The 57,415-nt window shown below is 60.5% G+C and carries 57 protein-coding genes (2 of these 57 only partly in view); 53 read left to right on the forward strand and 4 right to left on the reverse strand.

Annotation, left to right across the window (positions count from 1 at the left end):
• Both rsfS and ACTQX9_RS05780 read left to right on the forward strand, forming a co-directional pair.
• On the forward strand, positions 1-27 hold the end of the coding sequence (gene rsfS / locus ACTQX9_RS05775) for a ribosome silencing factor (RefSeq protein ID WP_427726898.1). It extends 429 nt beyond the left edge of the window; only the last 27 of its 456 coding nucleotides appear in the window; the start codon falls outside the window, past its left edge; its stop codon occupies positions 25-27.
• A gap of 229 nt (positions 28-256) precedes the next feature.
• Entirely contained in the window at positions 257-1,006 is a 750-nt protein-coding gene (locus ACTQX9_RS05780) for a transposase (protein WP_195838550.1), read from the forward strand.
• A 228-nt stretch (positions 1,007-1,234) separates the two neighbouring features.
• Here ACTQX9_RS05780 and dinB read toward each other — a convergent pair whose 3' ends face one another.
• Complete coding sequence (dinB, locus tag ACTQX9_RS05785) at positions 1,235-2,491, reverse strand: DNA polymerase IV (RefSeq protein ID WP_427717584.1); 1,257 nt, start codon at positions 2,489-2,491, stop codon at positions 1,235-1,237.
• A 201-nt stretch (positions 2,492-2,692) separates the two neighbouring features.
• Here dinB and rpsP point away from each other — a divergent pair, with 201 nt between their 5' ends.
• From rpsP to ACTQX9_RS05915, 26 genes are all read left to right on the forward strand, one after another.
• On the forward strand, positions 2,693-3,043 hold the full coding sequence (gene rpsP, locus ACTQX9_RS05790) for a 30S ribosomal protein S16 (protein WP_154516223.1): 351 nt from the start codon (positions 2,693-2,695) through the stop codon (positions 3,041-3,043).
• A 42-nt stretch (positions 3,044-3,085) separates the two neighbouring features.
• Complete coding sequence (locus tag ACTQX9_RS05795) at positions 3,086-3,331, forward strand: KH domain-containing protein (protein WP_154516529.1); 246 nt, start codon at positions 3,086-3,088, stop codon at positions 3,329-3,331.
• A 34-nt stretch (positions 3,332-3,365) separates the two neighbouring features.
• Positions 3,366-3,857, forward strand: a complete 492-nt coding sequence (rimM, locus tag ACTQX9_RS05800; protein WP_427717603.1) for a ribosome maturation factor RimM — start codon at positions 3,366-3,368, stop codon at positions 3,855-3,857.
• Positions 3,858-3,867: 10 nt separating this feature from the next.
• Positions 3,868-4,626, forward strand: coding sequence for a tRNA (guanosine(37)-N1)-methyltransferase TrmD (gene trmD, locus ACTQX9_RS05805; RefSeq protein WP_154516229.1), 759 nt, complete (start codon positions 3,868-3,870; stop codon positions 4,624-4,626).
• A gap of 2 nt (positions 4,627-4,628) precedes the next feature.
• The gene (gene lepB, locus ACTQX9_RS05810) at positions 4,629-5,192 is read left to right on the forward strand and encodes a signal peptidase I (protein ID WP_441054258.1); all 564 of its coding nucleotides are present in this window, start codon (positions 4,629-4,631) and stop codon (positions 5,190-5,192) included.
• 59 nt (positions 5,193-5,251) lie between these two features.
• Positions 5,252-6,163, forward strand: a complete 912-nt coding sequence (locus ACTQX9_RS05815; RefSeq protein WP_006236091.1) for a glycine--tRNA ligase subunit alpha — start codon at positions 5,252-5,254, stop codon at positions 6,161-6,163.
• 3 nt (positions 6,164-6,166) lie between these two features.
• Positions 6,167-8,263 carry a glycine--tRNA ligase subunit beta gene (glyS, locus tag ACTQX9_RS05820; protein WP_441540746.1) on the forward strand — a complete coding sequence of 699 codons (2,097 nt, stop codon included), beginning with the start codon at positions 6,167-6,169 and terminating at the stop codon, positions 8,261-8,263.
• A gap of 34 nt (positions 8,264-8,297) precedes the next feature.
• Positions 8,298-9,173 carry a pyruvate, water dikinase regulatory protein gene (locus ACTQX9_RS05825; RefSeq protein ID WP_154516238.1) on the forward strand — a complete coding sequence of 292 codons (876 nt, stop codon included), beginning with the start codon at positions 8,298-8,300 and terminating at the stop codon, positions 9,171-9,173.
• 341 nt (positions 9,174-9,514) lie between these two features.
• A complete protein-coding gene (gene ppdK / locus ACTQX9_RS05830; protein WP_441540747.1) occupies positions 9,515-12,265 on the forward strand; it encodes a pyruvate, phosphate dikinase in 2,751 nt (916 codons plus the stop codon).
• A gap of 209 nt (positions 12,266-12,474) precedes the next feature.
• Positions 12,475-12,816, forward strand: a complete 342-nt coding sequence (gene rplS / locus ACTQX9_RS05835; RefSeq protein WP_117583231.1) for a 50S ribosomal protein L19 — start codon at positions 12,475-12,477, stop codon at positions 12,814-12,816.
• A 93-nt stretch (positions 12,817-12,909) separates the two neighbouring features.
• Complete coding sequence (locus ACTQX9_RS05840) at positions 12,910-13,698, forward strand: ribonuclease HII (RefSeq protein ID WP_154516244.1); 789 nt, start codon at positions 12,910-12,912, stop codon at positions 13,696-13,698.
• Positions 13,699-13,886: 188 nt separating this feature from the next.
• The gene (locus tag ACTQX9_RS05845; protein WP_441031093.1) at positions 13,887-14,372 is read left to right on the forward strand and encodes a YraN family protein; all 486 of its coding nucleotides are present in this window, start codon (positions 13,887-13,889) and stop codon (positions 14,370-14,372) included.
• Complete coding sequence (locus tag ACTQX9_RS05850) at positions 14,372-15,895, forward strand: YifB family Mg chelatase-like AAA ATPase (protein ID WP_427717565.1); 1,524 nt, start codon at positions 14,372-14,374, stop codon at positions 15,893-15,895. The genes ACTQX9_RS05845 and ACTQX9_RS05850 overlap by 1 nt, the downstream gene beginning before the upstream one ends.
• Complete coding sequence (locus tag ACTQX9_RS05855; RefSeq protein ID WP_441540748.1) at positions 15,895-16,827, forward strand: DNA-processing protein DprA; 933 nt, start codon at positions 15,895-15,897, stop codon at positions 16,825-16,827. Before ACTQX9_RS05850 ends, ACTQX9_RS05855 begins: the two co-directional genes overlap by 1 nt.
• Before the next feature lie 14 nt (positions 16,828-16,841).
• Positions 16,842-18,179, forward strand: a complete 1,338-nt coding sequence (gene trmFO, locus ACTQX9_RS05860; protein ID WP_441540749.1) for a methylenetetrahydrofolate--tRNA-(uracil(54)-C(5))-methyltransferase (FADH(2)-oxidizing) TrmFO — start codon at positions 16,842-16,844, stop codon at positions 18,177-18,179.
• 8 nt (positions 18,180-18,187) lie between these two features.
• On the forward strand, positions 18,188-19,096 hold the full coding sequence (locus tag ACTQX9_RS05865) for a tyrosine recombinase (protein WP_441540778.1): 909 nt from the start codon (positions 18,188-18,190) through the stop codon (positions 19,094-19,096).
• Between the two features lie 230 nt (positions 19,097-19,326).
• Entirely contained in the window at positions 19,327-20,055 is a 729-nt protein-coding gene (gene rpsB / locus ACTQX9_RS05870) for a 30S ribosomal protein S2 (protein ID WP_055285135.1), read from the forward strand.
• Between the two features lie 45 nt (positions 20,056-20,100).
• Positions 20,101-20,970 carry a translation elongation factor Ts gene (gene tsf, locus ACTQX9_RS05875; protein WP_022094736.1) on the forward strand — a complete coding sequence of 290 codons (870 nt, stop codon included), beginning with the start codon at positions 20,101-20,103 and terminating at the stop codon, positions 20,968-20,970.
• Between the two features lie 117 nt (positions 20,971-21,087).
• On the forward strand, positions 21,088-21,810 hold the full coding sequence (gene pyrH, locus ACTQX9_RS05880; RefSeq protein ID WP_441540750.1) for a UMP kinase: 723 nt from the start codon (positions 21,088-21,090) through the stop codon (positions 21,808-21,810).
• Positions 21,811-21,812: 2 nt separating this feature from the next.
• Positions 21,813-22,349 (forward strand): ribosome recycling factor, encoded by a 537-nt coding sequence (gene frr / locus ACTQX9_RS05885; protein WP_006236112.1) that lies wholly within the window; start codon positions 21,813-21,815, stop codon positions 22,347-22,349.
• Position 22,350: 1 nt separating this feature from the next.
• Positions 22,351-23,145 (forward strand): isoprenyl transferase, encoded by a 795-nt coding sequence (locus tag ACTQX9_RS05890; RefSeq protein ID WP_441540751.1) that lies wholly within the window; start codon positions 22,351-22,353, stop codon positions 23,143-23,145.
• Between the two features lie 2 nt (positions 23,146-23,147).
• Positions 23,148-24,047: a phosphatidate cytidylyltransferase gene (locus tag ACTQX9_RS05895; RefSeq protein ID WP_441540752.1), complete on the forward strand. Its 900-nt coding sequence runs from the start codon at positions 23,148-23,150 to the stop codon at positions 24,045-24,047.
• On the forward strand, positions 24,047-25,234 hold the full coding sequence (gene dxr, locus ACTQX9_RS05900; protein WP_441540753.1) for a 1-deoxy-D-xylulose-5-phosphate reductoisomerase: 1,188 nt from the start codon (positions 24,047-24,049) through the stop codon (positions 25,232-25,234). The genes ACTQX9_RS05895 and dxr overlap by 1 nt, the downstream gene beginning before the upstream one ends.
• Before the next feature lie 25 nt (positions 25,235-25,259).
• The gene (locus tag ACTQX9_RS05905; protein ID WP_441540754.1) at positions 25,260-26,621 is read left to right on the forward strand and encodes a M50 family metallopeptidase; all 1,362 of its coding nucleotides are present in this window, start codon (positions 25,260-25,262) and stop codon (positions 26,619-26,621) included.
• 13 nt (positions 26,622-26,634) lie between these two features.
• Entirely contained in the window at positions 26,635-27,717 is a 1,083-nt protein-coding gene (gene ispG / locus ACTQX9_RS05910; protein ID WP_441540755.1) for a flavodoxin-dependent (E)-4-hydroxy-3-methylbut-2-enyl-diphosphate synthase, read from the forward strand.
• Between the two features lie 12 nt (positions 27,718-27,729).
• A complete protein-coding gene (locus ACTQX9_RS05915; protein ID WP_441054301.1) occupies positions 27,730-29,439 on the forward strand; it encodes a proline--tRNA ligase in 1,710 nt (569 codons plus the stop codon).
• 173 nt (positions 29,440-29,612) lie between these two features.
• Here ACTQX9_RS05915 and ACTQX9_RS05920 read toward each other — a convergent pair whose 3' ends face one another.
• Both ACTQX9_RS05920 and adhE read right to left on the reverse strand, forming a co-directional pair.
• Entirely contained in the window at positions 29,613-30,377 is a 765-nt protein-coding gene (locus ACTQX9_RS05920; protein ID WP_427717541.1) for a phosphotransferase, read from the reverse strand.
• An 87-nt stretch (positions 30,378-30,464) separates the two neighbouring features.
• Positions 30,465-33,113 carry a bifunctional acetaldehyde-CoA/alcohol dehydrogenase gene (gene adhE, locus ACTQX9_RS05925; protein ID WP_427795671.1) on the reverse strand — a complete coding sequence of 883 codons (2,649 nt, stop codon included), beginning with the start codon at positions 33,111-33,113 and terminating at the stop codon, positions 30,465-30,467.
• A 238-nt stretch (positions 33,114-33,351) separates the two neighbouring features.
• Here adhE and ACTQX9_RS05930 point away from each other — a divergent pair, with 238 nt between their 5' ends.
• On the forward strand, positions 33,352-33,789 hold the full coding sequence (locus ACTQX9_RS05930; protein ID WP_441540756.1) for a hypothetical protein: 438 nt from the start codon (positions 33,352-33,354) through the stop codon (positions 33,787-33,789).
• A gap of 229 nt (positions 33,790-34,018) precedes the next feature.
• On the opposite strand, the gene rpmB is transcribed toward ACTQX9_RS05930, so the two are convergent.
• A complete protein-coding gene (gene rpmB, locus ACTQX9_RS05935) occupies positions 34,019-34,207 on the reverse strand; it encodes a 50S ribosomal protein L28 (protein ID WP_022094725.1) in 189 nt (62 codons plus the stop codon).
• Positions 34,208-34,657: 450 nt separating this feature from the next.
• Between rpmB and pyrR the strand changes: the two genes are divergently transcribed.
• From pyrR to era, 24 genes are all read left to right on the forward strand, one after another.
• Positions 34,658-35,242 carry a bifunctional pyr operon transcriptional regulator/uracil phosphoribosyltransferase PyrR gene (pyrR, locus tag ACTQX9_RS05940; protein WP_138374176.1) on the forward strand — a complete coding sequence of 195 codons (585 nt, stop codon included), beginning with the start codon at positions 34,658-34,660 and terminating at the stop codon, positions 35,240-35,242.
• Positions 35,243-35,246: 4 nt separating this feature from the next.
• The gene (locus ACTQX9_RS05945) at positions 35,247-36,191 is read left to right on the forward strand and encodes an aspartate carbamoyltransferase catalytic subunit (protein WP_035138537.1); all 945 of its coding nucleotides are present in this window, start codon (positions 35,247-35,249) and stop codon (positions 36,189-36,191) included.
• Positions 36,175-37,464 carry a dihydroorotase gene (locus tag ACTQX9_RS05950; RefSeq protein WP_427717534.1) on the forward strand — a complete coding sequence of 430 codons (1,290 nt, stop codon included), beginning with the start codon at positions 36,175-36,177 and terminating at the stop codon, positions 37,462-37,464. Before ACTQX9_RS05945 ends, ACTQX9_RS05950 begins: the two co-directional genes overlap by 17 nt.
• 92 nt (positions 37,465-37,556) lie before the next feature.
• Entirely contained in the window at positions 37,557-38,348 is a 792-nt protein-coding gene (locus ACTQX9_RS05955) for a dihydroorotate dehydrogenase electron transfer subunit (protein ID WP_441540757.1), read from the forward strand.
• 14 nt (positions 38,349-38,362) lie between these two features.
• The gene (locus ACTQX9_RS05960; RefSeq protein WP_427717595.1) at positions 38,363-39,271 is read left to right on the forward strand and encodes a dihydroorotate dehydrogenase; all 909 of its coding nucleotides are present in this window, start codon (positions 38,363-38,365) and stop codon (positions 39,269-39,271) included.
• Positions 39,265-39,981 (forward strand): orotidine-5'-phosphate decarboxylase, encoded by a 717-nt coding sequence (pyrF, locus tag ACTQX9_RS05965; RefSeq protein WP_441540758.1) that lies wholly within the window; start codon positions 39,265-39,267, stop codon positions 39,979-39,981. Before ACTQX9_RS05960 ends, pyrF begins: the two co-directional genes overlap by 7 nt.
• 240 nt (positions 39,982-40,221) lie before the next feature.
• Positions 40,222-40,530, forward strand: coding sequence for an integration host factor, actinobacterial type (gene mihF / locus ACTQX9_RS05970; protein ID WP_006236130.1), 309 nt, complete (start codon positions 40,222-40,224; stop codon positions 40,528-40,530).
• On the forward strand, positions 40,531-41,100 hold the full coding sequence (gene gmk, locus ACTQX9_RS05975; protein ID WP_370450596.1) for a guanylate kinase: 570 nt from the start codon (positions 40,531-40,533) through the stop codon (positions 41,098-41,100).
• A gap of 5 nt (positions 41,101-41,105) precedes the next feature.
• Positions 41,106-41,387, forward strand: coding sequence for a DNA-directed RNA polymerase subunit omega (locus tag ACTQX9_RS05980; protein WP_370450597.1), 282 nt, complete (start codon positions 41,106-41,108; stop codon positions 41,385-41,387).
• Positions 41,388-42,632, forward strand: coding sequence for a tRNA uracil 4-sulfurtransferase ThiI (gene thiI / locus ACTQX9_RS05985; protein WP_427794782.1), 1,245 nt, complete (start codon positions 41,388-41,390; stop codon positions 42,630-42,632). It abuts the gene before it with no gap.
• 214 nt (positions 42,633-42,846) lie between these two features.
• Complete coding sequence (locus tag ACTQX9_RS05990) at positions 42,847-43,557, forward strand: helix-hairpin-helix domain-containing protein (RefSeq protein WP_441015498.1); 711 nt, start codon at positions 42,847-42,849, stop codon at positions 43,555-43,557.
• A gap of 602 nt (positions 43,558-44,159) precedes the next feature.
• A complete protein-coding gene (locus ACTQX9_RS05995; RefSeq protein ID WP_441540759.1) occupies positions 44,160-45,857 on the forward strand; it encodes a DNA internalization-related competence protein ComEC/Rec2 in 1,698 nt (565 codons plus the stop codon).
• A gap of 78 nt (positions 45,858-45,935) precedes the next feature.
• Positions 45,936-46,898 carry a DNA polymerase III subunit delta gene (gene holA, locus ACTQX9_RS06000; protein WP_427747932.1) on the forward strand — a complete coding sequence of 321 codons (963 nt, stop codon included), beginning with the start codon at positions 45,936-45,938 and terminating at the stop codon, positions 46,896-46,898.
• 133 nt (positions 46,899-47,031) lie between these two features.
• Positions 47,032-47,298, forward strand: a complete 267-nt coding sequence (rpsT, locus tag ACTQX9_RS06005; protein WP_022094714.1) for a 30S ribosomal protein S20 — start codon at positions 47,032-47,034, stop codon at positions 47,296-47,298.
• 96 nt (positions 47,299-47,394) lie between these two features.
• Complete coding sequence (gene lepA / locus ACTQX9_RS06010; protein ID WP_441540760.1) at positions 47,395-49,206, forward strand: translation elongation factor 4; 1,812 nt, start codon at positions 47,395-47,397, stop codon at positions 49,204-49,206.
• Positions 49,207-49,210: 4 nt separating this feature from the next.
• Entirely contained in the window at positions 49,211-50,254 is a 1,044-nt protein-coding gene (gene dusB / locus ACTQX9_RS06015; protein ID WP_441540761.1) for a tRNA dihydrouridine synthase DusB, read from the forward strand.
• Positions 50,255-50,256: 2 nt separating this feature from the next.
• Positions 50,257-51,489 carry a radical SAM family heme chaperone HemW gene (gene hemW / locus ACTQX9_RS06020; RefSeq protein ID WP_441540762.1) on the forward strand — a complete coding sequence of 411 codons (1,233 nt, stop codon included), beginning with the start codon at positions 50,257-50,259 and terminating at the stop codon, positions 51,487-51,489.
• A 58-nt stretch (positions 51,490-51,547) separates the two neighbouring features.
• Positions 51,548-52,651, forward strand: coding sequence for a DnaJ domain-containing protein (locus tag ACTQX9_RS06025; protein WP_441540763.1), 1,104 nt, complete (start codon positions 51,548-51,550; stop codon positions 52,649-52,651).
• A gap of 81 nt (positions 52,652-52,732) precedes the next feature.
• Positions 52,733-53,881, forward strand: coding sequence for a molecular chaperone DnaJ (dnaJ, locus tag ACTQX9_RS06030; RefSeq protein WP_370450599.1), 1,149 nt, complete (start codon positions 52,733-52,735; stop codon positions 53,879-53,881).
• 9 nt (positions 53,882-53,890) lie between these two features.
• Positions 53,891-55,183 carry a MiaB/RimO family radical SAM methylthiotransferase gene (locus tag ACTQX9_RS06035; RefSeq protein ID WP_441540764.1) on the forward strand — a complete coding sequence of 431 codons (1,293 nt, stop codon included), beginning with the start codon at positions 53,891-53,893 and terminating at the stop codon, positions 55,181-55,183.
• Entirely contained in the window at positions 55,164-56,150 is a 987-nt protein-coding gene (locus ACTQX9_RS06040; protein WP_441540765.1) for a PhoH family protein, read from the forward strand. Before ACTQX9_RS06035 ends, ACTQX9_RS06040 begins: the two co-directional genes overlap by 20 nt.
• Positions 56,147-56,656, forward strand: coding sequence for an rRNA maturation RNase YbeY (ybeY, locus tag ACTQX9_RS06045; RefSeq protein ID WP_427726828.1), 510 nt, complete (start codon positions 56,147-56,149; stop codon positions 56,654-56,656). Before ACTQX9_RS06040 ends, ybeY begins: the two co-directional genes overlap by 4 nt.
• Before the next feature lie 9 nt (positions 56,657-56,665).
• Positions 56,666-57,043 (forward strand): diacylglycerol kinase family protein, encoded by a 378-nt coding sequence (locus ACTQX9_RS06050; RefSeq protein ID WP_427726826.1) that lies wholly within the window; start codon positions 56,666-56,668, stop codon positions 57,041-57,043.
• Positions 57,044-57,055: 12 nt separating this feature from the next.
• Positions 57,056-57,415, forward strand: partial view of a GTPase Era gene (gene era / locus ACTQX9_RS06055; protein WP_195838553.1) — the beginning only. 714 nt of this gene lie beyond the right edge of the window; the window shows 360 of its 1,074 coding nt (coding positions 1-360); its start codon is at positions 57,056-57,058; its stop codon lies off the right edge, out of view.

The following is a 57,415-nucleotide window of genomic DNA, read 5'->3' on the forward strand; positions in this document are numbered from 1 at the left end:
CCCCAGCTCTCCCTGGACCTCCTCTAGTAGCTCATTTGGGCGGGGCTTTTTTAGCTACCCTCAGGTATTTCGCCGGGCAGTCGCGTTTTTCCGCGGCCGCCCGGCTTTCTTTTTGCCCAAAAGTAGCTAATTTGGGACGGGGCTTTTTTAGCTACTACCTACCGTTCGCCGAACATCGCGATTTATAGCTCCCAGTACGTTTTTTTCTACTCTGGCTCGGGTAACGTAATTGTCATCTGTAGAGGAGGGGATGCGTATGACTCGGACTGCGCGAGAAATCTCTGTATATGGTTTTTACCATGTCGTCCAAAAGGGATGTGCCGACCAACTCATATTTGAGGATGACGAAGATCGGCTCTATCTGATTCGGCTGATTGCTTCGAAATGCCAGAAGTTTAAAGTGGATGTCATCGCGTGGTGCCTTATGGATAACCATATTCATCTTCTGCTTGACGACGAGCATGTTCATCTGAGCGATTGCATGCATTCGATTACGACTGCGTATGCCATGTATTTCAACTCAAAGACAGGCAGGAAGGGGCCTGTTTTCCAGGATCGATTTAAGAGTGTGCCGATCCTCGATGATGATCAGCTGCTCAACTGCGTGAGATACATTCACGACAATCCCGCGAAGGCGAGGATTGGGACCGCTTCGCTGTATCGATGGAGCAGCTTTCGCGAGTATATGGGATATCCGGGTATCTGCAAAACGGATTGCGTTCTCGGGTTGCTCGGTGACTCTCAGAGATTTTTTGCCTTCAGCACCTCGGGTGAGCCCAATCGCTATTGCTTCCGTGACGGCGCTCATGTGAGCGACACAGATGCGCTGGAGTTTGCGCAGGCGCTTCTTAAGCCGTACGAGCCTCATCACCTTAAGGCTTTGCCAAAGGGGGCGCGCGATGCCTGCATTCGTACTTTGAAGAGCGAGGGCTTTTCGATTAAACAGATCGTCCGCCTTACGGGCATTGGACACTGCACCATACAAAAGGTCAAAGTCAAAAAATAGCTCATTTTGGACGAGGTCTGTGTTGCGACCGCGTCAGGTATGGGTTGGGTAGCTAATTTGGGACGGGGCTATTTTAGCTAACCCTACAAATCGGTTGAGTTTTATTCCGGCCCCGGGTGATTCGCTGCCAGCTGAAGGGTAGCTAAAAAAGCCCCGTCCCAAATTAGCTACCCCGTACTACCCTGACAATCTAAAGTAGCTAAAAAAGCCCCGTCCCAAATTGACTACTTAGTGGGAGGAGAAGCGTGATTGGCGGCCGAAGGATAGGGCGGTGTCGCCGAACTTGTCTCGGACGGCGTCGATGGCGACGGAGAGGTCACGGCGGTCGCTGGATTGGGCTCCGCGGTCGTCGACTTCGCAAAACAGGTCGGTCTGTATGCCGCCTTGATGATTGAAGTCACTCATGCCTATGCCGGCAAGGCGTACATGCATTCCTTCCTGCCAGATGTTGTCGAGCAACTCGATCGCTACCGCCACAAAGATGTTCTCGTCGTCGGTGGGATGGGGGAGTCGTCGCTGTGCCGAGCGACCGCTGCCGTACGAGTACTTAAGTTTGAGCGTCACCGTGGCGCCGGTAAGTCCCTGGCGGCGCAGGCGACGTCCGACGGATTCGCCCAATAATGCAATCGCCGCTTCGATGTCCCCGCGCTCGGTCAAATCTTTCGCAAAGGTGCGCTCATTGCTTACCGACTTGACCTCACGCTCTTCATCGAGGCTCGTGACTTCGGAAACCTCGAGCCCCAACGCACGCTGGCGCATGCGCTCGCCGTTAACGCCAAAAATCGCAGACAGCGTGGATTCCGGTGCGCGCGACAGCTCGCCCAGCGTGTAAATCCGCATGCGGCGCAGCCGCTCCTCGGCCGAGCGCCCGATACCGCTCATGGCAGAAACAGGTAACGGTGCCAGAAAACGCTGCTCAGTTCCCGGGCGTACGACCGTAAGCCCAAACGGCTTGTCTCGCTCGCTTGCAATCTTGGCCACCGTTTTGTTGCAACCGACGCCGATGGAGCAGGTCACCCCCAGTGCCGCCACGCGATCGCTGATGCGTCGTACGACGAGCAGTGGGTCCTCGGGCGCAAAGCGGCCCGGCGTGATGTCGATAAAGGCCTCGTCAATGGACACGCGCTCTACGCGCGGTGTCTCGTCGGCAAGAATATTCATGACCTGTGCGCTAACCTCGTGGTAGCGATCGAAATGCCCGTGTGTCCAAATGGCCTGCGGACATAGGCGGCGCGCCTCGGCCGAGGGCATGGCGGAGTGCACGCCAAAGCGGCGTGCCTCGTATGAGCAGGTGGAGACGACGCCGCGCGATTCGGCGTCTCCGCCAACGATAAGCGGCTTGCCGCGCCACTCGGGATGATCGAGCATCTCCACGCTCGCAAAAAACGCATCGAGATCCATCAGACCCACCGCCGGACCCGTCCAGGGCGGCGGCGTGACGCCCGCAGTATCCTCATAACCGTATGTATGTTCGCATCTTTTCATGGCATGAGTATACCGCGCAGCTCATGTGGGGTGCGTGGATGTGCTTGCAAATCGCGAATTCTTGTCTAAGATATGGATTTGCCTTCGACTACACCGAAGAAGTTGGTCTCACGGACTTCACCTGCCCGCGTCGATGGCGTATTATGTTCAACTGTTTGTTTGTAGTTGCAGCCTAAAGCTGCTTGGTTGGAGGAGTTTCCTTTGGCAGTCAAGATTCGCCTTGCTCGTCACGGCGCTAAGAAGCGTCCGTACTACCGTGTCGTCGTCGCCGATTCCCGCGCCCCGCGTGACGGTCGTATCATCGAGGAGGTTGGCCGCTACAACCCGATGACCACCCCCAAGACCATCAACCTCGATCTCGAGAAGATTGCTGACTGGCAGTCCAAGGGCGCTCAGCTCACCGACGCTGTCGCTGCCCTGGTCAAGGCCGCCAACGAGGGCGAGAAGACCGAGACCGTCGTCAAGAAGTCCAAGAAGCAGCTCGCCAAAGAGGCCGAGGCCGCTAAGGCTGCCGCTGAGGCCGCTGAGGCCGCTGAGGGCGCCGAGGAGTAAATCGTGCCTGAGGTTGACGCTGCACAGCTCGAGGGTGAGGCAATGCTCTCAGATCGCATCGCCGATCTCGTCGAATATCTCGTTGTTCAGATCGTCGACGACCCGGATTCCGTGAGCCTGGAAGTTATCGATGGTGACGATGCCTCAACTATTGAGGTTTCGGTTGCCGAGGATGACGTAGCTAAGGTCATTGGCCGTCGCGGCCGTACCATCAAGGCCATTCGCACGCTCGCCCGTGCACTGGCCGCTCGCCTCGACACTTCCGTCGAGGTAGAGGTTCTGGGCTAGGACCTTGAGGTCCCAGTACAAAAACATCGCCCGTGTGGTTAAGCCGCATGGAAGGAAGGGGGAGGTCCTCGCGCAGCCGCTGCGGGGGCTTCCTTCTGTATTGGAGCCGGGTATGCGTGTCGCCCTGACGCCACCGGCGCTCAAGCGTGACCGCTTTTGCACGGTTACATCCGTTACCGATACGGGCGATGGCGATCTGGTTTCGTTTGAGGGCATTGACGACTTGACGGCCGCCGAGGGCATCACGGGTTGTTTCGTTTTGGCGAACCGTGATGACTTTGAGCTCGATTCACTCGATGCCGCCTATACCGACCTTATGGGTCGCGAGGTGGTTGACGAGCGCTTTGGGTCGCTCGGAACGATCGTTGAGATTATGTCGACGCCCGCCAACGACGTTTGGGTTGTCGAGGGTGATCGGTACGGCGAGGTGCTGATTCCCGTGATCGAGCAAGTTGTGCTCGATCTTCCCGATCGGGGGGCAATATCCGTCCACGTTATGGACGGCTTGATCGATATGGACAAGTAGGGAGGACAACATGCTGATCGAGACCCTTTCGGTCTTTCCCGAGATGTTTGAGCCTGTCATGTCCACATCGATTTTGGGCCGTGCCCGCAAGGCCGGCCTTTTTGATTTTAAGGCGTATAACCTGCGCGACTGGACGCACGATCGCCACCGTACCGTCGATGACGAGCCGTACGGCGGCGGTCAGGGCATGCTCATGAAGGTCGAGCCCATCGCTGAGGCCATCGAGGCCATCAGCTCTGAGGGCCCCAAGCCCACCGTGGTGTTCTTTACGCCCTGCGGTGAGCCTTTTACGCAGCATGTAGCCGAGCGCCTGCTCCAAAGCGAGCGCCTGCTGTTTGTGTGCAGCCGCTACGAGGGTGTCGACGAGCGCGCGTATGCCTATGCCGATGAGCGCCTGTCGATCGGCGACTATGTGCTCACGGGCGGCGAGCTCCCCGCTATGGTCGTTGCTGACGCCGTCGTGCGTCTGATTCCCGGCGCTCTGGGAGATGAGATGAGCAACGTTGACGAATCATTCTCGACCGCCGAGGACGGTGGGCTGCTCGAGTACGCGCAGTACACCCGTCCTGCCGAGTTTAACGGCGAGGGCGTGCCTCCGGTGCTTGTAAGTGGTGACCACGCCAAGGTTGACGCTTGGCGCCGCAAGAACGCCATCGAGCGCACCTGTCGCTGGCGTCCCGACTTAATTGAGACGGCGCGGCTTACGCCCCAGGAGCGTGCGTACGCGCAGGAGATTTTGGACGCTTCGTATTCGCAGAGCGAGGAGTGAGAATGGTTCCGTCGCAGCATTCCATGCTAAAGGGCGCGTTTGAGTGGGTCGTGGTCGTCGCAATCGCGCTCGTCGCCACCTTCTTGATTCGCACCTTTGTGGTCGAGCCCTTTGTGGTGCCCACCGGTTCCATGGAGTCCACTATCGAGATTGGCGACCAGATCCTGGCGCAAAAGGTGACGCTTGAGCTCGGCCAGCCTGTCAAACAGGGCGATATTGTGGTGTTCCACAACCCCGATGGCACCTCTGAGCACGATGTGCTCGTCAAGCGGGTCATCGCTACGGCCGGCCAGACGGTCAACCTGCAGGACGGCAAGGTGGTCGTTGACGGCCAAGCGCTCGACGAGGACTATACGACGGGCATGAGCTGGCCACTGTCGGTCCAGGCGCCTGGTGCTCAGGTGAGCTATCCCTACACCGTCCCTGACGGGTGCGTGTGGGTGATGGGCGACAACCGCGAGAACTCAGCCGACTCACGCTACTTTGGCCCGGTCGACCGTTCGGACCTGATCGCCGTGGCGCTCGTGCGTTACTGGCCGCTCAACCGTCTGGGCGCTATCGACTAAAAACCGCTATAGTACAGTACCTAACCGTGTAATCTTTTCGACGAGGGGATATTAGAGGCATGAACGCTTCATCGCTTTCCTTCCAAGACATCATCCTGCGCCTCCAGCAGTACTGGGGCGAGCAGGGCTGCGTCATTATGCAGCCCTATGACTCCGAGGTCGGTGCCGGTACCTTCCATACCGCGACCACGCTGCGCTCGCTCGGTCCTGCCGAGTGGCGCACCTGCTATGCGCAGCCCTGCCGCCGTCCCGCCGACGGCCGCTACGGCGAGAACCCCAACCGCATGCAGCACTACTATCAGTTCCAGGTGCTCATTAAGCCTTCCCCGGTTAATGCTCAGGAGCTTTACCTGGGGTCTCTTGCCGCCATTGGCCTGGACCCCAACGACCATGACGTCCGCTTTGTCGAGGACGACTGGGAGAGCCCGACGCTCGGCGCCTGGGGCCTTGGCTGGGAGGTCTGGCTCAACGGCATGGAGGTCACGCAGTTTACGTACTTCCAGCAGGTGGGCGGCATCGAGGTCGACCCCGTGCCCGTCGAGATCACCTACGGCCTGGAGCGCATCGCCATGTACGCCCAGGGCGTCAACTCCGTCTATGACCTGGTGTGGAGCTATCTGCCCGACGGCACGCCCATGACCTACGGTGACGTGTTCCTGGAGAACGAGCGCGAGTTTAGCGCCTACAATTTTGAGGTCGCGAACGTCGAGATGATGCGTCAGAAGTTTGACGACTACGAGGCCGAGTGCCACTCCTGTCTGGAGCGCAAGCTGCCGCTGCCCGCATACGACTGCGTCATGAAGTGCAGCCATGCCTTCAACCTGCTCGATGCCCGCGGCGCCCTGTCCGCAGTCGAGCGTGCCAACTACATCCTGCGCGTCCGCGCCGTCGCCAAGGCGTGCTGCGAGGCCTATATGGCCGAGGTTGCCGGAGTTAACGAGAATGCCGACCAGGAAGGCGAGGTGGCGTAAGCCATGGCAGACGCTAAGGATTTCCTGTTTGAGATCGGTACGGAGGAAATGCCCTCCGCACCGCTGAACAATGCCGTCAAGCAGCTTGGCGATATGATCGCCAAGGGCCTCGACGAGGCCGGCCTGGCCCATGGCGAGGTCCGCGTGATCTCGAGCCCGCGTCGTCTGGCTGCGCTCGTGACCAACGTCGCCACCGCGACCGATGAGGTCCACGAGGTCAAGCGCGGCCCTGCGGCAAACATTGCCTTCGATGCCGACGGCAACGCCACCAAGGCCGCTCAGGGCTTCGCCCGCAAGTGCGGTGTGTCTGCCGAGGACCTGATCCGTCGTGAGGATACCGACGGTCGCGAGTACGTATTCGCCGAGAAGAACATTCCCTCCGTGCCGGCTACCCCTATTCTGACGGCCCTGTGCGAGAAGACGATCGCAGGCCTGCAGTGGCCCAACTACCGCAGCCAGCGCTGGGGCCACGAGCACGCTACGTTTGTGCGTCCGGTCCGTTGGATCTGCTGCCTTCTGGGCGAGGACGTTGTGCCCGTGACGTTTGCCGATGTGACGAGCGGCAATACCACGCGCGGACATCGCGTGCTGGGCGCCGGTGACCATGTTGTCGCCAGCCCCGCCGTCTACGAGCAGGTGCTCGAGGACGCCGGCGTGCTCTCTGCCGAGCGTCGTCGTGAGGCCATCCTTGCCGGTATTGCCGAGGTCGAGGCCGCTCGCCCTGGCTGCCATGTCGATACGCCCAAGAAGGTCTTCGAGGAGGTCATTAACCTCTGCGAGTGGCCGACGGTGCTCGTCGGTACCTTCGACGAGGAGTTCCTCAAGGTCCCGCACGAGATCATCTGCGAGTCCATGCTCACCAACCAGCGCTACTTCCCGATCTATGACGGCGAGGGCAAGCTCACGCGTGAGTTCGTGGTCGTCTCCAACAGCAAGCCCGAGAATGCCGAGCGTGTGATCGACGGCAACGAGCGCGTCGTGCGCGCCCGTCTGGACGATGCCAAGTTCTTCTACGAGGAGGACCTGAAGATCTCCCTCGACGAGTTCCGTGAGCGTCTGGCCAAGGTTGCCTTCCAGGAGAAGCTCGGCAGCGTGCTCGCCAAGTCCGAGCGCATTGAGCAGCTCGCGCTCGCTATTGCCCGCGAGGCCCATCTGGGCGCCCACCTCGCTGCCGATGCCGCTCGCGCCGCGCACCTGTGCAAGGCCGACCTGGTTTCCAACGCCGTCGTCGAGTTTACGAGCCAGCAGGGCGTGATGGGTGGCTATTACGCAACTGCGATGGGGGAGAACGACGAGGTCGCCCACGCCATTCGCGATCATTATCGTCCCCGCTTTGCCGGCGATGAGCTGCCCGAGGGCACCGCTGGCTGCATCGTGGCCTGTGCCGACAAGCTCGATACCATTGCCGGTATCTTTGCCATCGGTGAGCCCCCGACCGGCTCTTCCGACCCGTACGCGCTGCGTCGCGCCGCTATCGGCATTATCAACATCCTGCGCGATCGTCTGCCGATCGACCCCACGACGCTCATCGACTTTGCCCTTGAGCTCTATAGCGAGCAGGGCATCGAGTTCGACGCCGCCGAGGTCGCCCAGCAGGTCCGTGACTTCTTCCACGGCCGTCTGGTGAGCATGGCCCGCGACGAGAAGATTCCGGCGGACACCGTCGCCGCCGTCTCCGCGGTGCACATCATCGCTCCGTCCGTCTTCTTCGCCCGCTGCGCCGCGCTCGACGAGGCTCGTAAGAACGATGCCGAGACCTTCGACAACCTGGCTACTGCCTATGCCCGCGCCGCGCACATCTCCAAGCCCGAGCTGGGTATGGAGTACGATCGCAGCCTGATGGGTGAGGCCGAGCTCGCGCTTGCCGATGCCTCCGAGGCTGCTCAGACCGCTGTCGATGGCGCCCTTGCTGCCGAGGATTACCCGGCCGCATTTGCCGCCCTTGCCGCCCTGCGGGCCCCCATCGACCGCTTCTTCGACGAGGTTATGGTCATGGACAAGGACGAGCAGCTCCGCGATAATCGCCTTAAGCTGCTCAACCGCTTCGAGGCCGTTTTCTCTGGCATCGCCAACATCGGTGAGCTTGCCCGCAAAAAGTAAGCCAGCCTGCGCATAAGCGCAAAAGGAGCCCCGCATGGATTGCCCGGTCACTGCTCGTCCCACCGTTATCGTTATCTCCGACTCGCTCGGTGATACCGCTTGTGAGGTGGTGCTTGCGGCGTCCGGGCAATTTGATGAAGGGGCTTTTCGTCTCTTGCGCTTGCCCAAAGTGAACTCGGTGGAGCAGGTCAAGTCCTTTGTGGGCCCGCGCGTCGATGCGGACCATCGTGATATCGCCGTGTTCCACACTATCGTCGATCCGGCGCTTCGCGCCCGCGTGCTCGATTACCTGGGTATGCTGCATATTCGCTCTGTCGACCTGATCGGTCCGACCCTTGCCGTGCTCTCGTCGCTCATCGGTGTGCCGCCCAAGGGCGTTGCGGGCGTTATTCACAAAACGGATGACCGCTATTTCCACCGCATTGAGGCTATGGAGTATTTCGTTGAGCACGATGACGGGCGCGGTTGCGACGACCTTTCGGGGGCCGATATCGTGCTGCTGGGCGTGTCGCGTACGTCCAAAACGCCGCTGTCGATGTATTTGGCCTATCAGGGTTACAAGGTCGCAAACGTTCCGCTGGCGCACGGCATGGAGCCGCCGAAGTCGATTTACGAGGTCGACCCGATGCGCCTGTTCGGCCTGATTTCGACCGTTGACGTAATTTCTGAGATTCGCGACAGCCGCTTGGGCGATGACTACGCCCGCGCCGTCGCCGGCTCCTATGCCGAGCCCGAGAGTGTGCGCAGCGAGCTTGAGGAAGCCCGTGCCCTCATGAAGCGCTTAGGCTGCTTTGTGGTGCGTACCGACGGTAAGGCGATTGAGGAGAGTGCATCCGAGATCATCGGTCATTTGGAGGAAATCCAAGAAGCTCGAGCCCGTCGTGCCGCTCGCCGAGCCCAACAAAAGTAGCTAATTTGGGACGGGGCTTTTTTAGCTACCCCGGCTGAGGCCGCGAGCTTTTTGGCCGATTGCCGACGGGGTAGCTAAAAAAGCCCCGTCCCAAATTAGCTACTTATGGTAAAGCGATTTAGCAAAGTTCTTGCAGTTAACCTGCAAGTCTCGTTCACAGGTATCTTCATAAGGTAACCACCTTTATCTACCGTTTACCGTCAGTTTTACCACGTTTACCAAACCTCGCACCCTCTACGCAAGCACTTCCAATACCCGCCGTATAGTACCCTCACGGCTCGCATCCGGCGGGTCGATTCGTTACCACGGTCGTGCGCGACAGCGCATGGAAGGGGAGTATCGTGAGCGATTGCAAGAGGGTTTACCGTTTTGGAACCGATGCCCAGGGCACCTGTGTCACTGAGGGCGACAAGTCCATGAACTTCGTGCTTGGCGGCAAGGGTGCAAATCTTGCCGAGATGAGCCGCATCGGCCTGCCTGTTCCCGGTGGCTTTACCATTACCTGCCAAACCTGTGTCGAGTACTCCGGTGCCGGCAACGTGTGGCCCGAAGGCGCACTCGATGAGATCGTTGCCGCCGAGGCCGATCTCGAGGCCCGCTGCGGCAGGAAGCTTGGTGACGCATCCGACCCGCTGCTCGTGTCGGTTCGCTCGGGTGCTCCGTTCTCCATGCCCGGCATGATGGACACGGTCCTCAACTTGGGCCTTAACGACGACTCCGTTCTGGGCCTCATTGCCCAGACGCAAAACCCGCGTTTTGCCTGGGATAGCTACCGCCGCTTTATCCAGATGTTCTCCAACGTCGTTATGGGTGTCGATGCCGACTTGTTTGAGAACGCCCTGACCCAGGCTCGCTTGGTCGCCGGCGTTCGCGTCGATTCCGAGCTTTCGGCCGAGGACCTGCAGGAGCTCGTCGAGACCTTCAAGGGCATCTTCTCCGAGAACGTCGAGGCTGCCCTGTATCCCGAGCTCGAGGTTGTCGACGGCAAACCCGTCTTCCCGCACGATCCGGAGCTCCAGCTGCGCCTTGCCATCCAGGCCGTCTTTGGCAGCTGGATGAACGAGCGCGCCTGCATCTACCGCAAACAGCATGGCATTTCCGACGAGCTCGGTACCGCCGTCAACGTCCAGGCCATGGCTTTTGGCAACAAAGGCGAGACCTCTGCGACCGGCGTCGCCTTTACGCGCAATCCGGCCGATGGCACCAAGGAGTTCTACGGTGACTTTTTGGTTAACGCCCAGGGTGAGGACGTCGTCGCCGGCATCCGCAACACTGAGCCCATCGCCGACCTCAAGACCACCCCGGGCCTCGAGTCCGCTGGTGAGGAGCTCGAGCGCGTTTTCCTGACGCTCGAGGATCATTACCGCGATATGTGCGATATCGAATTCACCATCGAGCAGGGTAAACTTTGGATGCTTCAGACCCGCGTGGGCAAGCGCACTGCTACCGCCGCGCTGCGCATCGCTATCGAGATGGTCGAAGAGGGCCTCATCACCCGCGAGGAGGCCGTGAGTCGCATCGATCCCGCGCAGCTCGACCAGCTTCTGCATCCGCAGTTCGATTCCTCCAAGAAGTACGAGGCCCTGGCCTGCGGCCTTAACGCCAGCCCCGGCGCCGCCGTGGGCGAGGTCGTGTTCTCGAGCGACGATGCCGTCGCGCGCGCCAACGAGGGCCACAAGGTCATTCTGGTTCGCTGGGAGACCAACCCCGATGACTTGAAGGGCATGGTCGCTGCCGAGGGCATCCTTACCAGCCACGGCGGCAAGACGAGCCATGCCGCCGTTATCGCCCGCGGTATGGGTACGCCCTGCGTCTGCGGCGTTGAGCGCTTCCATATTGACGCCGCCGAGAAGGTCGTGCGCATCGAGGGCAGCGACCGCGTGCTTCACGAGGGCGACATCATCTCCATCGACGGCACCCAGGGCATTGTCGTCGATGGCGCCGTCGATCTGGTCTCCGCCGAGCTCACCGGCGACCTGGACACCATTCTGTCCTGGGCAGACGAGATTCGCCTGGACGAGACCGACGGTCACGCCAACCACGTGCGCGTCAACGCCGACAACCCCGAGGATGCCGCGCTCGCACTCGAGTTTGGCGCCGAGGCCATCGGCCTGTGCCGCACCGAGCACATGTTCCTGGGCGACCGCAAGAACATCATCCAGAGCTTTATCCTGTCCGACGACGAGGCCGTGAAGCAGCAGGCCCTGGCCGACCTGCTCAAGGTTCAGACTGAGGACTTTCTGGCGATGTTTAAGACCATGTCCGGTCGCGATGTGGTCGTTCGCCTGCTCGATCCGCCGCTGCATGAGTTCCTGGATAATCCTCGCGAGCTCGAGGTCGCCATCACCAAGAAGGAAGCCGCCGGCGCCAGCGAGGAAGAGCTTGCCACGCTGCGTGCCCGCCTGCGTCGAATCGACGGCATGGTTGAGTCCAACCCGATGCTCGGCTTGCGCGGTGTGCGCCTGTCCGTTGTCTTTGGCGATCTGCCGCTCATGCAGGTTCGCGCCGTCGCCACGGCTGCCGCCCGCCTTATCAAGGAGGGCGTTGACCCGCGCCCCGAGATCATGGTCCCGCTCGTTTCCATCACAGCCGAGCATGTCCAGACCCGCGAGGTCATCGAGCGCGTGATCGCCGAGGTATCCGCCGAGGAGGGCGTCGAGCTCAATATTCCCGTGGGCACGATGCTCGAGCTGCCGCGCGCCTGCATGGTCGCCGACGAGATCGCCCACCATGCCGACTTCTTCTGCTTTGGCACCAACGACCTCACCCAGACAACCTTCGGCTTCTCGCGCGACGACGCCGAGGCCAAGTTCATCCCGCTGTACATGCACAAGAAGATCCTGAAGGATAATCCCTTCGAGACCATCGACGCGGCGGTGCTCGAGCTGGTGCGTATGGCCGTCGAGAAGGGTCGCGCTGCCAACCCCGACATGCACTTTGGCGTGTGCGGCGAGCACGGCGGCGACCCCAAGTCCATCAAGGGCCTGTTCAACGTGGCCGATGTGGACTACGTGTCCTGCTCGCCCTATCGCGTGCCCCTCGCACGACTGGCTGCCGCCCAGGCCAAGCTCGATGCCAAGCGTTCCGCCTAGCGTTTAGTGTATAGACCCCTAGCGTAGCCCCCTTCATGCCGCCCGTCTCATTTGTGAGGCGGGCGGTTATCATGTGCGGGTTTTGTCTTTTTGTCTGCGAAAAAAATTGTTCTTGCAGCAGAAACCCGCGCGTGTATACTCGAATACGTTTGTTCAACTACGTGCCGGCCAAGGTGGTACGGCACCTCTAGAAGAGTAAGGAATTGCACATGGATTACATCCGCGCAATCGAGCGTCAGCAGATCCGCGAGGACATCCCGCAGGTCCGCGTTGCCGACAACGTCAAGGTTCACTACCGCATTAAGGAAGGCGACCGCGAGCGCATCCAGGTTTTCCAGGGTGACGTCATCCGTATGGCCGGCGCCGGTGCCCGTGAGACCTTCACCGTCCGCAAGATTTCCTTCGGTGTCGGTGTTGAGCGTACCTTCCCGCTTCACAGCCCCAAGATCGCCAAGCTCGAGGTCGTCCGTCATGGTCGCGTCCGTCGCGCCAAGCTGTACTACCTCCGCGACAAGGTGGGCAAGGCTGCTCGCATCCCCGAGAAGCGCTAAGAAGATCGCAGCGTCTGTCCACTCGTTTGGACACAAGGGTCACCTTCGGGTGGCCCTTCTTTTTATCTGATTTCCATGCAAGGAGGGCCTGGTATGGCCAATATGACGAGCTCGATTTCGGCATCGCAGGTTGCCGGCGAGCTGGCGAGTGCCACGTTCGAGGAGATTCCCGCCCTCGTAGAGCACTATCGCGAGGATCCGCGCCAGCAGGTGATCAAGGCTTGCGAACGCGCACTTAAGCGCCATGCCAAGGAACTTTCCGAGCGCGAGCGCGTCAACGGCATGTACGAGCTTATGCATGAGCTCGGCGGCGATGGCGTGGTCGTTGGTGTTGACGAGGTGGGGCGCGGCTCTGTCGCCGGCCCGTTGACGGTCTGCGCTGTCTGCCTTCCCATGGAGCCGCGCGTTTGGGGCATTAACGATTCCAAAAAGCTCACGCCTGCCCGTCGTGAGCTGCTCTCGGTGCAGATTGCCGAGGTGGCTACGGCCATTGGTTTTTGCCATATCGCGCCTGCGGACATTGATGAGATGGGCATGGCCCGCGCCATCCGCGCTGCCGTCGCGGGCGCCGTGGCGGATACGGGGCTCGAGCCCGATTGCGTGCTTATGGACGGCAACCCCTTGGGCGCCGTCCCTAACGAGCGCGATGTGGTGAAGGGAGATGCCAAAATCGCCTGCATCGCCGCTGCTTCCATTATGGCCAAGGTCACGCGTGACGAGATGATGGTCGAGTACGATGCCGAGTATCCCGAATATCATCTTGCTGAGTCAAAGGGCTATGCGAGCCCCGAGCACATTGAGGCTATTCGTAAACATGGCCTTTCTCCGTTGCATCGTGTGAGCTTCTGCGGAAATTTTTTGCAGACGGAGCGTCTTTTTTAAGGCAAATATGGAGACAGGGACTTCTGGGATTTTATAAACCAGCTGGTGGGGACCGCATGCAACGCAATTGTTGCATGCGGTCCCTTTTTTGTTTGTTTTTGGTTGGACTTTGGTTTTCTTTTGGTACTTACCCGCAAGAAAGGCGGCCCCATGATCGGGTCAATATCGTGCGCGGGAAAGGAGACCCCATGTGCGCCGCAAGTGCAAAGAGCAAGACGCAACAGCTCAAAGAGCTTTGGGAGAACGGGGAGATTGATTGCGCGTCGATTACGCCTGGGTTCATTAAGGGCCTCAGTCCTCGAGAACTGGGCATGCTGGGCGAGCTTATTGCAATCGATTACTTTCGCGAGCGCGGTTATGCCCTCTTGGAACAGGGCTACCGGTGTCCCGAGGGCGAGGCCGATCTGGTACTGCTTGATGAACTTGATGATGTCGTGGTGATGGCTGAGATCAAGACAAGGCGCGTCGCCCTAGATTGCAACACGCGGGTCTTTCCCGAGGAGGCGGTGGACGCCCAGAAGCAGCGTCGCTACCGCCGTATCGCGAGTTGTTACCTTATGGATCACTATCCCCTTAAGGCGATTCGCTTCGACGCGGTGGGCGTTACTATCCGCGGCGGTCATATTGCGGAGATTGAGCATCAATACAACGCATTCGATTGGCAGGTATCGTGATGGCGTTTGACACCTTTGCCGTCCACGCTGCATGTATTCGTGGCGTCGAGGCGATTCCCGTCACGGTCGAGGTCTCGCTTGCCGGCGGTATTCCGGGTATCCAAATGCTTGGCATTCCAAGTATGGAGGTGATGGAGTCGCGTGGCCGCATACGCTGCGCAATGCGCTCGGCGGGATTTGAGATTCCACGGGCGGGCATTACCGTCAACTTGGCTCCGGGCGACATCCGTAAAACGGGCAGTGGTTTTGACCTGCCGATTGCCATCGCGGTACTGGCGGCCGATGGGCAGATTCCCCGCGACCATCTAGACCATTGCCTTATTGCCGGTGAGCTCGGGCTGGATGGTAGCGTGCTGCCCGTAAAAGGCGAGGTTGCGTTTCAGTTGTTGGCGCGTGATATGGGCCTGTCCTTTATTGCGGGAAGGTCGGATCAACATGTGCCGCTTGCCGGTGTGGACTGTGGCTTTATCGACCATCTGTCTCAGCTCGCCCGCGGTATGGGCGAGGCGGCTCGGCATTATCTGGATTCCGAGGGTGTCGAGGCGTCGTTTGAGCCAGAACTTGATTATGCCGATGTGCTGGGGCAGGAGGTTGCCAAGCGCGGCATTGCGCTCGCGGCGGCGGGGGAGCTCGGCCTGCTTATGATTGGCTCGCCGGGTTCGGGCAAGACCATGCTCGCACGCCGCATGACGGGTATCTTGCCCGAGCTTTCTCTCGAGGATCAGCAAGAGGCGCTGTGCATCCATTCGGTCTTGGGCGAGAACATCGATGGTTTGCTGGCGGGACACCGGCCGTTCCGTAGCCCCCACCACAGCATTTCGACTGCGGGCCTTATTGGCGGCGGACGGCCGGTGCACCCGGGCGAGATTAGCCTAGCGCACGGCGGCGTGCTCTTTTTAGACGAGCTTGCCGAGTTTCCCAACAGCGTGCTGCAGACACTCCGTCAGCCCATAGAGCGCGGCTACGTCAAGATCGTACGCGTCGATGGGGCTTTCACGTTTCCCTCGCGGTTCCAGCTGCTTGCCGCGAGCAATCCCTGTCCCTGCGGCTTTTTGGGCGATCGCGAGGTACCGTGCCGCTGCTCGGCTTCGATGGTTGAGCGCTATCGGTCTAAGCTGCGTGGTCCCTTGGCCGATCGTATTGACCTTATGATTGACGTGACCCGACCCGACCCGCAGGTAATTATCGAGGGTGCCGAGGGTATGTCGTCAGCTGAACTACGTGACTATGTTGTGCGGGGTCGGGCATTTCGTGCCTGGCGTGAGTCCCGTTTGGACGATGCAGATGCCGAGGCCGAGGACGATGAGTCACGTTCCATCGACGGCGTCGTTTCGACCTTTGCGCTCGATGGGGCAGCGGAAAAGTGCGTGCTCGGCCTGTCGAGGCGCACACATCTCACAGGGCGCGGCATCGTGCGCTTGGTGCGTATCGCGCGCACGATTGCCGATGTTGCCGAAAGTGAGCGGGTAACCCAAGACCACGTGCTCGAGGCGGCGATGTACCAGGGGAGGAGGGACCAGTAATGCCCGAGGAGACTTTTGAGCTGCATCCCGGTGATGCGTTGTATCCAGCTAACGTTTTGGAGCTATCCGATGTACCCCAGACGCTTTATGTGCGTGGCGACCCCGCCGCACTGTCGACGCCCGCGCTCTCCATCATCGGCGCTCGCAAGGCCTCGCCGTACGGCCTTTCCGTGGCAGAGCTGGCCGCGAAAGTTGCGGTCGAGGCGGGCGTGACGGTGGTCTCGGGCGGTGCGGTCGGCTGCGACCAGGCCTCGGGTTGGGCCGCGGTCAACGCTGGTGGCAGGCACGTCGTGGTGTTGGGTACGGGCGCCGACGTGGTTTACCCGCGCTCGAGTGCAGGGCTCATCGCGCGCACGATCGATACGGGCGGCGCGGTCGTGTCCATCTCGCCTTGGGGTATGGGGCCACGCAAATTTGCCTTTCCGCGGCGTAACCGGGTGATTGCCGCGCTTTCGCAGGCGCTCTTCGTGTCGGAGGCCGGCATGCCCTCGGGCACGTTCTCGACAGCGGAGGCCGCCATGGACCTGGGGCGCGAACTGCTCGCGGTACCGGGCTCCATTTTGTCACCAGAGTCGCGTGGGACCAACTACCTCATCGCCAACGGGGCCTGCTGCATTGTTGACGAGGAGTCTATTGAGATGGCCATCTCGCGAATTTACGGCACCCTGCGCTATTCGCGTCCCGATGCGCCCGGTATCGCCGATCTGGACCCCACGCAGCAGGCCGTGATGCACGCGCTCATTGCCTCGCCGCTCAAGGTCGATGACATTGCCGCGCTCGTCTCCCTCGATGCCGTCGGCGTGCTCAAACTCCTGGGCTCACTCGAGCTCGAGGGACTCATCGAGCGCATGATGGATGGAAGGTATGCGCCCTCAAAGTTTGCGCTTCACGCTCAGACGCCCTTCGGTCACAATGGAAAGCGTGTCAATTAGAAAGGTGTTTGCAGATGCTGTTTGATCAAGTGACGGTTATCGGTGGCGGTCTGGCGGGATCGGAATGCGCGATTCAGCTGGCAGATCGCGGGTTTGCCGTAAAGCTGTGCGAGATGCGGCCGCTGGTGACCTCTCCTGCCCACCATACCGATCACTTGGCGGAGCTCGTCTGCTCCAATTCGTTTAAGTCGACCCGACCCGATTCCGCCGCCGGCCTGTTGAAGGCCGAACTCGAGCGTATGGGTTCGGTGCTGCTCGACTGCGCTCATCGCGCTGCCGTTCCCGCTGGTGGCGCCTTGGCGGTCGACCGTGTTAAATTCTCCGAGCTCGTCGAGGCCGAGGTTGCCGCCCGTCCCAATATCGAGGTCGTTCACGGCGAGGTCACCCATATTCCCGAGGGCCATGTGGTTATCGCCGCGGGTCCCTTGTGCTCGCCGGCGTTGAGCGGGGAGGTCATGAAGCTCGTCGGTGGTGATTCCCTGGCGTTCTTTGACGCCGCGGCCCCGATTGTCGATGCCTCGACGCTCGATATGGATGTGCTGTTCTCGCAGTCGCGCTACGAGGAGCAGGGGAGCGGTGACTATCTCAATGCCCCGCTCAACAAGGAGGAGTACGAGGCCTTTATCGAGGCGCTTACCACGGCCGATCGCGTGGTGCTCAAGGACTTTGAGGGCGGGGACCTCTTCCAGGCCTGTCAGCCTGCCGAGGAGGTTGCGCGCACGGGCAAGGATGCCATCCGCTTTGGCGCTATGAAGCCCGTCGGGCTCACCGACCCGCGCACCGGTCGCCGTCCCTGGGCGGCGATTCAGCTGCGCGCCGAGAACAAGGAGAAGACCGCCTATAACCTGGTTGGTTTTCAGACCAACCTGACCTTCGGCGAGCAGAAGCGCGTTTTTCATATGGTTCCCGGTCTGGAGAATGCCGAGTTTTTCCGCTATGGCGTCATGCATCGCAATACCTTTGTCGATGCTCCCCATGTGCTCGATGGGACCTTCGCCGTGCCCGGCACGGGCGTGCGCCTTGCCGGACAGATTACCGGTACGGAGGGTTACATGGAAGCGGTCGCGACGGGTCTCCTCGCTGCGCTCAATACCTATGCCGAGGCTATCGAGGTTGCTCCTGTCGAGCTGCCGCGCGTGGGCGCTCTCGGCGCGCTCGTGGGCTATGCGACCGATCCTGCTACGGTCGGATATCAGCCCATGCATGTTAATTTTGGCCTGGTGCCTCCCCTCGAGGACGGTAAACGCCGCAGCAAACGTGAGCGCTATCAGGCCTATGCGGATCGCGCCCTTAAGGCCTTGGATTCCTATCTGGAATCGCGCTCCGACTTGTTTGGAGGCGACCGGTCATAGCCTTTGACCTGTACGGTGCCGTCGACTCGTTCATAGCCTATATTGCACGCGTCGAGGGGCTTTCTTCTAACACTGTTATCGCTTACGGCTCTCGTCTGGAGCGTTTTGCCACTTGGTGCGAGCGTGGGGATATCGATGCACGCACGGCGGACGTACGTACCGTTCGTATGTATCTGGCGGAGCTGTCGCGCGAGCAGGTGGCGCCCAGGACGATTGCGGCGCACCTGTCTGCCATTCGTTCGTTCTATCGATGGATGGCTGCCGAGGGTCTTATCGATGGAGACGCTGTCTCTGCGATTGCCTCGCCCAAGCTTCCACGCGATTTGCCCGGAGTGCTGACCACCCAGCAGGTTAAGGCACTGCTTGCAGCGCCAGACGTTTCAACGCCTGCGGGACTGCGCGATGCGGCGATGCTCGAATTGCTCTATGCATCCGGGGCTCGCATTTCCGAGCTTGCGGCACTCAATGTTGAGTCCATTGCTTGGTCCGAGCGAACGCTGCGGCTTTGGGGTAAGGGGAGCAAGGAGCGTATCGTGCCCCTGTATCGGCGTGCTCTCGATGTGACCCACCGCTATATTGAGGAAGGAAGACCGGAGCTTCTTGCTCAGGCAAAGCGTGGCGACGGTACGAACGGTGTGCATCCGCTGTTTATCTCGGCACGCGGCAACCGTATGAGCGCCGCCATGCTTAGGCGACGGTTTCATATGTTGGCGACGCTTGCGGGTATCCCTTCCGATATCGCCCCGCATGCGATGCGCCATACTTTTGCGACCGATTTGCTCGAGGGCGGAGCGGACTTGCGCTCTGTCCAGGAGTTGCTAGGGCATGCAAGCTTGTCCACCACGCAGATTTATACGCATCTCACGCCCGATCGGCTCAAACGCGCCGTTACCCAAGCTCTTCCGCGCGGCGAATAAGGCAGGAGATGGGTTCTATCCAATCGATCGCGCGTCCGTGTGTGTGGTTTTGATTTCGGGTTGGCAGAAAGATGTAATCCTGCTATCATTCATCGGGTTGCTTCACGGCAACAGGTTTTTATCACGCACGCGCGGCTACTTCATACCGTGGTGCCCGGGCTTTGGTAGCACATGTCCGGGTTGGTTTTGGAGGATGACCCCGCGCGGAGGCAAACCACAGGAGGTTTAACATGGCTACCAAGATTAATATCCGCACCCTGCTCGAGGCCGGCTGCCACTTCGGTCACCAGACCCGTCGCTGGAACCCCAAGATGAAGCCGTTCATCTTCGGTGAGCGCAACGGCATCTACATCCTCGACCTCAAGCAGACCATTCTTGACGCCGACCAGGCTTACACCTTCGTCAAGAACGTTGCCAAGGGTGGCAACGTGCTGTTCGTCGGCACCAAGAAGCAGGCTCAGGAGGCCGTCAAGAACGCCGCTGAGCGCGCCAACATGCCTTACATCAACCAGCGTTGGCTCGGCGGCATGCTGACCAACTTCGTCACCATCCGCTCCCGCATCAACCGCATGGAGGAGCTCGAGGCCATGGTCGAGGACGGCCGCATGGCTGTTCTTCCCAAGAAGGAGCAGGCTGTTCTGGGTAAGGAGCTCGCTAAGCTCCAGACCAACCTCGGTGGCGCCCGTGACATGAAGGGTCTGCCCCAGGCTCTCTTCGTCATCGACACTAAGCGCGAGGAGAACGCCATCAAGGAGGCCCAGCGCCTGAACATCCCCGTCGTCGCTCTGATCGATACCAACTCCGATCCCGACGAGGTCGAGTACGGCATCCCCTGCAACGATGACGCCATCTCCGCTGTCACCCTTATGTGCGAGCTCATGGCCGACGCTTGCCTCGCCGGCTCCGGCAAGGAGCAGGTCTCCGAGGCCGAGATGGCCGCTGAGCCCAAGGCCGAGTAAATCAGTCCTAATTAAGTCTTTTTCATCTCTTTGAAAGGAACCACAATGGCCCAGATTACCGCCGCTATGGTCAAGCAGCTCCGCGAGATGACCGACTCCCCGATGATGGAGTGCAAGAAGGCTCTCGTCGAGGCTGACGGTGACATGGACGCCGCTGTTGACGTTCTGCGTAAGAACGGCCTCGCTAAGGCTGCCAAGAAGGCTGGCCGCGAGACCAACGAGGGCGCTGTCGCCGCGTTCGTCTCCGAGGATGGCAAGACCGGCGCTCTGCTCGAGCTCTCCTGCGAGACCGACTTCGTCGGCTCCAACGCCAAGTTCACCGGCTTTGCTTCCAAGGTCGCCGAGGTTGTCGCCACCACCGAGCCGGCCGATGTCGACGCTCTGCTCGAGAAGCCGATGGGCGAGGAGACCGTTTCCTCCGAGCTCACCGAGATGATTCACATCATGGGCGAGAACATGAAGATCTCCCGCTTCGCCGCCCGCAAGGCCGAGAACGGCGCTCTCGCTTCTTACATCCACATGGGTGGTAAGATCGGCGTCCTCGTCGAGTTTGCTTTCGAGAAGGCTGAGACCGCTCAGGCTGAGTCCTTCAAGACCTTTGCCCACGACGTTGCCCTTCAGGTTGCCGCCGTCGCTCCGATCTGCGCTACCCGCGATCAGGTTCCGGCCGAGACCGTCGAGCATGAGAAGCAGATCTACATGGCTCAGGCTGCCGAGTCCGGCAAGCCCGAGGCCATCCAGGAGAAGATGGCTGTTGGCCGCCTGGAGAAGTTCTACAAGCAGTCCGTGCTCACCGAGCAGGAGTTCATCAAGGACAGCTCCCTCACCATCAAGAAGTACGCTGAGCAGGTCTCCAAGGAGCTCGGCGATACCATTACCGTCGTTGCCTTCGACCGTCTGGTCCGTGGCGAGTAAATAAGCTCTTGTAGCTGGTAATGAGCAGGCTGTGGGTTTTACTCACAGCCTGCTTTTTCATGGCTCTAAGCAGAGCCTTTGATATCATATTGAGAGTCTAATTAAAGGAGGATCGCTTTGTCCGACATCCGATATAAACGCGTGCTTCTGAAGCTTTCCGGCGAAGCACTGATGGGCGATGGCCACTATGGCATCGACCCCAAGGTTACCGACCATCTAGCCAAGCAGGTCAAGGAGCTGCTCGCCGTTGGCCATGAGGTCGGCATCGTTGTCGGCGGCGGCAATATTTTCCGCGGCATGGCTGGAGCTGCCGGCGGTATGGAGCGTGCTCAGGCCGATTACATGGGCATGCTTGCAACCGTTATGAACGCGCTCGCCCTGCAGGATGCCTTCGAGCATAACGATGTTCCCTGCCGCGTTATGAGTGCCATCCAGATGAACGAGATTTGCGAGCCCTATATTCGTCGTCGCGCCATCAACCACCTGTCCAAGGGCAATGTCGTTATCTTCGCAGCCGGCTCGGGCAATCCGTACTTTACGACTGACACCGCCGCGGCCCTTCGCGCCTGCGAGATCGGTGCGGAGATTCTGATTAAGGCCACCAAGGTCGACGGTATCTACGACAAGGATCCCGTCAAGCGCGCCGATGCCGTCCGCTTTGACAAGATCACCTATCACGAGGTGCTCGTCCGCGGCCTGCAGGTTATGGATTCCACGGCTACGGCCCTGTGCCAGGATAACCGTATGCCCATTTTGGTCCTCAACATCGATGGCGAGGACAACGTAAAGCGCGCGCTTTCGGGTGAGCCCGTCGGCACGCTCGTCTATCAGGAGGATTAAGCATGGCAGAGAACATCACCGCCCACATGGACAAGTCGCTCGAGTCCCTCAAGCATAACTTCTCCAAGGTCCGTACCGGCCGAGCCAACGCTAACATTCTGTCCGACATCACCGTCGATTATTACGGTGTTCCCACGCCGGTTACGCAGGTTGCCGCCGTAAAGACCCCCGAGGCCCACATGCTGCTCATCGAGCCGTGGGATAAGGCGCTTATCAACGCCATCGTCAAGGCCATCGGCGCTTCCGATCTGGGTATTACCCCCAACTCCGATGGCACCGTTGTTCGTCTTCCGTTCCCGGCTCCCACCGAGGAGCGCCGTCGCGAGCTCGTCAAGGAGTGCCGCGAGTACGCCGAGCAGGCCAAGGTGTCTATCCGTAACATCCGTCGCGACTTTAACAACAAGCTCGAGCGCGATGAGGAGCTCACCGAGGACGATGTCCGCCGTGAGCAGGCCAAGGTGCAGAAGCATACCGACGAGTATGTCGCCAAGGTCGAGGAGCTTCTGAAGGAAAAAGAAGCCGAGGTCATGGAGATCTAAGGTGCAATACGACGAGAACAAACTGGTCGAGTACTTTGCCGACGCCCCTACGGGCGTCGGTTTTTCCGACCTTGACCTCAATAACATTCCGCGCCATATCTCGTGCATCATGGACGGTAACGGTCGCTGGGCTACGGCGCGAGGTCTTGCCCGTACCGAGGGCCACAAGGCGGGTATCGTCTCCCTTCGCGAGATCATTACCGCCTGCGTGCGTCTGGGCGTCGACGTGCTTTCCGCCTATGCGTTTTCAACCGAAAACTGGAACCGCCCGCAGCATGAGGTTAACGTCTTGATGCATCTGTTTGCCAAGACGTTTATCGATGAGCTGCCGCTTCTGAAGCGCGAAAACGTGCGTGTTGTCTTTTTGGGTGATATTTCCGCGCTGCCCAAGAAGACCCGCGACGTTTTTGAATGCGGTCTCGCCGAGTGCGCCGATCACACCGGTATGACGCTGGCGCTTGCCGTCAACTACGGCGCTCGTGCCGAGATTACGCGTGCTGCCCGTCAGCTTGCGCTCGATGCCGCCTCCGGCAAGATCGATCCTGCTGCTATCGACGATGATATGGTTGCTTCGCACCTGTACACCGCCGGTCTTCCCGATCCCGAGCTGGTCATTCGCACCTCCGGCGAGCTACGCCTTTCGAACTATCTGCTGTGGCAGGTGGCTTATTCCGAGTTCTATGTCACCGATACCTATTGGCCTGACTTTGATCGTTGGGGCCTTGTCGACGCCATTTTGGCCTTTCAGGGCCGTGACCGTAGGTTTGGTGGACTGAGCAAGACCGAGGAGGCTTAATCGTGTCCGATCGTCCCAAGGCATCTGCTCCCAAGACGCCTGCGCGCAAAGCTGCCGCTGCGGGAGCGCCTGCAGCGAAGAGCGGCACCGGTTCGTGGCTTGCGGGCTTTATTACCCGTGCCGCCGCCGGTATCGTCTACGCCGTCGTCTTTATCCTGTGCCTGGTTTTGGGTATCGTGCCCACCGCCATTTTTGTCTCTGTCATGAGCGGGCTTTGCTGCTTTGAGTTTTTCCGTATGACGAGGCTCGATGGCAAGGTCGCCAACGAGCACCTGGGCATTATTGCCGCCGTGCTCTTTCCGTTATCGGCGCTTGGCGATTCGCTTTTGCTGAACGCCCTGCTTTTTGCACTGATGCTCGCGGTGGGCATTTGGTATGTTTGGTCGCCGCGTACCCGCATCTCTGATGTGGCCGTGACGCTCATGGGTCCCATCTACACAGGCTTTATGCTGTCGGCTATTGTGCTGCTGCGCGATGCCGTGCCCGGTTTTGCCGGCGCCCTGCTTTCAGTGGGTGTTTGCGCGTCCCTTTGGGTCTCCGATTCGTTTGCCTACATCGTGGGCAGTCGTATCGGTAAACACAAGATGGTCCCCAAGATCTCTCCCAACAAGAGCTGGGAGGGCTTTGTTGGTGGCATCTTGGGCTCGGTTCTCATCTGGCTCATTTTGTGGGTGACGCATCTCTATAAGCTGAGCTTGCCCTATGCGCTGCTTTGTGGCGTGGTTGTGTCCATCCTGGGCGTTATCGGCGACCTTATCGAGTCGCGCATCAAGCGCGGTGTGGGCGTCAAGGATTCCGGTAACCTTATCCCGGGCCACGGCGGCATGCTCGATCGTAGCGATTCGCTTATCTTCGGCTGCATCACCGCGCAGCTGATGCTGATGATCGGAGGCGTGCTGTAATGTCCTTCCAGACGACGTATGGCTCCGATGGACGCCTTCGTGTTGCCATCCTGGGCTGTACGGGCTCTATCGGCACTCAGGCGCTCGATGTTTGCCGTCAGCATGCCGATCGTCTGCAGGTGACGGCGCTTTCCGTTAATTCCAGCACCTCCGAGCTCGTTGCAGCTGCCCGCGAGTTCTCGGTTCCGGCGGTTGCCGTGGCCGATGTCGCTCATGGCGATGACGCCGTGCTGCAGGAGTTGCCCGAGGGAACGGAGCTCGGCGTTGGTGCGCAAGCGGTTTGCGAGCTCGCGCGTCGCGACGATGTTGACTGCGTGCTTGTCGCTATTGTGGGCGCCGCTGGTCTCGAGGCAAGCCATGCTGCCTTGATCTCGAATAAGCGCCTTGCCCTTGCCAATAAGGAGTCGCTCGTTGTTGGCGGTGACCTGCTGATGCCGTTGGCTCAGCCCGGTCAGCTTATCCCGGTCGATTCCGAGCACTCTGCAATTTACCAGTGCTATCTGGGTGAGAATCCGCACGAGGCCCATTGTATTTGGCTTACCTGCTCGGGCGGTCCGTTCTTTGGCCGTTCGCGCGAGGAACTCGACCGTGTGACGCGCGCCGATGCCCTGGCGCACCCTACGTGGGCTATGGGTGCCAAGATCACGATTGACTCCGCTACCCTCATGAACAAGGGCCTGGAGCGTATCGAGGCGATGCACCTGTTCGGTTGCGACCTCGACTTTATCAACGTGGTCGTTCAGCGCCAGTCAAAGATTCATTCGATGGTCGAGTTTGCCGACGGCTCCGTGATGGCGCATCTCGGGGCATCTGACATGCGCATTCCCATCCAGTTTGCCTTCTCGTATCCCGAGCGCTGGGATACTCCGGCTCCGCGCATCGATTTCCGCGAGTTGGGTCAGCTTACCTTTGATGCGGCCAACATGGATACGTTCCGCTGCCTGGCGCTGGCCGAGCGTGCGGGCAAGACGGGCGGCACCATGCCGTGCGTGCTCAATGCCGCCAACGAGGTCGCCGTCGATGCCTTCTTGCATGATGGCTGCAGTTTTACCGATATCGATCGCATTGTGGAATCCTGTATGGATGCGCATGATGCGCAGACGGTCGATTCGTTTGAACAGCTTCGCGGTATCGATGCGTGGGCGCGTGAAAAGGCCGCGCAAGTGCTCGCCGCAACCCGTTTTTAACCCATAAGGATTGCTTTTTCGTTTTATGGAAACTGTTCTGAGCGTTCTCTCATCGGTCTTTTGGGGCCTGCTGATGCTTTCCGTCCTCGTGTTTTTGCACGAGGGCGGCCACTTTTTGGCGGCGCGTGCCTGCGGCGTCCGGGTGACTGAGTTCTTTTTGGGCCTGCCGTGTCGCTTTGATATCCACCATACGTCTCGTCGGATCGGCACCAAGTTTGGCGTGACCCCGCTGTTGCTGGGTGGGTATGCTGCCATCTGTGGCATGGATCCGACCGATGTTTCGTATGCCGATCGCGTGCTTGCCGCCATCTATCGCCACGGCCGTGTGACGGTGGCCGATCTTGCCGTCGAGCTTGAGCTGTCCGAGGAGGATGTGCTCGAGGCCTGTGCTTTGCTGCTGGGTTGGGGCTCCATAGCTCCTTGGTATGAAGAAGGGGAAAAGCCTTCGCCTGGTTACTATCCCACCAAGTACCAGACCCTGCCGCGTGACACGGCGGGTTATACCACCTTTGACGGCCGTCGGTTCGATCGCGAGCACGCGACTGCCGAGGGCGATGTATGGGAACTGCCGTGCGGCGAGGCCGAATTCCTTGCACGCGAGCGCTCGCACACCTATTTGGGTCAGGGCTTTGTCAAGCGTGCCTTTATGCTGCTTGCGGGCATTATCGTCAATATCCTGACGGGCTTTTTGCTCCTTATGAGCATCTATTCCATCGCGGGTGTCACGGTGCCGGTGGACACCAATGTGATCGGCCAGGTTGATGAAGGCTCGATTGCCTCCGCGGCGGGAATCGAGGATGGCGACGCGATTCTTTCGGTCGATGGAGTATCGTGCTCTACCTGGATGGACGTTTACGATGCCATTGGCAAGGCTGCCGGTAAGGACGATATCGCCATTGAGTACGAGCGTGACGGCAAGAAGCATTCGACCACGGTTGCGCTCAAAGAGGACGAACGCCTAGGTGTGTATGTCTCTACGCAGGTGGTTCGTTTAGACCCCATCACGTCGGCTCGCCTGTCGTTCTCCTATGTCGTGCAGACAGCGGAGGGCGTGATGCGCCTGCTCCAGCCGCAGCATACGATGGAGATTCTCGATCAGTCCTCTTCGATCGTGGGTATTAGCGTTATGTCCTCGCAAGCTGCTGCTGCCGGCCCTGCCACGTTCCTTTCGTTTGCCGCCCTCATTTCGTTCTCGCTTGGCTTTATGAACCTGCTGCCCATCCCGCCACTCGATGGCGGCAAGTTGGTCATCGAGATCATTCAAAAGATTGCGGGCCGCGAGCTTCCGCTCAAGGTCCAGACGATTGTGAGCTATGTGGGCATCGCGCTCTTTGCGCTGCTGTTTGTCTATATGCTTCGTTCCGACATCCTTCGATTTATTCTGTAGGGGAGTGTTTGGATTGTCTTTATCCCATCCTTTGCCTCGCGAGTTGACGCGCCCCGTGCATGTGGGCGGCGTGCAGATCGGTGGAGGCGCGCCGGTGGTGGTCCAATCCATGACCTGCACCGATACCGCTGATGCCCAGGCAACGCTTGCGCAAGTGTGCGCGTTGGCGCAGGCTGGCTGCGATATCGTGCGCGTGAGCGTGCCCACCGAGGCCGCACTTGAGGGTTTCCGCACCATCTGTGCCGAGTCTCCGGTGCCGATCGTTGCCGATATCCACTTTAACCATAAGCTCGCCATTGGTGCCGTTGAGGCCGGTGCTGCCAAGCTGCGCATCAATCCCGGCAATATCGGCGATTGGGCCAAGGTTGACGCGGTAATCGATGCTGCGGGTGCCGCGGGCTGTGCGATTCGTATCGGCGTCAATGCTGGTTCGCTTGAGCAGGATATCGCTGAGCGCGACGACCTCACGCAGCCCGAAAAGCTCGTGATGTCGAGCGAACGTTTCGTCAAGCATTTTGAAGACCGCGGCTTTACGAACATTGTGCTTTCGGCCAAGGCCCATAGCGTGCAAACGACGCTCGACACCTATCGTGCCCTGTCGCGTGAGATTCCCCACGTTCCGCTTCACCTGGGTGTAACCGAGGCGGGTACCAAGCTGCAGGGCACCATCAAGAGCTCGGTGGGCCTTGGAATCCTGCTGTCCGAGGGAATCGGTGACACCATGCGCGTTTCGCTCACGGCCGATCCGGTTGAGGAGCCGCCGGTCGCCTGGGGAATTTTGCAGTCGCTGGGCCTGCGTCGCCGCGGCCCCGAGATTGTCTCGTGCCCCACGTGCGCCCGCTGTCAGGTTAACCTGATCGCAATCGCCGAGGAAGTAACCGAGCGGCTTAAGAACTATGCCGCGCCGCTTTCGATTGCCGTCATGGGATGTGCCGTCAATGGCCCCGGTGAGGCTTCTGATGCCGACCTGGGCGTTGCTTGCGGACGTGGTCAGGGCCTGCTCTTTTCGCACGGCCAGATCATTGGTAAAGTAGCGGAGGACCAAATTGTCGACGCGCTTATGGCCGAGGTCGACAAGCTTATTGAGGAGAAATAAATGACCCGAGCAATGTATATGTCTAAGCTGTATGCTCCGACGCTCAAAGAGGATCCGGCCGACGCTGAGCTTGCGAGCCATCGCCTGCTGCTCCGTGCCGGTATGATCCGCAAGGAGGCCGCCGGTCTCTATTCCTATCTGCCGCTCGCGTGGCGCTCGATTCGCAAGATTGAGAACATCGTGCGCGACGAGATGGACGCCGCCGGCGCCCAGGAGCTCATGATGCCCATCATGGTCGATGCCGAGCTGTGGCGCGAGTCCGGCCGTATCGATGCCTATGGCAAGGAGCTCGTGCGCTTTGATGACCGCCACGGCCGCGAGTTCGTGCTCGGCCCCACGCACGAGGAGACCGTGACTGCCCTGGTGCGCAACGAGCTGCGTTCATACAAGCAACTGCCGGTGAATCTCTATCACATCCAGGACAAGTTCCGCGACGAGTTCCGTCCCCGCTTTGGCCTGATGCGCGGTCGCGAGTTCATCATGAAAGACGCCTACAGCTTTTCTGCCACGCAGGAGAGCCTGCAGGAGGAGTACGACAAGATGAAGCAGGCGTACGCCAATATCTGCGAGCGCTGCTACATCAAGGCCCTGCCCGTCGTCGCCGATTCCGGCGAGATCGGTGGCGATACCTCCGTCGAGTTCATGGCGCTGGCAGAGGCCGGCGAGGCTTCGCTGGTCTACTGCGACGATTGTGGCTTTGCTGCCGATGACGAGGCGGCAAGCACCAAGGTCGTTGTGACCGAGGGCCCCGGCGACGGCACACTCACCAAGGTCGAGACTCCGGGTATGGGCACCATCGAGGCCGTCGCCAAGTTCTTCGGCTTCCCCGAGAACGGTACGCGCAAGTCGCTGGCTCTCATCGACGCCGAGGGCAAGCCGGTTGTGGCCATCGTTCCGGGCGATCATGAGCTCAACGACTGCAAGGCCGAGCATGTCTTTGGCAAGGGCTATCGCATGATGACCGACGAGGAGCTCCAGACCTACGGTCTGCATAAGGGCTTTATCGGACCGGTTAACCTGCCCGAGGGCATTCGTCTGGTCTGCGACGAGAGCCTGCGCGAGTCCAAGCAGTGGGCCTGCGGTGCCAACGAAGTCGACTATCACTTTACCGGTGCCTGCCCCGAGCGCGACTTTACCGTCGACGAGTGGGCCGACCTGGTTACCGTCGTTGCCGGCGACCCTTGCCCGCACTGCGGCAAGCCGCTCTCCGCTGCTCGCGGCATCGAGGTTTCCCAGGTCTTCCAGCTGGGCACCAAGTACTCCGAGGCCATGGGTGCCACCTTTATGGACGAGGACGGCAAGGAGAAGCCGCTTATCATGGGTTGCTACGGCGTGGGCGTGTCCCGCTCGCTCGCTGCCGTCGTGGAGCAGCACAACGACGAGCACGGTATCGTTTGGCCGGTCTCTGTTGCCCCGTACGAGGTTGCGGTGATTCCGCTCGACCCCAAGAAGGAGGAGTGCGCTTCTGTTTGCGAGCAAATCGTCGAGGGTCTGTGCGCCGAGGGTATCGAGGTTGTCGTTGACGACCGTGACGAGCGTCCCGGCTTTAAGTTTGCCGACAACGACCTTATGGGCTTCCCTTATCAGGTGGTGCTCGGCAAGCGCGGCCTTAAGAACGGCACCGTCGAGCTCAAGGATCGTGCCACGGGCGAGCGCGAGGATGTGGCGATCGATGAGATTGTCGCCAAGGTCGCTGAGCTTGTGAAAGCAGCCCGTCGTTAATCGAGCCCGCTGCGTTTAGTGCACTTGTTAAGCGGCCCTGCGTCTCTCGAGGTAGAGATGCAGGGCCGCTTTTGCGTCTAAGGGACATTTGTTGCTAAAAGGAAAACCCCGCAGCCCATGCGAGCTGTGGGGTTTTCCTTTGTGCCTCCGATGCGAAATAAATCGCTCAGATATTACTGATAATCGACGACGTCGATCCAGTTCTTAAGGAACTCATCGTTCACGTTGCGCTTACGAGCGAGCTCGGAAGCGGCGACGATGCTCGTCCACTGACGCACGACCTGCATGGGCATGTCGGCGCGATCGCAGTAGAGCTCCAGGTAGGCCTCGGCCTGGTCCTTGCTGTTGAGGGCAAAGAGCAGGTAGGTGGTGGCAACGTCGGCAGCAGGGGAGCCCTGGGTGGCGTGTGCCCAGTCGCAGACGTACAGCTGGCCGTCGTCGCCAACGATGACGTTGGAGGGGTTGAAGTCGCCGTGGCAGACCTTGAACTCCTTGGTCATGCCGTCCAGACGCTCCTGAAGGTTGTAGCGCGTGGTGGCATTGAGCTGATCGAGGCTGTCGATCATGCGGGCGAACTTGTCGCGCTGACGGTTGAGCAGCGGGGAGGTGTAGCCGTGGATCTCGATCTGGAGGTCGACGAACATCTCGAGGTACTCACCAAAGCGCTGGGGCTCGGCAGCCATCTTCTCGGCAAGGGTGGTGCCCGGAACCTTCTCGGTCACGAGCGCCCAGCCGTTGGCGTTCTCGAGCTGAGAAACCTCGAGAGCCTTGGGGCTGCGGATGCCGCACTCATTGATGCGGGCAAGATTCAAAGCCTCGTTGAACACGTCGGAGACGGGCTTGGTCTCGTTAAAGACCTTGACGATCTTGTCGCCCAGGTCGTAAACGACTTTGTTGCCGCGACGGACGAGCTCGGTCTTGGATTCGGGGAGCAGCATGATTGCATCCTTTCAACGATGCGATAGAAGCAGCGGCGGGGGCGTGCGTGCGCCCGTTCACCCCCGCCGAAATAACCGTGCTAAAAACTAGCAGACGGCGTAGTCCTGGGGCTCGCGGCCATAGTAGGCGTCCAGGTAGAGCTCCTTGATCTCGCTCATGAGCGGGTAGCGCGGGTTAGCGCCGGTGCACTGGTCGTTGAATGCCTGCTCGGTCATCTCGTCGAGGGTGTCGAGGAAGTACTGCTCGTCAACACCGTAGTCGGCGATGGTCTTCTTGACACCGATGAAGTCCTTGAGCTCCTCGAGCTTCGTGATGAAGTTCTCGAAGACCTCCTTGTCGTCCTTGCCCTCGATGCCGCAGTACTTGGCCATCTCGGCGTAGTTGTGCAGCGCGTTGGGGTAAGGATACTGGGAGAACGTGCCCATCTTGACGGGAGCCTCGGCGGCGTTGTAGCGCATGACGCGAGTCAGGATGATGGCGTTGGCGATGCCGTGGGGCAGGTGATGGAAGGCACCGAGCTTGTGGGCCATGGAGTGGTTGAGGCCCAGGAAGGCGTTGGCGAAGGCCATACCGGCCATGCAGGAGGCGTTGTGCATCTCCTCGCGGGCATGCGGGTCCTTGGCGCCGTTTTCGAAGCTGGAGGGCAGGTTCTCGAAGACGAGCTTGGCAGCGCGCTCGGAGAGGCCCTTGGTGTAGTCGGAGGCCATGATGGAGACATAGGACTCGATGGCGTGGGTCATGACGTCGATGCCGGAGGCGGCGGTCAGGCCGCGCGGGGCGGTCATGCAGTTGTCGGCGTCAACGATAGCCATGTTGGGGAGCAGCGCGTAGTCGGCGAGCGGCCACTTGATGCCGGTCTCCTTGTCGGTGATGATGGCGAACGGCGTGCACTCGGAACCGGTGCCCGAAGAGGTCGGGACGGCGACGAAGTAGGCCTTCTTGCCCATCTCGGGGAAGGTGAAGATACGCTTGCGGATGTCCATGAAGTCCATGGCCATGTCCTCAAACTTGCACTCGGGGTGCTCGTACATCATCCACATGATCTTGCCGGCGTCCATAGCGGAGCCGCCGCCGACGGCGATGATGACGTCCGGCTCAAAGAGAGCCATCTGCTTGGCGCCGCGACGTGCGCACTGCAGCGACGGATCGGGCTCGACGTCGTAGAAGCAGTCGTGGGCGATGCCCATCTCGTCGAGCTTGGCCTCGATGGCGCGGGTGTTGCCATTCTTGAAGAGGAACTGGTCGGTGACGATAAAGGCGCGCTTCTTGCCCATGACGCTGCCCAGCTCGTCGAGAGCGACGGGCGTGGAACCCTTCTTGAAGTAGACCTTCTCGGGAGCGCGGAACCACAGCATGTTTTCACGGCGCTCGGCCACAGTCTTAACGTTGATCAAGTGCTTCACCCCAACGTTCTCGGAGACGGAGTTGCCGCCCCAGGAGCCGCAGCCCAGGGTCAGAGACGGCTTCATGCCAAAGTTGTACAGGTCACCGATGCCGCCGTGCGAGGACGGGGTGTTGATGACGATACGGCAGGCCTTCATGACATGCTCGAACAGGCTGATCTTATCGGCCTGGGCGGGATGCACGTACAGAGAGGCGGTGTGGCCCGGGCCACCGGCGAGTACCAGGTGCTCGGCCTTGTCGACGGCCTCCTGGAAGTCCTTGGCGTGATACATGGCCAGGACAGGGGAGAGCTTCTCGTGGGAGAACTCCTCCTTGGCGGGGTCGGTGGAGGTGACCTCGGCGATCAGGATCTTGGTCTTGGCGGGAACCTCGATACCGGCGAGTTCGGCGATCTTGGCGGCAGCCATGCCGGGGATGCGGTGATCGAGAGCGCCGTTCTTGAACATGGCGCCGCGCAGGGCCTCCATCTCGGCACCCTGCTTGACGAAGTAGCAGCCGCGCTTCTGGAATTCGGCCTTAACCTGGTCATAGATGGTGTCGATGACGGTCACGGACTGCTCGGAAGCGCAGATCATGCCGTTGTCGAAGGTCTTGGAGTGGATGATGGAGTTGACGGCGAGCAGCACGTCGGCGGTGTCGTCGATGACGACCGGGGTGTTACCGGCGCCAACGCCCAGGGCGGGCTTGCCCGAGGAGTAGGCGGCCTTGACCATGCCCGGGCCACCTGTGGCGAGGATGATGTCGACATCGCGCATGACCATGTTGGTCAGCTCGATGGAGGGGACATCGACCCAGCCGATGATGCCCTCGGGGGCGCCGGCCTTGACGGCGGCGTCAAGCACGAGCTTGGCGGCGGCGATGGTGCACTTGGCGGCAGCCGGGTGCGGGGAGATGATGATGGCGTTGCGGGTCTTCAGGCTGATCAGCGTCTTGAAGATCGCGGTGGAGGTGGGGTTGGTCGTCGGGATGACGGCGCCCACGATGCCGATGGGCTCAGCGATCTTGGTGATGCCGTAGGCCTCGTCGCGCTCAATGACACCACAGGTCTTGGTGTTCTTGTAAGCGTTGTAGATGTACTCTGCGGCGTAGTGGTTCTTGATGACCTTGTCCTCAAGAACGCCGCGACCGGTCTCCTCGATGGCCATCTTCGCCAGCGGGATACGAGCCTTGTTGGCGGCCATGGCGGCCTCGTAGAAGATCTTGTCGACCTGCTCCTGCGTGTACGTAGCAAAAAGCGCCTGGGCCTCTCGCATCTGAGCGAGCTTAGCCTCAAGCGCCTCTACGTTGTCCACAATTGCGGGAGTAGTGTTTTCCGGTGACTTTTTCACCATTTGTGTCTCCTTGCGATCGGAGATTTACCCTACGTGTTGCATGATAGCAAGAAATTATTCGGCGAACGGTAAGATTCCCGTAAAAGGCACACTAAAACGCTTCAATCTACTGAAGCGTTTTAATTAAAATATCAGCCTGGCATCGGCCCGCTCATTGGGGACAGACTTATATGAGTGCTTTCATTCATTTGGGACAGACATCGTTTTGCCATTTCGCTGTTCTGGACCTGTTATGGCGGTGCAGCTGCTCGATTATATCCATCTCAATCCTGTGAAAGGTGCGCTCGACTCACTCGAGGCGTACCGATGGTCAAGCTTCAAGGCATATCAGCTGGGCTACGATCCCTTTGACATTTGTGACGCGGCCCCTATGCTCGATATTGTCGGAGGCTCCCGTTGCTATTGCGAACATCTCAAGGAAGCTGCCGGGCGCATCTGGTCGGTGGAGGTTCTTCCACGCCGTCGGATCCCCGATGAGGAGGCCCTTTCCGTTGCGCGCGAAGTCCTGCCGAGCATAGATCCTACGCTGCTTAAGGCCCTGCCACGCCCCGAACGCGATGCCTGCCTGCTGAGGCTCCGGCAGGCACATCTCACGGTCAAGCAAATTGCCCGTATCACCGGTATCGGCGCTACAAGTGTGACCAAGGCCACCGCGGGCTGGAAGGAAGCTGCGTGAGGCAGGGGCCGGAGCTAGTCGGGGCGCCGCAGACATGCATCATGTCTGTCCCCAATGAGTGAAAACACCCATGTAAGTCTGTCCCCAATGAGCGAAAACACCCATGTAAGTCTGTCCCCAATGAGTGCAAAAAGGCGCCCTCCACAAGAGAGGACGCCTTTGGTAAGTTCTATGTGAACGCGAGGTCTTTGACCCGGAGAGTCCGAGGTACTTGTTGGTAAGACCTTATTTAGGAGCGCGCAACCTTGCCAGACTTAAGGCAGGTGGAGCAAACGTTCATCTTGCGACGGTGACCATCGACGACGACGTAGACACGCTGGATGTTGGGGCGGAACTTACGGTTGGTGACGCGGTGAGAGTGGCTGATGGAGCGACCGGCAACGGGGTGCTTACCGCAAACTTCGCAAACTTTGGACATAACTGACCCTCCTTGGGCGACAAACGAACATGTCGCGTTAACAAACAAGCCTGAACTATAGCACAGAAGCAGCTCCCTGTGCGTAATCTACACAGAGATATTTCTCTTATGGCGATAGTGCCCACGCTACGGCCCTGGACGTAGATCCGATTTGCGTGTAGCAGAGGGGATTATGCCAGCTCGCATCGACGTTTTCAAGCTTGTCCCGCAAATATATATAGGTTTATGGAGCGTTGAGTCCGTTTGCGGATTGCTTCATATTAATGCTCGCAATTAAGCTCGGGGTTGGCTACACTATCCCTTGACCATTAAAGGGGTACGAGATACCCACATGGATTTATATTGCTGCCATAGAGCAGTCCTTCCTGTGGGTGTCTGGTCCGCTTTGAGCGGTCGGGCATCTATTTTTTTGACTGTATCAGCAGTCAAGACATGTGAGGAAGGAGATCGATGGGCACGACTTCCCCCAAGGCGGTCATCATGGACGAGACCGCCGTCAACCGAGCGATGACCCGCATCGCGCACGAGATTCTCGAGCGCAACGAGGGCTGTGAAGACCTCGCTCTGGTCGGCATCGTCACGCGCGGCGACCTTCTGGCAAAGAAGCTCGCCGAGGCGATCAAGGAGATCGAGGGTGTTGACGTTCCGCTCGGCAGTCTGGACATCAGCTTCTATCGCGATGACTATGCGACTAACTTCGCTCCCGCGATCCACGCTACCAACATTCCCTTCAGCGTCGACGGCAAGCGCGTCGTTTTGGTGGACGACATCCTGTACACGGGCCGCACCATCCGCGCCGCTCTGGACGCCGTTATGGACCTGGGCCGTCCGAGCCGCATCGAGCTGGCAGTTCTCGTTGACCGCGGTCACCGTGAGCTCCCTATCTCGCCGGACTTTGTCGGCAAGAACGTTCCCTCGTCGCACGAGGAGAACGTGCACCTATATATGAAGGAAGTCGACGGCCGTACCGCTGTCGAGATCAACGACGTCGCGCCGGGTTCCCACGTGGGCTCCGCGCCGCTGGGAGGTGAGTAGTACCGTGGCGTTCAATCATAAGCACCTGATCGACATTACCGAGTACTCCGAAGAGGACATCAAGCTCATCCTCGAGACCGCCAAGGCGTTCTCCGAGGTCAACGAGCGTGCCATCAAGAAGGTCCCCACGCTCAAGGGCAAGACCATCGTCAATATGTTCAACGAGCCCTCGACGCGTACCCGCAGCTCCTTCGAGCTCGCCGAGAAGCGTCTTTCGGCCGACAGCCTCAACTTTGGCGGCTCCTCGACCTCCACGGTCAAGGGCGAGAGCCTCGTCGATACCGTCGAGACGCTCAACGCCTACAAGATCGACTGCATCGTCGTGCGCGACAAACATGCCGGTGCCCCCTACATCGTCACGCAGAATTCGCCTGCGAGTGTTATCTGCGCCGGTGACGGTAAGCACAACCACCCCACGCAGGCTCTGCTCGACCTGTACACCATCTGGGAGCACAAGGGTGACTTCCACGGTCTGAAAGTCGCCGTCGTCGGCGACATCGCCCACTCCCGCGTTTGCGGCTCGCTGATCCCCGCGTTGAAGATCATGGGCTGCGAGACCTACGCCGTCGCCCCCGGCACGCTGCTGCCGCCGGCGCCCGAGGTTCTGGGCTGCGACCACGTGACGAGCGACCTCGATTCCGTCCTGCCCGAGCTGGACGTCGTCTACATGCTGCGCGTACAGCAGGAGCGCCTCGAGGGTGCCCCGTTCCCGACCATTCGCGAGTACCACAAGCTTTTCGGCCTGACCAAGGACCGTGAGAAGCTCATGAAGCCCGACGCGATCATTTGCCACCCGGGCCCCATCAACCGCGGCGTCGAGTTCGACTCCTATATGGCCGACCACCCGCAACGCTCCGTCATCCTGGAGCAGGTCTACGCCGGTATCTGCGTGCGTATGGCTATCCTGTATCTGCTGCTTGGAGGTGCCGATAATGGCCTTGCTTCTTAAGAATGCCCACGTCGTCGATCCGTCCGTCGAGCTTGACGGTGTCGTTGACGTCCTGATCGACGGCGACAAGATCGCCGAGGTCGGCGAGAACCTCGCCGCCGAGGGAGCCGAGGTCCGCGACCTTTCCGGTAAGTACCTTGTCCCTGGCCTGGTGGACATGCACGTCCACCTGCGCGAGCCCGGCTACGAGGTCAAAGAGGACATCGAGAGCGGCACCCGCGCAGCTGCCAAGGGCGGCTTCACTGGCGTGTGCGCCATGCCCAACACCGACCCCGTTACCGATAACGGTACCGTTGTTGAGTTCATCAAGTCCCGCGCTGCCGAGGTCGGCCACTGCCGCGTCTATCCTTCTGGCGCCATGACCCGCGGTCTTAAGGGCGAGGCTATGTCCGAGATGGGCGATATGGTCGCCCACGGCGCCGTCGCCTTCACCGACGACGGTCGCGGCGTGCAGGGTGCAGGCATGCTCCGTCGCTGCATGGATTACGGCAAGATGTTCGGCAAGGTCTTCATGAGCCATTGCCAGGACGAGGACCTGGTCGGCCACGGCCAGATCAACGAGGGCAAGGTTTCGACTCGTCTGGCCCTCGAGGGCTGGCCGGCTGCCGGCGAGGAGCTCCAGATCGCCCGCGACATCGAGATCGCAAAACTGACCGGTGCCAAGCTGCACATCCAGCACATCTCCACCGCCCATGGCCTGGAGCTCGTGCGTGCCGGCAAGGCCGCTGGCGTTCAGGTTACCTGCGAGGCCACCCCGCATCACATGTTCCTGACCGAGAACGACCTGGACGAGACCTACAACACCTCGCTCAAGGTTAACCCGCCGCTGCGTACCGACGAGGATGCCGAGGCCATCCGCCAGGGTGTCATCGACGGCACCGTCGACGTCATCGTCACCGATCACGCTCCCCACACGCCGTGGGAGAAAGCCCGTGAGTTCGAGCTCGCGCCCTTTGGCATGATCGGCCTCGAGACCTCGCTGTCGCTCGTGCTCACCGAGCTGGTCAACACGGGCAAGATGGGTATGGGCCGCATGGTCGAGCTCATGGCTATTAAGCCGCGTGAGATCCTGGGCCTCGACCAGGTTCAGGTCAAGGCGGGCTCTGTTGCCGACCTGACCGTCTTCGACGCGTCTGTCACCTGGACGGTCGGCGAGGACGGTTACGAGTCGCGCGCCGAGAACTCCGGTTTTGCCGGCCGCACGCTCACCGGTCGTGCCACCGATGTGTTTGTCGGCGGTAAACAGACGCTTGCCGACGGCTGCATCTGCTAGCATAGCCTTATCGCTTTTGCGCGCGGTGCCCTTGCGGTGCCGCGCTTTCTGTTCGTTTGGTCCATGCAACTGCATGGGGGATTGGAGCGTCTATGCCCACACCTTCCACTGCACGCGTGCACGACTTCGAGGTCGTCTCGAACCAGGAGATCGCCGACGGCATCTTCTCGCTCGTTATTTCGGCCCCCAAGCTTGCAAGTGCGCTCAAGCCCGGTCAGTTTGTGAACATCGCCGTGCCCGGCGATGCCTCTTCGCTGCTTCGCGTGCCCTTGAGCTTCTATCGCTCTGACGCCGAGGCCGGTACCGTCGAGCTGTGGTACGCCGTCGTGGGCGACGACACCCGTCGTCTGTCGCAGATGGGCCCCGGCTCCAAGTCCAACCTGTTGGGCCCTGGCGGCCGCGGCTGGCTGGTACCCGAGGGCACCAGGAAGGCGCTGCTCGTGGCGGGCGGCATCGGTGTTCCGCCCGTGCTGTGCCTCGCTGGCATGCTTGCCGAGCAGGGCGTGGCCGTTGACGTGTGCCTGGGTTTTGGCACCGCGTCCAAGGTCGTGGGCGTCGATGAGTTCCGCGCGCTGGGAGCCACGGTCAACGTGTGCACCGACGACGGCTCGTTGGGTACGCACGGCTTATGCACCGATCCTGCCGCTGAGCTGCTCGGCAAGGGCGGTTACGACTACGTCGCCAGCTGTGGTCCCGCCGTTATGATGAAGAAAGTCGCCGCCGCTGCCGCCGAGGCCGGCGCGTACTGCGAGGTGTCGCTCGAGCGCATGATGAGCTGCGGCTTTGGTGCCTGCAACACCTGCAATGTCGAGACGGTCGACGGTATGAAGGGCGCCTGCATGTGCGGCCCCGTGTTTGATGCTTCCAAGGTGGTGGTCTTCTAGTGGGTACCGTGAACATGTCCGTCGATTTCGGCGGTGTCAAGATGCAGAACCCCATCAACACCGCAGCCGGTACCTTTGGCTACGGTTGGCAGTTCCAGAACTTCTTTGATGTCTCCCAGCTGGGTGCCATCACCACCAAGGGTTGCGCTGCCGAGCCCTGGCCCGGCAATCCCGCACCCCGCATGGCCGAGATCCCCGGCGGCATGATCAATTCCGTGGGCCTGCAGAACCCCGGTGTGGCCGCTTTCGCCCGCGAGTCCGGTCCGTGGCTCGAGCAGCTCTCCAAGGACGGTTGCCAGGTCATCTGCCAAGTTGCCGGTCACTCCGTTGATGAGTTCGTGCGCGCGCTCGAGATGTATGTCGAGCTGTGCCCCTGGGCTGCCGGCTATGAGATCAACGTGAGCTGCCCCAACATTGCCGCCGGCGGTGCCGCCATGGGCTCCACGCCCGAGGGCGCCTCTTCCGTTATGGCTGCCTGCCGCAAGGTGACCGATAAGCCGCTGTTCGTTAAGATGGCTCCGGTCAACGTCGCCGAGATCGCCCGCGCCCTCGAGGCTGCCGGCGCCGACGGCCTTTCGGTCATCAACTCCATCCAGGGCATGGCCATTGACGTGCACACCCGCAAGTCCCGTGTGGCCAAGCCCAAGGGCGGCCTTTCGGGCCCGCTGTGCCACCACATCGCCGTGCGCATGGTCTGGGAGGTCGCCCAGGCCGTCGATATCCCCATCAACGGTGTCGGCGGTGTCATGACCGGCGAGGATGCGGCCGAGTTTATCCTGGCCGGCGCCACCTGCGTGTCGGTCGGCATGGCCAACTTCGTCGACCCGTGTGCTTCGCTTAAGATCGCGCACGAGCTCGAGGCCTGGGCGGAGTCCCAGGGCGTAAAGGACATCAACGAGCTGGTAGGTGCGTTCGAATGCTAGAGACCGATGCCCGCGACCGTGTTATCGTCGCCCTCGACTGCGACCGTGAGCGCGCACTCGAGCTCGCCCACGAGCTTTCGGGCCATGCCGCCTGGCTCAAGGTGGGCATGACGCTCTATTACGCCGAGGGTCCCGAGATCGTCAAGACGTTCAAGGATTTGGGCTTTAAGGTCTTCCTCGACCTCAAGTTCCATGACATTCCGCATCAGGTGCGCGGTGCCGCTCGCTCGGCCTCGCTTGCCGGTGCCGACCTGCTCTCGGTCCACGGCTTGGGTTCGGGCGCCATGCTCGCTGCCTGCCGCGAGGGTGCCGAGGAGGCGCGCGAGGACCGCGCCAAGCTCGTCGCCATCACCGTACTTACGAGCATGAATCAGGACGCGCTGGCGGAGATCGGCGTCGAGTCGCCCGTGGCCGAGGAGGCCGCTCGCCTGGCAAAGCTCGCTCAGGCCAACGGCATCGACGGTATCGTGTGCTCGCCTATGGAGGCTCACGACATGCGTGAGCTGCTCGGCCCCGCCGCGCTGATCGTGACTCCGGGTGTGCGTCCGGTGGGTGCCGCCCTGGGCGATCAATCCCGTGTGGCGACACCTTCCCAGGCTATCGAGCGCGGTGCGAGCCACATCGTGGTGGGCCGTCCTATTACCGGCTCCGACGATCCGGTTGCGGCCTTTGACGCCATCGTCGCCGAGCTGGTCGAAAACGTCGCGTAAAAGATTCCCTCAAGTCACCACTTTTGGGTCTTATTAGCACAAATTAGCCCTTGTGCCTGCGAAAACTTTCCCATCCTTTGTGTGGAATCGCAGGTCAGGGGCTCAACTTTGACCTCCGTATATTGCACTTTTCGCAGGTATCGTCTAACCTATGGAGCCGTCGATTGGGCATTTAGTGCGTTTGACGTGCTAAAATGCCAATTATTGCATCAGATATAACCCAACTATTTGGAGGTTCGAATGGCACTCCCTCAGCTTACCGACGAGCAGCGTAAGCAGGCTCTTGAGAAGGCTGCCGCCGCACGTCACGCCCGCGCTGAGCTTCGCGAGCAGATCAAGAAGGGCGAGAAGTCTCTCGAGTCCGTGCTCAACTCCGATGACCCCATCGCTTCCCGCATGAAGGTTTCCACCCTCATCGAGTCTCTGCCCGGTTATGGCAAGGCCAAGGCCGCCAAGATCATGGAGGAGCTCGGCATCTCCGCTACCCGTCGCGTCCAGGGCCTCGGCGTCCGTCAGCGCGAGCAGCTCCTCGAGCAGCTGACCAAATAAGTGAGCGCTCAGGATTCAAAGCTCTTTGTGATTTCTGGACCGTCAGGTGCAGGCAAGGGCACGCTCGTCACTCGTGTGCGCGAGCGCCGCTCGAACCTGGGCCTGACGGTTTCGGCTACCACGCGAGCGCCACGTAAAGGTGAGGTCGACGGCGTCAACTACTTTTTCCTGACGCGCGAGGAGTTCGACCGCCGCGTGGCAAACGGTGAGTTTGTTGAGTGGGCCGAGGTCCACGGTAACTGCTACGGCACGTTGGTGAGCGAGGTCGCATCCAAGCTCGCCTCTGGCTCGTCTCTGATCTTGGAGATTGACGTCCAGGGTGCCCTGCAGGTCAAGGAGCGTTTCCCCGAGGCCGTGTTGATCTTTATCAAGCCGCCTTCGCTTGAGGTGTTACGCGATCGCCTGGTCGGTCGCGGTACCGAGACGCCCGAGACGATCGAGCTGCGCATGGCAAACGCCGCCGATGAACTTGCCCTTGCCGACCGCTACGACGACGTCGTGGTGAATGACGATCTCGACCGCGCGACCGATGAGCTCGTTCGCGTTCTCGATATGCATGAAAGGATCTGAGGTCCGTGTCCGTTGTAAAGCCTTGTATTGACGATCTTCTGGAGAAGACCGATCACAACCGCTTCCTGCTCGCCTCGCTTGCCTCCAAGCGCGCCTGCGACATTAACAGCATGCTGCGCGGCCAGCACAACCGCGTGCTTGCCGTTCAGGATGTCGATGACATTACCATTGGCCTCTCCGGCGCCGATACCATCTCGATGGCTATGGACGAGATTGTCGACGGCGATATCTCCTACGACGAGGCTCGTTACAAGAAGGCGCTCGGCCACAAGGTTGCTGAAGCCTAAATGGCAGCTCGCGTCTGCCTGGTCCACTATCACGAGGTTGGACTGAAGGGCAAGAACCGCGCACATTTTGAGCATATCCTCATGGATAACATCAAGGCGGCCTTGGCCGCCTTTTCCGTGAATGCCGTGTCTCGAATTTCCGGTTATATCCTCGTGACCTTTAACGAGCATCAGGCCGACGAGGCGGCGCGTGTCATTCGCACCGTCCCCGGCGTTGCCCGCGTGTCCCTGGCATATCACACCAACCGCGACCCGCAGGAGTACTGCGCCGCCGCCGTGAAGGCGCTGCGCGAGTTTGGTCCTTTTGATTCGTTTAAGGTGCATGCCAAACGCTCTAACACCGACTACGAGCTCACCTCGATTGATATCAATCGTCAGGTTGGCGAGGTACTGTGCGAGGCCTTCCCCGATAAAAAGGTCCAGATGCACGACCCCGACGCGATGGTGCACGTACTGGTGGTCCAGGGTAGCGTTTACGTGTATGCGCGCTCCGAGCGCGGCGTGGGCGGTCTGCCGGTGGGTTCCGCCGGCAAGGTTGTGACGCTCCTGTCGTCGGGCATCGATTCTCCGGTGGCGACCTGGATGCTCGCGCGTCGCGGCGCGGTGTGCGTGCCGGTACATTTCTCCGGTCGTCCGCAGACACCCGATACGAGCGAGTATTTGGTGCAGGACATTATCCGTGCGCTTGCGCCGGGCGTCCAGATTGGCCGCCTGTACGTGGTGCCGTTTGGCGATTGCCAGCGTGAGATTTCCGTCACCTGCCCCAGCAACCTGCGCGTGATCATGTATCGCCGCATTATGTATTCGGTTGCCGAGCGCATTGCGCATATCGAGGGCGCCAAGGCTATCGTGACCGGTGAATCGCTCGGTCAGGTTGCCTCCCAGACGCTCGAGAACATTATGGCCGTCAACGAGGCCGTCAAGATCCCCGTGTTCCGCCCGCTGATCGGTTCGGACAAGCAGGAGATCATCGCGCGTGCCGAGGAAATCGGTACCTTCGATATCTCGACCGAGGCTGCTCCCGATTGCTGCACGCTCTTTATGCCGCGCCGCCCCGAGACGCACGCAAAACTCGATGCCGTGCATGAGGCGTGGGAGCTGTTCGATCACGAGGAGATGATTGAGCGCTTGCTCAAACAGACCGAGTACATCGACTTCGAGAGCAACACGTACAAGGCCCCTAAGACCTTAAAACGTAAACATCCTCAGCTTGCTCCACGTGAGATTTACCAAGATCACGAATAATGTTGTGTATAGACCGGCGGTGCATTTGCATCGTCGGTCTTAATCTACCTGGGCATTAGGCGATAAACGGTTCATTTGTCGACTTGTATCTGAATAAATGGACACTATCCTGCAAGGTTTTGGTCAGCTTTTGGTTTGACTTCGATAACCGGTGTGGGCGTGCGGAGGCTACGGCGCTCGTTTCCTGACACGATGGTGTTGGGAGGTGTTTGCTATGGCGCAACGCGAGCAACACGAACGGGTTAAACGGATGGACCGCTGGGCAGAAAAGCTGCTCGGCCATAAGGCGATGGTCGTGGCGATTCTGATTGTCATTGCCGCCGCGAGCGGCTTGGCGATGGCAAGTTTTGGTAGCCGCTCCAGCGGCGTGTCGTTTGAGCGTAGTGATGAGGCGGGCGCCTCGGATGTGCGCGGGGCCGGGGATGGGTTACCTGATGATGCCGATGAGTCGTCTGCCAAGAGTTCTTCTGCTGCTGAGGTGTACGTCGATGTTGATGGCGCCGTTGCGAGGCCTGGCGTGTACCGGCTCAAAGACGGAGCGCGGGTGTCCCAAGCGATCGATGCCGCCGGAGGGCTTACGGCTGAGGCGGATGTGACAGGGCTTAATCGTGCGTCCAAGATCACAGATGGTCAAAAGATCTATGTTCCGATGGTGGGGGAGCAACAAGCGGCTGCGGCGGTCGGCGGGGTCGAAAGCGGTGCTGCCATGACTGCTGGTGCGGGGTCTTCGTCGGGGCTTGTGAATATCAATACGGCAAGTGCGGCGGAACTGCAGACGCTTTCGGGCATCGGGCCTTCTACGGCCCAGTCGATTATCGATGAGCGGACTCAAAACGGGGCCTTTGCCTCGGTCGATGACCTCATGCGCGTATCGGGGATCGGTGAGAAAAAGCTCGCCAAAATTAAAGATTGCATCTGCGTATGAGTGTGTCCGAGTGCGAGCATGTGATGCCGCCGCGGCCCCTGATGCCGTGGACGATGGCCCTTTGTTCTGGCTTGTGTGCGAGCTGCGGCCTGGTACTTAACGTGGCAGCCGATTTGCTGCTGGGAGAGCGGGCAGCGCCCGTCACATTGCTTATGGCCATTCCCGTTGCGGCTGCCGCGTGCATCGTATTGGCTCGGTTTTGTATGCGTCTTGTGCGGTGGAGGCGATGGCTGTATGCCGCGGCCCTCGGCCTCCTGTCGGGAGCGGTCGTGTCCGCGGGTTGGGCGATAGGGGCGCTGCGTGCTTCGGGGGCACTGGATAATCGAGCTGCGAGCAGTCTCGAGTTTGTTGTACAGGGTGACCCATCCATCAATGACGGGACGTACTCCTATACCTGTGATTCATATGCGGGCGAAAAGCGCTTGGGCGAGATACGGCTGTCGTGTGATCGTGAGCTCGGTGCCGGTTCGCATGTGCATGCTGTCGGTCGAATGTCGCGTTTTGAGAATGATGCGTATGGGCGCTCACGCGTGCTTCGGGGCGAGCTTCGAAAAGTTAAGGTCATCCGGTTGGTATCGGTTGACGAGGGCTTTCCGGGGCCGTTGCCTTGGCTGCGAAACGAGGTCCTTGCCGCTATCGCGCCCGAGACCGATCCGGCGCGCTCGCTCATAGCCGGTGTTGTCTGCGGACGCTCCTCCGAGCTGCGTGCTCAGCCGGCGGGCGATTTGTTTTCGGTAACGGGCACCGCACATCTTATCGCCGTCTCGGGCAGCCATCTTGCCATCGTTGGGTTTGTGATTGAGAGCGCCCTGCAAAAGACTCGCCTCTCTCGTGGGCTGCAGAGAGGGCTGTTGGTGCTGGCCCTCGCTGCCTATGCCGTCTTTACGGGCGCTTCGCCCTCGGCCGTGCGCGCGTGCTGTATGGTGGCGGTGACGGTTGTCGTCAACGGCGCCGGACGTCGTCGGCATGGCCTTTCGGCTCTATTTTTGACCATGACAATCTTTATGTTGCTGCGGCCGACAGTATTGTTCGAGATGGGTTTTCAGCTATCGTGCGCCAGTGTTTTTGCCATCCTTTGTTTTTGCCCCTACGCTACCTACGCCTTGGGCGAGCTGGGCGTGCCATCGGGGGTTGCCAGTATTTTGTCCGTCACGCTGTGCTCGCAGCTCGCGACACTTCCCGTAACCATTCCCGCATTTGGGATGTTTTCGCTCATTGCTCCGCTTGCAAATGCCGTGATCGGTCCGGTGATAAGCGTGCTGCTCGCATCTTCGGTTGTGCTGGTGCCTTGCTCGCTTGTGCCGCTCTTGCGTCACGGGGCGCTTGTGGTGCCCATGGCTATCGCTCGCTGTGCCCTGTTCTTTGAGCAGCTCTTTGCTGCCGTTCCGGGCGCATCCGTAAGCGTGCCGCCCGATACTCCCTTGGTATACGTGGTGCCTTTTTCGCTGGTGGTCCTCTTGGTCTTGTGGCCACGCCCCAGCGCGCGGCCCATGGCAGTGGGGCTGCTGTGTTTGATGCTTGCAGCGGGCGTTCCGTATGTCTATTGGGATCGATGTGCGCCGCCTTCGGTGACAGTCCTTGATGTTGGCCAGGCCGATGCGATTCTGGTTCGTCAGGGTGGCGCCGTGGCGCTCGTCGACTGTGGGCTCGACGCGCGCGTGGTGTCGGCGTTGGTTCGCAATAACGTCCACCATATCGACGCCGTCTTCGTGACGCATTGGGATGAAGACCATTGGGGCGGTCTTCCCGACGTACTCGATCGGTTTTCGGTGGGAACCATTGCGGTTGCGGCGGATGCGCTGGGTAGCGCGCCTGCTGAGGTTCTGAATCGCCCAAGCGTCACGTATCGGCAGGTGGCTCGCGGAGACACAGTCGATATCGGCGCATTTCGGGCTCGTGTGATGTGGCCGTTTGATACGGTTGACGGTGAGGGCAATGAGGACTCGCTTGCCTTGCTGCTCTCCTATGCTCAGGAAGGCAAAAGCCTGCGTATGCTCCTCACCGGTGATGCCGAGCTTGATCAGGAGTGCGAGTTTGTACAGGAGGTGGGTGATATCGATGTGCTCAAGCTGGGGCATCACGGCTCAAAAGATTCCGTCGATACAGACCTGCTGGAAACCCTTAAGCCCGAGCTCTCTATTGCGAGCGCGGGCGAGGGCAACCGCTACGGCCATCCATCCGATGCCTGCATCGATGCCGTTAGCGATGCGGGCGGCGCGTTTGCATGCACTATCGAGAGAGGCGACATTACCGTCTCGCCGACTGCGGCCGGTTTTGCCATGCGATGTCAGCGACCGTGATGCTGCCGTTGGCGCGGGACCAACCCGTGGGATAGAATGGCACGGTACGAACAGGAGAGCCTGCGGGAGGGGAGCGCGATGTCTGAAACCGGTCTGCTGCCGGCATATCTGATCGTCGGTACCGACGGAGTCAAGCGCGACCACGCCGTCTCGCGTATGAAAGCACGTCTGGAAAAGTCGGGTATGGTCGAGTTCAACCTCGACGAGCGCGACATGACCAAGGACCCCGATATCGAGTCCATTATCGGATCGCTCAACACTTTTCCCATGGGCAGCGAGTTTCGCTTGGTAATCCTTGACGGCTGCTCAAAGCTCGCCAAGGCGGTCTCGGAGCCGCTTGTCGAGTATTTAGCGAGTCCAAGCCCAACAACGGTCTGTCTCATCATCGCCGATTCGCTTGCCAAGAACACGCGCCTGTATAAGGCGATCGCCAAGATCGACAAGAAGGCCGTGATCGATTGCTCCGGCACCAAGCGCTGGGAGCTACCGCGCCGCGTGCAGCAGATGGCGACGCAGCACGGCAAGTCGATCTCGACGGCGGCCGCCGAGGAACTCGTCTCGCGTTCGGGTGAAAACACTCGAATGCTCGATAACGACTTGGCCAAGCTTGCCCAGATGGTCGATGCGCCGCAAATTGAGCTTGCCGATGTGGAACGCTGGATCGTGCGCACGGCCGAAGTTCAGCCCTGGGATTTTCTCAACGCGGTCTCGGCTCGTGATATGCGCCGCTCGCTTGAGCTCTTTGGGCTGCTACCCGCCAAGAGCTATGTGTGGACCTACACGCTGCTGTGCGGACGCATTCGCGAGCTTATCGTCGCCAAGGCGCTCGATGCGCGTGGGCAGGGTCGCGAGCTTGCCGCGACGCTCAAGCTTCAACCCTGGCAGGTTAAGAATCACCTGACCTGGGCACGCCGCTTTTCGATGGCGGAGCTCGTCGCGGCGCTCGAGGGCGCGGTCGATGTTGAGCTCGCTCTTAAGGGTTCGGCCGATTCTCAGAACGCGCTTTTGCTCTGGATTACGAACATCTTGAGAAAATCGTGATGATACCTGTCTATTTGACAAATTCGTTCTATCCCTTTGAGGGGGAGCGTGCTATAGTAGGCGCTTGCATGACCTCACCGTGTCTCAGAGGTGTCATACATTTTTTGCAAGGAACTCGAAAGGAACTCCAGAAGTGGCAAACATCAAGTCTCAGAAGAAGCGTATCCGCACCAATGAGGCAGCTCGCATGCGTAACAAGGCTGTCAAGTCCGAGCTCAAGACGCTGACCAAGCATGTCCAGTCCGCCGTCGCCGAGGGCGACGCCGAGAAGGCCCAGGCTGCCCTCAAGACCGTCACCAAGCGCCTCGACATGGCTGCCGCCAAGCATGTTATCCACAAGAACCAGGCTTCCAACCGCAAGTCCGGTCTTGCCAAGCTCGTGAACAGCATCAACGCCTAAGTTGTAAATTTCACACCACATAGATTACGCGCATAAATGGAGCCTGTTTTATGGAACAGGCTCCATTTTTTGTACCGCTCGGGTAAGATAGTCCGCATGAATACTTCAATTGACATTTCCCACATCCGCAACTTCTCGATCGTTGCGCACATCGACCATGGCAAGTCCACGATCAGTGATCGCATCCTCGAGCTCACCCATACCGTCGACGAGCGCGACATGGAATCGCAGCTGCTCGACACCATGGATATCGAGCGCGAGCGCGGCATCACGATCAAGTCCAATGCCGTTCGCGTTTCCTATGACGCCGACGATGGCGAGACGTATCAGTTCAACCTGATCGATACGCCGGGCCACGTGGACTTCACCTACGAGGTCTCGCGTTCGCTTGCCGCTTGCGAGGGTGCGGTGCTCGTCGTCGACGCCACGCAGGGCGTCGAGGCGCAGACCGTCTCCAACGCGACGCTCGCCATGAACGCCAACCTAGATATCGTGCCCGCTATCAACAAGATTGACCTGCCGTCGGCACACCCCGACGAGGTTAAGACCGAGATCGAGGATGACCTGGCGATTCCTGCCGACGATGCCGTGTGCGTATCGGGCAAGACCGGCGAGGGCATCCATGATCTGCTGGAGTCCATCGTCTTTTTGATCTCACCGCCCAAGGGCGATGCGACGGCGCCGCTCAAGGCGCTCATCCTGGATTCGTATTTTGACGAGTACCGCGGCGTCGTCGCCACGGTCCGCGTCTTTGACGGCTCCATCAAGAAGGGCGATACCCTGCGCATGATGCAGGCCGAGGGCGACTTTTTGGTCGATGGCGTGGGCGTCAAGCGTCCCGCCGAGACTCCGGTCGACGCGCTGACGGTCGGTGAGGTGGGCTACGTGGTCACGGGCCTGAAGAACCCTGAGGCCGTTCGCGTGGGCGATACCCTCACGTGGGCGTCGAATCCCTGCCCTGAGCCGCTTCCCGGTTACCGTGAGGCCAAGCCCATGGTCTATACGGGCTTGTTCCCGATCGACAACAAGGATTATGAGAACCTGCGTGACGCTCTCGATAAGCTGCATGTCAACGACCCGTCGTTGGTGTGGGAGCCCGAGACCTCGGTGGCGCTCGGCTTTGGCTTCCGCGTTGGCTTCTTGGGCCTGCTGCATATGGAGGTCGTTAAGGAGCGTCTGGAGCGCGAGTTCAACCTGGACCTCATCGCCACGAGCCCTTCGGTGGACTACCACGTCTACAAGACCGACGGCGAGATGATTGATGTCCGCAGCCCGCAGGACCTGCCCGAGGCTACGCGCATCGAGCGCATTGAGGAGCCCTACCTCAAGGCCAAGATTATCTGCCCGCCCGAGTATACGGGAGCCGTCATGCAGCTCGCTATCGAGCACCGCGGCATTACGACCGACATGATCCACCTCACGAGCAAATCGGTCGAGATGCGCTTCGACATGCCGCTCGCCGAACTCATCCTGGACTTCTTTGACCAGCTCAAGAGCCGCACCAAGGGCTATGCGTCGCTCGATTATGAGTTCAACGAGTATCGTCCCTCCGAGCTCGTCAAGCTCGATATCCTGCTTTCGGGCGACGAGGTGGACGCGCTTTCGTTTATCGTGCACAAGGACAAGGCCTATGGCCTGGCCCGCGGATTGTGCGACAAGCTTAAGGAAATAATTCCGCGCCAGCTGTTCGAGGTGCCCATTCAGGGTGCCATCGGCAACAAGATCATTGCCCGCTCGACCGTCAAGGCGCGCCGCAAGGACGTTTTGGCCAAGTGCTATGGCGGCGATATCTCGCGTAAGCGCAAGCTGCTCGAGAAGCAGAAAGAGGGCAAGAAGCGCATGAAGGCCATCGGTTCGGTCGAGGTCCCGCAAGAGGCCTTTATGGCGATCCTCAAGGTGGACGAGTAGTTCCATGGCGCTTTCCGAATACAGTACGCGGCTGCTGGGTGCCTATGCCGAGCAGCCGTTCCTTATGGCTCCCATGGCCGGCGTGACCGATCCCGCCTATCGCATCATGTGCCGCCGCCGCGGCGCCAATCTTGCCTATAGCGAGATGGTGAGCGTGGCGGGCCTTGCCTATGCCAGCAATAAGACGTGGCGCCTGGTGCTGCCGGCCGACGAGGAGCGGCAGATCTGCGTACAGCTCTTTGGCTCCAAGCCCGATCAATTTGCGAGCGCCGTCGCTGCCGTCGAGGAACGTGTGGGCGATCACCTGTCGCTGATCGATATCAACATGGCCTGCCCGGCTCGCAAGGTCGTCACCAAAGGGGAGGGCTCGGCGCTCATGCGCACGCCCGAGCTGGCCGAAAAGATCGTCGAGGCGGCGGTGGGCGCAGCGCACGTGCCCGTGACCGTTAAGATCCGCAAAGGCTTTTACGCCGAAGATCGCAATGCCGCGACGTTTGCCCAGATGCTCGAGGGGGCGGGCGCCGCTGCTGTGGCGGTGCATGGTCGCTGTGCCACGCAGCTCTATACGGGTCAGGCCGATTGGTCGGTCGTCGATGAGGTGGCCGATGCCGTCGAAATTCCCGTTATCGGTTCGGGCGACGTGTTCTCGGCCGAGGATGCCGCGGAGCATCTGCGCAACTCGGGTGCCAGCGCGGTGTTTATCGCACGCGGTATCTACGGTAATCCCTGGGTCTTTGGTGATGCTCGCGCCCTTGCGCTCAATGGCGTACCGGTGCCGGTGCGCAGCTCTGTCGAGCGCCTGGACGCCCTGCGCGAGCATCTCACGCTGACGCATGAGCTTCTGCCGCTTATGTCGCGTGCCCGTACGTACGCGAGTTGGTATCTAAAGGGCATGCCCCATGCCGCCGCCTGGCGCGCCCAGGTGGTGCGTTGCTCCACATATGAGGAGTTCATGGCATTGGTCGATGATATCGAGCGCGATGTGGTGGCCTGCGAGGCAGCGCTTGCCGCTGGCGAGTCGGTGCCCGCTCATCCGCTGGAGGCCTAACGGTGGCCGTTAGCGCGCTGTACGTGCATGTGCCGTTTTGCGCTCAAAAGTGTCGGTACTGCGACTTTGACTCACGCAGTTTTGCTCCGTGCGACCTGAGCGCTGCACTCGATGCCTATTTTGAGCAGCTGTATGCGCGCCTTGATGCCTTTGGAGACACCGGGGCGCTTGCGCAAGTCCGCACCGTCTATGTTGGCGGCGGCACACCGTCGCTGGCGGGAGAGCGTCTGGTGGAGCTTGCCCGGCGTATTTGCATGTGGTGCAAGCCCGTTGAGTTTACCTGCGAGGCTAATCCTGAGTCGCTGACCGCCGAGCTTGCCGCTGCGCTTGCCAAGGTTGGTGTCACACGCGTCTCTCTGGGCGTGCAAACGCTCGATAACACCGAACTCACTGCCATCGGCCGCATTCACGATGCCGATCGGGCGCTCGCTGCCATCACGACGGTTAAGGACGCTGGGCTCGACGTGTCGTGCGACCTTATGTGCGGCCTTCCCGGGCAGACCGCAGCGAGTTGGAAGCGCACGCTCGATGGCGTGTTGACGGCGGCGCCGCAACATGTGTCGGTGTACCCCCTCACGCTCGAGCAAGGCACGCCGCTCTACCGCATGGCGTGTTACGACGAGTCGCTCGAGCCCGACGAGGATTTTCAGGCTGCGTGCATGGAAGCGGCGCGCGAGCGTCTGGGCGCGGCCGGCTATCACCCGTATGAGGTGGCAAGCTATGCACTCGACGGACATGAGTGCTCGCATAACATCGCCTATTGGACCGGACGGGGCTATCTGGGCCTGGGTCGCTCTGCCGCCGGTATGCTCGACGCCGAGGATTTCGATCGCTTGGCCGGGCTTTATCCCGACGTGCCCGCTCGCGGCGATGCGTATCGCGTGCGTCTGGTACAACGCGACGATGCCGCGACGACGTTTGATGCCGAGTATCTGTCGCAGCGCGAGGCGGCGGCGGAGGATTTGATGCTTGCCTGCCGCATGACGCGTGGCATTGGGCCCGACCTGTTGGTTCGCTCGGCAAGCGTGATTCCTGCAGACGAGCTGGCGGCGTCCTGCGACCGTGCGCTCGAGTTGGGCCTTGCCACCTGGGTACCCGATAATGTCGAGGGGCATGCGGGGCGCATCACCTCAAAAGATGTTGTAGCGGGTCGCGCCCGCGCCCGTTTAGCGCCCACCCACTTGGGCTGGCTCGATGGAAATATGCTGTTCGAGCTGTTTTGGGGTCTAGCTTAGGCCGCTCGGGTAGAATTACCGCAATATATACGCTGCTGTGAGCAGGAGGTTGCCGCGCATGGCGACGATGAACGAAAAAGATTACTACGAGATCTTGGGTGTCTCCAAGGACGCCACCTCGCGTGATATCCAGAAGGCCTTTCAGCAAAAGGCCCGCAAGCTCCATCCAGACGTCAACAAAGAGCCGGATGCCGAGGAAAAGTTTAAAGAGGTTTCCGAGGCCTATGCCGTGCTTTCGGACGAGCAGAAGCGTGCGCGCTATGATGCCATGCGCTCGGGCAACCCCTTCGCCGGCGCTCCTTCTGCTTCGCCCTATGGCGGCGGCTACGCCGGCAGCGCAGGCTATGGCAATCCCTTTGAGGGCGGCTTTCCCTTTGGTGGCGCCTGGGGCCAGCAGCGTCGCAGCCAGGCTGCCTATAATCCCGAGAACGGCGCCAACGTGGTCGTCGATATTAGGCTCGACGCCAAGGAGGCCAAGGGCGGTGCCCGCAAGACCGTCCGCTATACGCGCTTCGATACCTGTGGTCATTGCGGAGGCTCGGGCTCTGTCTCGTCCGAGCATGCACATACCTGTCCGAGCTGCGGCGGTCGCGGCCACATCGACGTCGACCTGTCCTTCCTGTTTGGTGCCGGCACGTTCCAGTCGGTCTGCCCCGAGTGCGGCGGTTCCGGTAAGGTCGTCGCCGACCCCTGCCCCGATTGCGGTGGCAGCGGGCGGACCCGTGTGACCTCCGAGCAGACGATTGAGTTTCCTGCCGGCACGCATGATGGCGACGAGGTCCATATTGACGGCATGGGTCACGCCGGCACCAACGGTGCCTCGGGCGGCGATTTGGTCGGGCGCGCCCATGTCGAGGCCGAACGCCTGGAGGGCAAGGCTCGTACCGGTTTTTACCTGATGGGCATCGTGGCGCCTTTTTTGGTGCTGTCGGCCATCTCGGGCGTGTTCTCGGCCTTTGCCATGATGTGCTTTGTTCCGTTTGCCATGGGCTTGTTCATGGTGCTCTCGGACGGCGTGCTTCACCGCAGCCTGCTGTGGTGGAAGCGCGGCGCGATGCAGTTTGCCAACGGTTTTGCCAACGGATTTATGTTTGCTCTCGTGTCGGTTTGGTTTGCGAGCTGCTCGCAACGTGCCATGCTTTCGCCCTACGCAATGCAATAACATCAAACCCTTTGTTTGCGGTCGGCCCAGCTTGGGTATAGGACGCACTGTGACAATAATGAAAGTCGGAAGGATTCGGTCGTGTCGGAAAATAGGGATTACTACGAGGTACTTGGCGTCGACAAGGATGCCGACGCGCGGACGATTAAGCGCGCGTTTCTAAAGAAGGCCCGTATCGTACACCCGGACGTTTCGGACGACCCCGATGCCGAGGCCAAGTTCAAAGAGCTCAACGAGGCATATTCCGTTCTTTCCGACGAGCAGAAGCGTGCAAACTACGATCGCTACGGTTCGCCCGACGGCCCCGGTGGCTCCGGCTATGTCGACATTAACGATATCTTTGGCGGCATGGGCATGGATGACCTCTTTTCGTCGTTCTTTGGCGGCGGTGCCGGCGGTGGCGCCCGAAATCGCCGCGAGCGTCGTCGCGGCCGCGATATGGCCATCTCCCTTTCGGTGACCCTTGAGGAGGCGGCGCTCGGTTGCAAAAAGACGATCAGCTATGACCGCCTTGCCCCCTGTGATGATTGCAATGGCACCGGTAGGGCGGAGGGTGCGGCCGAAAAGCAGTGCAGCCGTTGCCACGGCACGGGCTATGTCACGACGGTCCAGCGCTCGTTCCTGGGTCAGGTTCAGTCCTCTTCGCCCTGCCCCGACTGCCATGGCGAGGGCACGGTCATCGACCATCCCTGCGAGACCTGCGACGGTCAGGGCCGCACGCCTTCGCACGAAAAGATCGACATCGATATCCCTGCCGGCGTCTCGACCGGTCGCCAGCTGCGCGTGAGCGGCTTTGGCGAGGCAGGCCTTCGTGGTGAGCCCTCGGGCGACCTGATCGTCAACGTGCGCGTCGCCGATCACGAGCGTTTTAAACGCAACGGCGACGACCTGTACCTCGTGAGCGATATCTCGATTGCGCAGGCTGCGCTCGGCTGCGAGATTAAGGTTGAGGGCATTTTGCCCGACGAGGTCGTCAAGGTGTGCGTCCCCGCCGGTACGCAGTACGGCGACACCGTGAGTGTCAACAACTACGGTATGCCCCGTATCGGCGGTGGCGGCTCGCGTGGACGCTTGATCGTTCAGCTGCGCGTGCTCGTCCCCACGAACCTTTCCGCCAAGCAGCGCGAGCTGCTCGAGACTTTCGCCGCCGAGTCGGGCGACGATGTCGCTTCCGGCAAGAAATCGGTGACCGATCGCATTAAGAGCGCTCTCGACGACATCCTCGATTAAGGAGCCCGCGTGCTCGCACCTCATATCTCTGTTGTCAACCTCGGCTGCCGTGTCAACCGGGTTGAGTCCGACCGTATCACTGCCGATCTTATGCGCCTGGGTTTTGCAATGGTGGAGCCTCAGGATGCGGAGCTGATCGTCATTAACACCTGTGCCGTTACGGGCGAGGCCGAGGCCAAGACCCGTAAGGCCGTCCGCCATGCGCTGGCTCATCCAAAAGAGCCCTATGTGGTCGTGACCGGGTGCGTTGTCAATTTGCACCCCGAGGAGCTTCTGGAGCTTTCGGACCGCGTGATCGCGGAGCCGTCTAAGATCGATGTCGCCGAACGCGTCTGCGAGGTACTGGGCGTTGAGTCCGATAGCGTGGCCGCCTGTAGCGGCGGCGATGTGGTCGACGCGCTCGGTCGCTCGCGTCTGGGTGTGAAGATCCAGGACGGCTGCAACCATCGTTGCACCTATTGCATTGTGTGGAAGGCCCGCGGCCCCGAGCGCTCCGTGCCGGTCGAGTCTGTGCTCGAACAAGTTCGTGAGGCTCAGGAGGCCGGCGTGCCCGAGGTGGTGCTGACGGGCGTGAACCTGGGCGCCTACGATGGCAAGAGTGCGACCGACGAACACGTCGAGATCGATGAGCTGCTCGAGGCCATCATGGAGCGTACGTCTATTCCGCATGTGCGCATTTCCTCGGTCGAGCCCATGGATATCTCCGAGTCCCTGCTTAAGGTCATGGCGCGCTATCCGCAGCGCATCGCCCCGTTTTTGCACCTGCCCGTGCAGTCTGGCTGCACGGCGACCCTGCATCGCATGGGCCGTCCCTATAGCGCCGAGGCATTTGAGGAGACGGTGCGTATGATTCGCGCCAACTTGCCTCAGGCGTCCCTTTCGTGCGACGTCATCGTCGGTTTTCCCGGCGAGACGGACGAGGAATTTGAGGAGTCGCTGGCGTTGTGCCGTCGCGTGGGCTTTTCGCGCATGCATGTCTTCCGCTATAGCAAGCGTCCCGGTACCCTTGCTGCCGATATGCCCGACCAGGTGCCGCCCGAGGTTATGGCTGAGCGCAGCCGTCGTATGCGAGCCGCGGCGCAGGAACTCGCCATTGCCGACGCCCGCCGTCGCGTGGGCACCGTCGAGCGTGCCGTGCTCGAGTATGGCGACAACCTGACGCTCGGTTCGTTCCATCATGCCCGTCTTGACGATACCTGCGGACTCACAGCCCCGTGCCTGCTCGATGTTGCTATCATCGGAGTCGATGATTCCGGCTTGGTCCATGCACGCAGGGAGGTTCATGGAAGCCTCGAAGATTAGACTTACCGTTCCCGATGGAATTGATCCCTCGCGCGTTTTTGGTGCCGGCGACGGCGTCCTTCGTGCGCTCGAGAGCTTGGTTCGCGCCCACGTGGTCGCCCGTGGCGACCGTATCGCCGTGTGCGGTGACCCGGACGAGGTCGAGCTCGTGGCGCGCTTTTTCGAGCATGCTTTTCGCGAGGCTGCCGCCGGACGGACGCTGTCTGTCGACGATGTCTCTCGCTGCCTGGCCGTCTTACGCGACGGTGAGTACGGGGCTACGTCGCTTCGCGATGATGTGCTGCTTTCGTATCGCGGTCGTGCCATTCGCCCCAAGACGCTCGGTCAAAAGCGCTATGTGGATGCCATCCGCTCGCATACCATCACGTTTGGCTTGGGTCCTGCCGGTACCGGTAAGACCTATCTGGCCATGGCGCTTGCCGTTGCCGCGCTCAAGCGTCACGAGGTGGGCCGTCTGATCTTGACGCGTCCGGTTGTCGAGGCGGGGGAGAACTTGGGCTTTTTGCCCGGTACCCTCGAGGAAAAGATCGATCCCTACATGCGTCCGCTCTACGACGCCCTTTTTGACATGATGGATCGCGAGCGCACCGATGAGCTTATGGAGCGTGGCGTGATCGAGATCGCCCCGCTTGCCTACATGCGCGGTCGTACGCTGAGCGATGCCTTCGTGGTGCTCGACGAGGCTCAAAATACCACGCCCGAGCAGATGAAGATGTTCCTGACGCGCTTGGGCTTTAACTCCAAGTTTGTGATTACCGGTGACCTGAGCCAGCGTGACTTGGTAGGTCGTCGCGGCGGTCTTGCCGACGTTGAGCAGATTTTGGGTCGTGTCGACGATGTCGCGTTTTCGCACCTCGAGCGTGCCGACGTTGTGCGTCACGCCTTGGTGGGGCGAATCGTCGAGGCATATGATGCTTATGATGACGTGCGCGAGAAGCGCGTGCGCGACCGAAAGGAGTCCCGTTGAGTGTATTGATCAGCAACGATGCCGAGCTCGATACGCTGCTTGACGCGCAGGAGGTAGAGCACATCTGCGAGGTCGTGCTGGCTGCCGAGGGCGTTGAGCGAAAAGTCGAGATTTCCCTTTCGTATGTCGATGAGGATGAGATGCGCGAGCTCAACCACGAGTGGCGCGGTATCGACCGTACCACCGATGTCCTCTCGTTTGAATGCGACTCGGCCTTTGACGAGGATATCCCAGCCGACGAGACGCTCGAGCTCGGCGATATCATCTTGGCCCCGCAGGTCATTGCCCGTCAGGCCCCCGGCTTTGGTAATAGCCCTGCCGATGAGTGCCGCCTGATGCTCGTGCATGGCATGTTGCATTTACTGGGCTACGATCATATCGTGGACGACGAGGCCGAGGTCATGGAGGCCCGCGAGGACGCCATCCTGCGCGATTTGGCGCTCGAGCGCGGCGAGGACCCCAAGCTGGTTCACGTCGGCCCCATCACCAACCATGCCCACGACTAGGAGCCGTCTATGATTCCCGGATCGAACAAGGACCATCCGTCCTTTTTAAAGTCGTTCTCCTACGCCATGGAGGGCTTCGTTACCGCCGTCAAGACCGAGCGCAACATTAAGGTCATGCTCGTGGCGGGTGTGTGCACTGTCATTGCCGGCTGCATCGTGGGGCTCGACATTGCCGAGTGGGCTACGATTATCATTTGCTGCGGCCTGGTGATTCACGGCGAGCTGTGCAACACCGCCATGGAGGCGATTGTCGATTTGGCGACCCAGGAGTTCCATCCGCTGGCAAAGCGTGCAAAGGATATCGCCGCCGCCTCCGTATACGTTCTTTCCATCACCGCCGCGATTGTGGGCTTGTTGGTATTTGCCCACGCGCTCGGCTTTATTTAGAAAGGGATCTTCATGTCCGACAATATGCAGCCTATCGATGAAACGCTGGACGACGAGCCCCTGGATGCTGTGGATGCCGAAGCGACTGAGGCTTGCGAGGTCGAGGAGTTCGACCCGTTTGAGGGCATGAGTGACGAGGAGCTCGACGCCCTGTGCGACGAGGACGACAGCCTCGCGGGCTTTGGCGACGTTGAGCCCGGTTTCCGCAGCGGCTTCGTGGCCCTGGTCGGTCGCCCCAACGCCGGTAAGTCCACGCTGCTCAACGCCTGCTATGGCAAAAAGGTCGCCATCACCTCGCCGGTGGCCCAGACGACCCGCCGTCGCATGCGCGCCGTCGTCAATCGCCCTGGCTACCAGCTGGTTTTTGTCGAT

The sequence above is a fragment of the Collinsella sp. LCP19S3_F2 genome, from assembly GCF_052121015.1.
Taxonomy (GTDB): Bacteria; Actinomycetota; Coriobacteriia; order Coriobacteriales; family Coriobacteriaceae; genus Collinsella.

What these genes read in the sequence shown, in the direction of transcription:
- thiI (WP_427794782.1), top strand. Translation starts at nt 41,388, where the DNA reads ATGGCAGCTCGCGTCTGCCTGGTCCACTATCACGAGGTTGGACTGAAG.
- glyS (WP_441540746.1), top strand. Translation starts at nt 6,167, where the DNA reads ATGGCAGACGCTAAGGATTTCCTGTTTGAGATCGGTACGGAGGAAATG.
- ACTQX9_RS06050 (WP_427726826.1), top strand. Translation starts at nt 56,666, where the DNA reads ATGATTCCCGGATCGAACAAGGACCATCCGTCCTTTTTAAAGTCGTTC.
- dxr (WP_441540753.1), top strand. Translation starts at nt 24,047, where the DNA reads ATGTCCTTCCAGACGACGTATGGCTCCGATGGACGCCTTCGTGTTGCC.
- ACTQX9_RS05795 (WP_154516529.1), top strand. Translation starts at nt 3,086, where the DNA reads ATGCTCTCAGATCGCATCGCCGATCTCGTCGAATATCTCGTTGTTCAG.
- adhE (WP_427795671.1), bottom strand. Translation starts at nt 33,113, where the DNA reads ATGGTGAAAAAGTCACCGGAAAACACTACTCCCGCAATTGTGGACAAC.
- ACTQX9_RS05850 (WP_427717565.1), top strand. Translation starts at nt 14,372, where the DNA reads ATGGCGTTTGACACCTTTGCCGTCCACGCTGCATGTATTCGTGGCGTC.
- ACTQX9_RS05855 (WP_441540748.1), top strand. Translation starts at nt 15,895, where the DNA reads ATGCCCGAGGAGACTTTTGAGCTGCATCCCGGTGATGCGTTGTATCCA.
- ACTQX9_RS05840 (WP_154516244.1), top strand. Translation starts at nt 12,910, where the DNA reads ATGGCCAATATGACGAGCTCGATTTCGGCATCGCAGGTTGCCGGCGAG.
- ACTQX9_RS05845 (WP_441031093.1), top strand. Translation starts at nt 13,887, where the DNA reads ATGTGCGCCGCAAGTGCAAAGAGCAAGACGCAACAGCTCAAAGAGCTT.
- ACTQX9_RS06025 (WP_441540763.1), top strand. Translation starts at nt 51,548, where the DNA reads ATGGCGACGATGAACGAAAAAGATTACTACGAGATCTTGGGTGTCTCC.
- pyrR (WP_138374176.1), top strand. Translation starts at nt 34,658, where the DNA reads ATGGGCACGACTTCCCCCAAGGCGGTCATCATGGACGAGACCGCCGTC.
- ACTQX9_RS05960 (WP_427717595.1), top strand. Translation starts at nt 38,363, where the DNA reads ATGTCCGTCGATTTCGGCGGTGTCAAGATGCAGAACCCCATCAACACC.
- pyrF (WP_441540758.1), top strand. Translation starts at nt 39,265, where the DNA reads ATGCTAGAGACCGATGCCCGCGACCGTGTTATCGTCGCCCTCGACTGC.
- ACTQX9_RS05915 (WP_441054301.1), top strand. Translation starts at nt 27,730, where the DNA reads ATGTATATGTCTAAGCTGTATGCTCCGACGCTCAAAGAGGATCCGGCC.
- dusB (WP_441540761.1), top strand. Translation starts at nt 49,211, where the DNA reads ATGGCGCTTTCCGAATACAGTACGCGGCTGCTGGGTGCCTATGCCGAG.
- trmD (WP_154516229.1), top strand. Translation starts at nt 3,868, where the DNA reads ATGCTGATCGAGACCCTTTCGGTCTTTCCCGAGATGTTTGAGCCTGTC.
- trmFO (WP_441540749.1), top strand. Translation starts at nt 16,842, where the DNA reads ATGCTGTTTGATCAAGTGACGGTTATCGGTGGCGGTCTGGCGGGATCG.
- ACTQX9_RS05950 (WP_427717534.1), top strand. Translation starts at nt 36,175, where the DNA reads ATGGCCTTGCTTCTTAAGAATGCCCACGTCGTCGATCCGTCCGTCGAG.
- ACTQX9_RS05905 (WP_441540754.1), top strand. Translation starts at nt 25,260, where the DNA reads ATGGAAACTGTTCTGAGCGTTCTCTCATCGGTCTTTTGGGGCCTGCTG.
- lepA (WP_441540760.1), top strand. Translation starts at nt 47,395, where the DNA reads ATGAATACTTCAATTGACATTTCCCACATCCGCAACTTCTCGATCGTT.
- ACTQX9_RS05920 (WP_427717541.1), bottom strand. Translation starts at nt 30,377, where the DNA reads ATGCTGCTCCCCGAATCCAAGACCGAGCTCGTCCGTCGCGGCAACAAA.
- ACTQX9_RS05780 (WP_195838550.1), top strand. Translation starts at nt 257, where the DNA reads ATGACTCGGACTGCGCGAGAAATCTCTGTATATGGTTTTTACCATGTC.
- holA (WP_427747932.1), top strand. Translation starts at nt 45,936, where the DNA reads ATGTCTGAAACCGGTCTGCTGCCGGCATATCTGATCGTCGGTACCGAC.
- dinB (WP_427717584.1), bottom strand. Translation starts at nt 2,491, where the DNA reads ATGAAAAGATGCGAACATACATACGGTTATGAGGATACTGCGGGCGTC.
- tsf (WP_022094736.1), top strand. Translation starts at nt 20,101, where the DNA reads ATGGCCCAGATTACCGCCGCTATGGTCAAGCAGCTCCGCGAGATGACC.
- ACTQX9_RS05955 (WP_441540757.1), top strand. Translation starts at nt 37,557, where the DNA reads ATGCCCACACCTTCCACTGCACGCGTGCACGACTTCGAGGTCGTCTCG.
- ACTQX9_RS05815 (WP_006236091.1), top strand. Translation starts at nt 5,252, where the DNA reads ATGAACGCTTCATCGCTTTCCTTCCAAGACATCATCCTGCGCCTCCAG.
- mihF (WP_006236130.1), top strand. Translation starts at nt 40,222, where the DNA reads ATGGCACTCCCTCAGCTTACCGACGAGCAGCGTAAGCAGGCTCTTGAG.
- rpsB (WP_055285135.1), top strand. Translation starts at nt 19,327, where the DNA reads ATGGCTACCAAGATTAATATCCGCACCCTGCTCGAGGCCGGCTGCCAC.
- ACTQX9_RS05990 (WP_441015498.1), top strand. Translation starts at nt 42,847, where the DNA reads ATGGCGCAACGCGAGCAACACGAACGGGTTAAACGGATGGACCGCTGG.
- frr (WP_006236112.1), top strand. Translation starts at nt 21,813, where the DNA reads ATGGCAGAGAACATCACCGCCCACATGGACAAGTCGCTCGAGTCCCTC.
- rplS (WP_117583231.1), top strand. Translation starts at nt 12,475, where the DNA reads ATGGATTACATCCGCGCAATCGAGCGTCAGCAGATCCGCGAGGACATC.
- lepB (WP_441054258.1), top strand. Translation starts at nt 4,629, where the DNA reads ATGGTTCCGTCGCAGCATTCCATGCTAAAGGGCGCGTTTGAGTGGGTC.
- rpmB (WP_022094725.1), bottom strand. Translation starts at nt 34,207, where the DNA reads ATGTCCAAAGTTTGCGAAGTTTGCGGTAAGCACCCCGTTGCCGGTCGC.
- ACTQX9_RS06040 (WP_441540765.1), top strand. Translation starts at nt 55,164, where the DNA reads ATGGAAGCCTCGAAGATTAGACTTACCGTTCCCGATGGAATTGATCCC.
- ACTQX9_RS05825 (WP_154516238.1), top strand. Translation starts at nt 8,298, where the DNA reads ATGGATTGCCCGGTCACTGCTCGTCCCACCGTTATCGTTATCTCCGAC.